This window comes from Hallella mizrahii (assembly GCF_009695775.1).
Taxonomy (GTDB): Bacteria; Bacteroidota; Bacteroidia; order Bacteroidales; family Bacteroidaceae; genus Prevotella; species Prevotella mizrahii.
Map to the genome: position 1 here is coordinate 1 of NZ_VUNG01000039.1, position 40785 is coordinate 40785.

A 40785-nucleotide genomic window follows, 5' to 3' on the forward strand; every position below is an offset into this window, starting at 1 on the left:
TCCGGTGGTCAACTTTTCCTTACAACAACAAAGGTAAAAATTAACCATGAAACTAAAGGTATAAACCTTTAAAATATTCACACTGCAAAGATAAAGTAGGGGCGGGGGTTATCCCCGCCCTAACCCCCTTGCCGGTAATCATTCTCCCCCCGTGCCATCTGTTTATATATCTTTTGCGGGGTTAGGGCGGGGTTAAACCCCGCCCCTACGTTCTTCACCGCCTGCCGCACCGTTAACGGGGTAATACCACCCTAGCGCTATGCACTATCTTTCGGCCGCAGAATTTTATGCCCAAGGGGCAATTTTACGCGTTAGCGATTTTCGTCATGGGCAGGCTTGACACCAAAGGTGTGGGGCTAAAACTATGGGGTAGGCGGCGAGCTTGCTCGCAAGACTACCCCATAGCTTTAGACCCATTGCTCCTTGGGGAGCATAAGCATGACCATGATTTTCTTTTCTCTTTTCCGTTTGAAAATGTCAAAGCGATAATGGCAGCATAAAGATTTATATTTCCTCTCACTATGATTCCACGGAAAATATCCAGTGCGTCACGGGTAGAGATCTCTGTGTTCTCTGTGTGAGAATATTACAGACAAGGGGGTTAGGGCGGGGATGAACCCCGCCCCTACATTCTCACCGCACCATTAACAGAGCAATACCATAAACACGATGTTAATGTCATCCACCGTATGGGCGGGGTGTATCCCCGCCCTAACCCCCTTGTCGGTAATTATTTCATTCCCCCCTGCCGCATATTTTTGATATGTTTTGCGGGGTTAGGGCGGGGATGAACCCCGCCCCTACGTTCTCACCGCCTGCCGCACCGTTAACGGGGTAATACCACCCAACCCCGCCCTACGCAGTTGCGAGGCAGATGGTGATTGTTGGGAAAACTGACAAAAAAAAGGTCCTGAGAAGACGATTCTCGTCAACAAACGTCCAGTCGCCCGTGATTTCGCGATTTTCGTGCGATTTTCTTAAGCCACTGATGCACAGCAAGATACGCAAAACACTTAGTTTGCGTACCAACAAAAAAGGTGCTTTGACATTGTCAAAGCACCTTTTTTCGTGATCATCTCAGTGGTTTTATGCTGTCATCTCAGTTGTTTCATCAAGTCATCTCAGTTGTTTCATCAAGTCATCTCAGTGAGATGACACGAAGAAACAACCGAGATGACCACGCCACCGGTACTTTTTCCCCTTCCAAGGCTTGTTTTTGTCTATTCCTAACCTTGTTTTTTTTCTAGAACGCACAATAATTCCAACACACTTTTGTCAAATAATAATTATTGTTACACCTGACTTCATCACATCTTTGGTTGGATGAAGTGTCATCATTGATTATCAGTTAGTTATAAGCTTATTTCTGCAATTGATGGTGACGCAATTACGAATTATGGAATGATACCCCTCCTTAACAGCCCGGCAGACAGTCAATGTCTTTGTCCTGACTCATATTGCCTTGCCATCTCCAGATGATACGAAAAAAGAAAATCATGTACAGGCTCCTGCTTTCGTCATTGGGACACCCAAGTTCCAAGATTGGTGACTATATCGACCCACTCATATGTTTTGCGGGGTTAGGGCGGGGATAAACCCCGCCCCTACGGTGGATGACATTAACATCGTTTTTATGGTATTGCCCTGTTAACGGTGCGGTGGGGCCGTAGGGGCGGGGTTCATCCCCGCCCTAACCCCCTTGTCTGTAATATTCTCACACAGAGAACACAGAGATCTCTACCCGTGACGCACTGGATATTTTCCGTGGAATCATAGTGAGAGAAAATATAAATCTTTATGCTGTCATTATCGCTTTGGCATTTTCAAACGGAAAAGAGAAAAGAAAATCATGGTCATGCTTATGCTCCCCAAGGAGCAATGGGTCTAAAGCTATGGGGTAGTCTTGCGAGCAAGCTCGCCGCCTACCCCATAGCTTTAGCCCCACACCTTTGGTGTCAAGCATGCCCATGACGAAAATCGCTAACGCGTAAAATTGCCCCTTGGGCATAAAATCCTGCGGCCGAAAGATAGTCCATAGCGTCTTGAAAGTCTGCTATGCTGCTTGTGTTCTGTTGGGCGGTATCATATTTTATGCGCTCTGCGCAATTTTACGCGATAGCGATTTTCGTCACGGGCAGGCTTTGTCCCTTTGTAGGGGGTGGTGCTGAGGTGACGGGGGCAGCCGACGAGCTTGCTCGTAAGGCTGTCCCCCATCACCTCAGCACCATAGCTCCATGGGGAGCTAAAGTCTGTACGCGACTATTTTCCAAAAACTTATTCTCGATTCAGGATGACGCATTGACGAAGTCAGGAAATAATAATTATTGTTACAGCTTGAGCGTCGACTTCTTCAACGCATTGTCGCTGCTGTTGGGTCCCACCATGATGTCGTAGTCGCCCGCGTCGAGGATATCGCGTCCGTTGCCGTCCTTATACTTCAGCATGTCGGATGTGACCGTGAAGTCGATGCGCCGGCTCTCACCGGCCTTGAGATGCACACGGCGGAAGCCTTTGAGCTCCTTCACCGGACGTGCGATCTGTGCGGCAGGATGGTGGATATAAAGTTGTACCACCTCATCGCCGTCACGCTTGCCAGTGTTGGTCACCGTCACGGAAGCCGTCACGCTGCCATCGCGGGCAATGCGGTCAGCACTCAGCTCCACGTCGCCGTAGCTGAAGGTGGTGTAGCTCAATCCATAGCCAAAGGGATAGAGCGGGTCGTTGCGCACGTCGATATAGTTGCTCTGAAACTTATAGTATTTCTTCGCGCCCTCAGCCACGGGGCGTCCCGTGCGGAGATGGTTGTAATAAAGCGGTATCTGGCCCATACACTGCGGCAAGGTCGTCACGAGTCGCCCCGTGGGCACCTTATCACCAAAGAGCACGTCGCAGATGGCATCAGCGGCCTCCGAACCACCAAACCATACATTGAGGATGGCCTGGCAGTGCTCGCTCTCCCATTTCAGAATCGTAGGACGGCCCGAGAAGTTCAGCAGCACGACGGGCTTGCCCATGGCGCAGAGCTGACGCAAGAGCCGCATCTGGGCATCCGGCAGATTGAGGTCGGCGCGTGAGGAGCTCTCGCCGCTCATCTCGGTCATCTCTCCCATGGCACAGACGATGACGTCGGCCTGACGAGCGGCTGCCAAGGCTTCCTGCTCAGCCAGCCTGCTGTCCACACGCGGGATGGGACGGCCGAAGGAGCAGTTGGCTTGTGTGGCCGAGTCGTCGTAGATGTTGCAGCCCTGGGCATAGACCACCCGGGCCTTGCCGGCAACAGCACGCTCCATGGCTTCTTTCAATGTGGCGTAGAGCTCGGGCTTGTCGGCTGTCGACCAACTGCCGACCATGTTCGACCGGTCATTGGCGAGCGGGCCGATGAGGGCGATGGTACCCTCACGCTTGAGTGGAAGGATGTCTCCCTCGTTTTTCAACAGCACGAAGGTCTCGGCTGCCATGTCGCGGGCGAGCGAACGGTGCTCGGGGGTGTAGAGCGCTGTCTTAGCCCGCTTGCTATTGAGGAAACGGTAAGGATTCTGAAAGAGCCCTAATTTGTATTTTGCCTCCAACACGCGGCGGCAAGCCTGGTCGACATCTGCCTCGCTGACTTTTCCTTCCTTCACGAGTTGCAGCAGATGGGTGCTGTAAGCATTGGAGCACATGTCCATGTCGGTGCCTGCCTTCAGTGCCTCTGCCGAGCAGGTGGCGAGATCGCCCATGCCGTGAACGACCATCTCGCTGATCGAACCGTAGTCGGTCACCAGGAAGCCGTCGAAGCCCCACTGCCGGCGCAGCACGTCGTTGAGGAGCCAGGGGTTGGCGGTGGCGGGGATGCCGTCGACAAGATTGAAGGAAGACATCACCGAACCGACCCCCGCACGCACAGCCGCCTCGTAGGGCGGGAAGTACTGGTTGTACATTCTGACGTGGCTCATATCCACGGTGTTGTAATCTCGTCCGGCCTCCACGGCACCGTAGAGCGCGTAGTGCTTCAGACAGGCCATGGCGTTCTCGGGTCCATAGTTGCCCTGAAGTCCCTCAACCATCACCTTGGCGATGGCACTGCCAAGAAACGGATCCTCACCGGAGCCTTCAGCGATGCGGCCCCACCGCGGATCGAGGGCGATGTCGACCATCGGGCTGTAGACCCAGTCGATGCCTTGAGAGGTGCACTCACGGGCAGCCATCTCCGCACCACGGCGGATCGCGGTGGTGTCCCAGCTGCACGCCTGTGCCAAGGGAATGGGCAGCACGGTCTGGAAGCCATGGATGACATCAAAACCGAAAAGCAGGGGGATGCCCAGGCGGCTCTTCTTCACGGCGATCTGCTGCAAGGCTTTGATCTTCACCGGATCGCGCAGGCTCAACACAGCGCCCAGCTTGCCCTCAGCCGTCAGCCGCGCCAGCGGACTGTCCATCTCCTTGCCGGTGACGATGTCTCCGCCCGGCAGAAGGTTGAGCTGTCCGATCTTCTCCTCCAGCGTCATGCGGCTCATGAGCTGGGAAACAAAGGTGTCCATGGCATTGTCGGCTCTGCCGGCCAGCGCCACGGCACAAAGAAAGAAAGCAACGAATAGTTTTCTCATATGAATAAGGTATGTTACTTCAAGATAAACGATCTTTTCAACACAATATTGTCTGAGGCATTGCCCACAAGTGCCGTAAATTCGCCTTGCGTGCCTTGGCGACGGCATTGGCGATGAGTTGTTGGCGCGAGCGGCTGTCCGTCAGATCCTGCCCGGTCGTCACACCATTATAGGCGAAGACAAAGCGCTTCAGGCGACTTTTCATGTCTACACCGGGGAAAATTCCGCAAATGACAAAACTCTGAGGAACTTATTGTTCCTCAGAGACTTATTAAAAAGATTAACAACAAACTATGCACTTAGTTGCGGAATTAAGGTTTATGCTTTCATCATCTCCACGTCTCTTGCGAGCTTCACCTTCGGGTCTTCCATGAACCGCCAGTAGGCGACAGGCATGACGGTGAGGATGAAGAACATCGTAAAGATGGTACCGAGGAAGATGACGGCGGCCATAGGCATCCACAGCGAACTGCCGCCTAAGAGCATCGGCACCACGCCCACCGAGGCACAAGCCGAAGTGAGGAAGATTGGGCGCATGCGCTCCTTCGCAGCTTCAAGGATACTGTCATGCATCGACATATTCTTCGTATTGTAGAGCTCGTGGGCATAGTCGAAGAGGATGATACCGTTTCGTACAAGCACACCCATGAGCGACACGAAGCCAAGGATACACGTCAGACTCACATCAATGCCTGTCATCCAGATGCCCACCGAGGCACCGAAGATACAGAGCGCCAGACTTCCGAGCATGATGAACGACTCACGCACATTGCGGAAATGCCATATCAAGACAAAGAAGATGATGCACACGGCAATGATCAGCGCCGCGACAATATTCGGGATCTGCTCCGTATCCGTCTCATACTGACCGCCATAGCTCACCTGTACGCCTTCGGGGAGATGCATCGACGCCACTTCCTTCATGATCGATGCGTTCATGTGCTCCACATTGTATTGCGGATCTACCTCCGCCACAACCGATATTGTACGCAGACCATTGCGGTGCACGATCTGCCCATATTCCATTTTATTCTCCACCGTCGCTATCTCACGAAGCGGTACGGAGCGGAGCCCGCCGAGCACAGGCATCTGCTCGTTGAGCAAGTCGTTGACCGACGACGAATCGCTATGCAGCGATTTGATGACGGTCTTCACACTGAAGTCGCCGTCCCACATCTGTGCCACGGGGAGACCGGAGGAATAGCGCAGGGCAAGGTTCATCTGTACATAAGCATTCGTCAGTCCGAGCCGGTCGGCAGCATCCTCATTGAGCTTGATGCGCGTCGTAGCCAACGGCTCACGCCAGTCGGTACGCACGAGCTCCAGACCGTCCCGAAGACGCAGCCTATGCTCGATACTGTCTGCTGCCGTGTTCAGTGCCGTGAAATCGTCGCCCGTGATACGCACCTCTATCGGGTTCTCTTCCTTACTGTAAGAAAGATGCTTGATCTTCACGATACCCTCCGGGAAATAGTTTGTGAAGCGTTTCTTGCACTCCGCCACAATCTTCTCCGTGGCGTCATTGCTCTTGGTATTGACAATGAACTGTGCGAAGTTATCTCCCGGGATCTGCGGTGCGTAAGTCGTCTGGAATCGGGGCGAGGACATGCCATGGAAGTTGGCCACCGACACCACACCCGGGATGCGCCGGATCATGTGCTCCAACGAGTCGGTGAGCACATTCGTACCCTTCACCGTGGTACCCGTAGGCATGAACACCTCCACGGCGAACTGGTCACGCTGGGCGATAGGCATGAGCTTCTGAGGCAACAGGGCAAAGACGAGGCATCCGATGACGATGCTCGCAATCCCTGCGCCCAAGGTCACCCGCCAGTGGGCAAAGCATTTCTCGATGGCTTTGTTATAGAAGCGCTGCATGACATCGAGGAGGTTGAAGGCTTTCTTGCCGTTCACCGTCACCCCCGTCTCGATAGGCTTGCGGATCGCAAAATACATCAGGATAGGCAGCAGTGTCTGCGCGATGATCATACTCACGAAGAGCACGATAGAAATAGCCCACGGGAACATCTTCAGGAAGTCGTGCATCACACCCGTCATCGTGATGAGGAACGGGAAGAAGGTGATAGAGATACACAGCGTCGCCGAGAAGATACTCTTGAGGAAGTGGTTCGTCGCCTCTACGGCCGCCGCCCATCGGTGCATGCCCGCGGCGAGGTTGTTGACATAACCGTCGATAATCACGATAGAATCGTCGACAATCATTCCCAATGTCATGATGAGCGCCGCAAGGGTCACGGTGTTCAGCTCCAAGTCGAAGATATAGAACAGTCCGAGGGAGATGAAAATCGTTATCGGCATAGTGGCTGCTGCTACGGCTGCCACCTGCCGCGGCATGATGAGCACAACGACAAGCAACACGGAGCAGATAGCGATGAGCAGCTCACGCAGGAAGTCATAGATAGAATCGTCTACAACTTGCTTCTGATCGGTGATCTTACTGATATGTACGTCTGCCGGCAGGTCTGCCTTGATATGCTCGAGCTTCTTGTTGATCGCCGATCCCATCGTAGAGATATTCGTGCCCTCCTTGTTGGTCACGGAGAGCAGCAACGCCTTCGTACCGTTCACGGTGACATACTTCGTCAGGTCAGGGTATTCAATCTTCACCGTGGCTACATCCTTCAGGCGCACGGTCTTTCCGCGCGGGTCGGTGTAGATGACCGCATTCTCTACATCGTAGATGGTGTTCAGACTCTCATCGACATGGATCGGACTGCGATAGAACCGGTTGCCCACATTGCCGCCCGTACTCGTGAAACCCTTTCCTGCCAGTTCCTGCGCCACAGCAATATAAGAGATGCCATACTTAGACAGACGCGTGGCATCGAGGTAGATATCGATTTGCGGGTTCTGCTCTCCTGTGAGACTCATCTTTCCTACAGAGGGTATCATGCGGAGCGAATCCTGCATGATCATCATATAGCGCCACAGCTCACGGTAGGTCTTGTCCTTACTCTCCAAGGAGATAAGCTCCGAAGAAACGTCGCCGAAGTCGTCCTGCACGCGCACGGCAAGCACGCCTACTGGAAGACTGGAACTCTTGAAGGTCTGCACACCATGTTTGAACTTCGACCAGAACTCATCCTTGTCCTCGATGTTCTCATTGAGTTCCACAACAATGATCGACATACCATCGCGCGAATAGCTCACGGTCTTCTCCTTCAACACCTCTTTATAAGAGAAGATGTAACGCTCCAATGGCTTCGTCACCTGTTGCTCCACTTCCTCCGAGGTCGCACCCGGATAGACCGCTGCTACGATGCCCTCGCGCACGGTGTAATCGGGGAACTCATTCTTATTGATATTCACCAGTCCATAAACGCCGAGTGCCACAAGGCACGTCACCAACAGAATGACGATCTGCCGGTAATACAAGCATATCTCCTGGAATGATCTGTGTTTCTTCTGCATACTCGATACCTTCTACCTAATCGGCAACAACATCTACTTGATAATCTCACACCGTGTACCTTCCGATACCTTCTGCTGACCTTCTACGATGAGCTGGTCGCCGGGCTCCAGACCACCGTTCACACGTATGCCCTGGGAGGTATCGTCGAGGAAGTTGATATATCGTTTTGTAGCCCGTCCGTTCTTCACGATCCACACAAACATCCTGTTGTCGGGGTTGATCTGTACCACCTTGGCCGGCACGAAGACGCTCATCTGTCCCCGGGAGAAACGAGAGTAGACCTGGCAGATCATACCTGGCAAGAGCTTATGGTCGGGATTGTTGACGAGCAGTTTGACATCATACGTACGGCTCAAGGGGTCTGCAGTGACACCTTTCTCTATCACCTTGCCATAGAATGTAGCGCTCCCAATGGCATCGCAGCATATCATCATCTCCTCGCCACGCTGCATCTGGTTCACCTCGTCCTCCGGCACGGAGATAGAAATCTTCACCCGGTCGATATGCACGAGCTTTGCCACCATCACACCCGGCAGCACATTCTGCCCCACGTCGGCAGCCTTCTCTGAGATATATCCACTGACCGGCGCCGTCAGACGGGTATCGCCTGTACCTTTGCGGGCTATCGTCTCCAAGGCTGCTGCCGAAGCCACAGCCTCACGCGCCTCAGCAAGCGCCGTCTGGGCCTGTACCCATTTGGAATCGGAGATGACGCCCGACTGATGCAACCCTTTCGAGCGTTTATAGGTATCCAGCGCCTGACGATAAGCCTGACGAGCCTGCTGGGTCACGGCATGCGCCGACTGCAAGGCACCGGTCTGACCTGTGGCATTGATCGTAGCCACAAGCTGTCCGCGACTCACCATCTGACCCTGATCCACAGCCATCGTCTGCACAGTACCCGCCACGGGGAAGCTCAGGCTCACGCCACTCTCCTCCTCTACAGTGCCACTGTAGGCATTCTCACCGTTGACCTGAACGGCACCTATCTCCTGTACTTTCACTCTCACGGGTTTCTGGACGGAACTCGCCTGTTTGCCTCCACAACTACTCAGCACCACAAGTAGTGTCGTCAAGAAAGAATAGCCTATTCTTCTCATAATATAATAAAAATGGTGTGATTTCATGTTTATTTTTGCAAAGCTACTAAAATTTAATGAGGAATTGCCAATTATTATGCTAAATTTATATTAATTTTATTACGCCTCAACTTATAGTTTTTTAACAAAGCTTGCCTCCCAATGCCCAACTGAACGTAGAGAAAGACGGACAGCTCAGCACGTCCATTCGTATCTTTGCCCTCATCCGTCTCGGCATCAACGACAGTTCCAAGATCGCAGAGTTCCTGCACTATAGCGTCAACACCATATATAATTATCGCGCGCGCGTGAAGAAGGGAGCTAAAGGCGATAAGGATGACTTTGAGGAAAAGGTAAAGATGATCGGTATAAATGTTAAAAATGCAACGAATTGATATTTTTACACTCAAAACGTTTGCAGTTTAAAGGAAAACTTGTATCTTTGCACCCGAAATATAAAAACAACAAGAAAGATGAAGAATCACGTATCTGCATATTGGTGGTGGCGTAGCTCAAGATCTAAAAAGTCGTGAGTCGAGAAGCCGTGTGGGTACTACATCCAACAAAATACAAAAGGCCTGTCGTTCTTACGACAGGCCTTTTTTAATGTTGATGGATAGGGAAAAGCAACAAAGATAAACAAGAAATATAACAATTAAAAAATATACGCTTATGGATATCAAGGCTATTTTCAACCGTCTCCTCAACCATGAGGAGCTGCAACGTGAAGAGACAAAGGAACTGCTCATCGCCATCACGCACGGTGAGCTCAACGACGCAGAGATCGCTGCCCTGCTGACCGCCATACAGATGCGCGGCATCAGCGTGGAGGAGCTCTTAGGTTTCCGCGACGGCATCCTCGCCACGGGCGTGCCCGTACCCTTGGACTGTGACCGCTACATCGACGTGGTGGGTACCGGCGGCGATCGCAAGAACACGTTCAACATCTCCACGACAGCCTGCTTCGTCATCGCCGGTGCCGGTTACAAAGTGGCCAAACACGGCAACTATGCCGCCACAAGCGTCAGCGGCGCGTCGAACGTTATCAAGAACCACGGCGTGAACTTCACCGCTGATCTCGATAAGCTCAACCGCTCCATCAACGAGTGCGGCATCGTCTATCTCCATGCGCAGCTCTTCGCCAAGGCCATGAAGTTCGTCGGTGCCATCCGCAAGGCCCTGCCCTTCCCGACATTCTTCAACCTCCTCGGCCCGATCATCAACCCGTCGAAACCGCAGTGCCAGCTGCTCGGCGTGGCCAACCTCGACCAGATGCGCCTCTATCAGCAGGTTTACCAAAAGATCGGTATCGACTACGGCATCGTCAACAGCATCGACGGATATGACGAGATCTCGCTCACAGGACCATTTAAGGTGACCACTGCCGACTATGAGCGCATCTTCAAACCCGCTGAACTGGGCTTCGACATCGCCAAACCGGAGGAGATACAGGCGGGTGCCACTGAGGAAGAGGCTAAGGCGATCTTCGACAACGTACTGGCCAACACAGCACTGCCCGCACAGAAAAACATCGTGCTCGCCAACGCTGCCTTCGGCATACAAGTCTATGAGAAAGGCAAGAAAACGATTGAGGAGTGCATAGACATCGCACGCGAGAGCATCGACAGTGGCAAGGCACTCAACACCTTCAAGAAGTTTGTGGAACTCAACTCGTAAAGGGGGGAAGCCCCTCTCTAACTCCCCCCAAGGGGGGAGGACCACAATACCGACGAGGACGAATGGGGAGAAACTTGTAGAAAAACAGAATAACATGGATATATTAGAAGAAATCGTAGCCCACAAAGTGGAGGAACTGCAGGAGCGGATGGACTTCATCCCGCCCCGCCGCCTCTATTCGCTCGTGGAGGAACAGATCAAGAAGGAGACCAGCGCACCGGCTTCTATGCGTCAGGCTCTCATGGACTCACCAACGGGCATCATCGCTGAGTTTAAACGCAAGTCGCCCAGCAAAGGATGGATCAAGCAGGAAGGCAAGGCTTCGGTCATCCCCCTGAGCTATCAGCAACGCGGAGCTGCCGCGCTGAGTATCCTCACCGACACGAAATTCTTCGGTGGCTACGACGAGTATATCCAGCAGGCCAGGGCAGCCGGTGTGACGATACCTATATTATATAAGAACTTTGTCATCGACGAATACCAGCTCTTCCAAGCCCGCTACTGCGGTGCTTCTGCCGTACTGCTCATCGCTGCCTGCCTGGAAAAGGACAAATGCCGCGACCTCCTGCACATGGCACACGAACTCGGACTGGAGGCTCTGCTGGAGATGCACGGCGAGGAGGACTTTGAATACGCCGACATAGAGCCGGACATGTACGGCATCAACAACCGCAACCTCGGTACTTTCGTCACCGACGTGAACAACAGCTTCCGTCTCGCCGAGCGTCTGCCGAAAGGTGTGTGCACGGTGAGCGAGAGTGGTATCGGCGATCCCGACACCATCCGACAGCTGCGCGAGGTAGGCTTCCACGGCTTCCTCATGGGCGAACACTTCATGAAAGCAGACGATCCCGGCGAGCAACTGGCAAGACTGATACGAATGTTGAGTGTTGAAAGATGAATGTTGAATGAAGGCCATAGCGTTATGAACTATCAATTGATCAAGGTTTGTGGCATGCGCGACGCGCAGAACATCCGCGAGGTGGCGGCCTTAGGCGTGAACCTTATCGGTCTGATCTTCTACCCCAAGAGTCCGCGATATGTCGAGAGCATCTCGTTGGATGCGGGGATCTTTCCGGATTATAGTAGCCTCACCCCCGCTCCCCTCTACAGCCTCACCCCCAAACCCCTCTCCAAAGGAGAGGGGAGTGAAAGCCTCACCCCCTATCCCCTCTCCAAAGGAGAGGGGAGTGATATGCTGGATAAACAATTGAAAGAGGAAGAAACGAAAGGAGAGACACGCAATAAACAGCCAGTATCGGCACAGTTAAAGTCAACGCAATCCAAGGCCCCGGCCCCGTTTAACAAAGTAACTACTCCCCTCTCCCTCGGAGAGGGGCAAGGGGGTGAGGCAGCAATTCCAAAATTCGTCGGCGTCTTCGTCGACGACATGCCTCAGAACATTGTCACCGCCGTGAGCAACTATCATCTGAGCTACGTGCAACTCCACGGTGATGAGAGTCCCGTGATGATCGACAACCTGCGGCGGACACTCGTTCCCGACATCGTACCACAGATCAAGATCATCAAGGCCATCAGCGTATCCAGTGCTGAGGACTTGAAACGTTGCGAGCCATACGAGGGGCATGTCGACCTCTTTCTCTTCGACACGAAATGCAAAGGCTATGGTGGCAGCGGACAGAAATACGACTGGTCGGTTCTTGAGGCTTACACGGGGCAGACGCCTTTCCTGCTCAGCGGTGGTATTGGACCGGATGACATTGACCGACTGCGTGACTTCCACCATCCACAATGCATCGGCATAGACCTCAACAGCAAGTTCGAGACGACTCCGGGAATGAAAGACGTGGAAATGCTCAAGAAGTTCATCAACAACCTCACCCCCAACCCCTCTCCAACAGCCTCACCCCCTTGCCCCTCTCCGAGGGAGAGGGGAGTGATATGCCAGATAAACAATAAGAAGCCTCACCCCCCAACCCCTCTCCAAGGGAGAGGGGAGTGATATGTTAGATAAACAATAAGAAGCCTCACCCCCAACCCCTCTCCAAAGGGAGAGGGGAGTGATATGAAGGATAAACAATAAAAAGAACACAATAACAAAAGCAAAAACAATAAAGATTAAAGATATGGAAGACAAAGAAAGAAAACTAAGAGAGAAACACATAACGTCCGCAGAGCATTCTACTCCCCTCTCCCTCGGAGAGGGGCATGGGGGTGAGGCTGCACCCGCAGTGCATTCTACTCCCCTCTCCCTCGGAGAGGGGATAGGGGGTGAGGCTGCACCCGCAGAGCATTCTACTCCCCTCGCCTTTGGAGAGGGGCAAGGGGGTGAGGCTGCAAGGGGTGAGGCTAATAAGATCAACCTACTCTTTTCTACCCGTGGCGACCGCAAGTTGCTGTCGCTCTATTTCTGCGCCGGCTGCCCGACATTGGAGGGAACGGCCGACGTGATCCTCGCCATGCAGCGTCATGGCATCGACATGATCGAGGTGGGCATTCCCTTCAGCGACCCACTGGCCGACGGCCCGGTGATTCAGAGTGCGGGCACAGTAGCCTTGAAGAATGGTACTACGCTCAAGAAGATCTTCGCGCAACTGAAAGCCATCAAAGACCAGGTCACCATCCCACTGGTGATGATGGGCTATCTCAATGTCATCATGCACTATGGCTTGGAGGACTTCTTCCGTAGCTGTGTGGAGAGCGGTGCCAGCGGGTGTATCATCCCCGACCTGCCCTTCAAGGACTACATGGATGTGGTGAAGCCCATCGCTGACAAATACGACATCCGTGTGATCATGATGATCACACCCGAAACCAGTGAGGAGCGCATCCGCTTCATCGATGAGCACACCGACGGCTTTATATATATGGTGTCTTCGGCAAACATCACGGGCGCACAGTCTAACTTCGGCGAGGCCAAGCAGGCTTATTTCCGTCATATCAACTCCATGAATCTCCACAACCCGCGCATGATCGGCTTCGGCATCAGCAACAAGCAGACCTTAGAGAGCGCACAGCAGAATGCCGCCGGTGCCATCATCGGCTCGAAGTTCGTCACGCTGCTCAACGAGACAAAAGACCCGGACCGCGCCCTTGACCTATTGTTTGACGCTTTAAAGAAATAAATGATGAAAGATTTGACCAACCCAACAAAGGATGGCTTCTTCGGCCAGTTTGGCGGAGCCTATGTCCCAGAGATATTATATAAATGTGTACACGACCTGCAAGATGCTTACTTGCCGATCATCGAGAGCGAGGAGTTTAAGCAGGAGTTCCGCACGCTGCTGCGCGACTACGCCGGCCGCCCCTCACCACTCTACTACGCCAAGCGCATGAGCGAGCGCTATGGCTGCCAGCTCTATCTCAAGCGCGAGGACCTCAACCACACGGGAGCGCACAAGATCAATAACGCCATCGGACAGATACTCCTCGCCCGCAAGATGGGCAAGACACGCATCATCGCTGAGACCGGCGCCGGTCAGCACGGTGTGGCAACAGCCACGGTCTGCGCGCTCTTCGGCATGGACTGTGAGATCTTCATGGGTAAGACCGACGTGGAGCGACAGCATCCCAACGTGGAGCGCATGAAGATGCTTGGCGCAAAGGTGCATCCGGTGACCACCGGCAACATGACGCTCTCCGATGCTTGCTCGGAAGCGATCCGTGACTGGTGCTGCCATCCCGAGGATACCTTCTACCTCGTCGGTTCCACGATGGGCCCGCACCCCTACCCCGACATCGTGGCGAAGATGCAGAGCGTCATCAGCGAAGAGATCAAGTGGCAACTACAGGAGAAGATCGGACGTGACTATCCCGACTATCTCATCGCCTGCGTGGGCGGTGGCAGCAACGCCGCCGGAACTATCTATCACTATGTCGACGATGACCGCGTGAAGATTGTGCTTGCCGAAGCAGGCGGCCACGGTATCGACACCGACTACACGGCAGCCACCATGCACTGTGGCACCGAGGGCATCATCCACGGTGCACGCACGCTGGTGATGCAGACCGACGACGGACAGATCAAGGAGGCATTCACCATCTCGGCCGGTCTCGACTACCCGGGCATCGGACCCATGCACGCCTATCTCGCACAGCAGGGACGCGAAAAGGTGCTCGCCATCAACGACGACGAGGCGATCTATGCCGGTTATGAGCTCACACGCACCGAGGGCATCATACCCGCCATCGAGAGCGCACACGCTGTCGCTGCCCTCCGCAAACTGTCCTTCAAACCCTCCGACGTGGTGGTGCTCACCGTCAGCGGACGTGGCGACAAGGACATGAACACTTATCTCACTCACAAAGACATGGCGAAAGAATATGGAAAGTTTTAAAAAAGCCTCACCCCCTTACCCCTCTCCAAGGGAGAGGGGAGTGGTATGTTAGATAAACAGAACTGAAAAAACAGAAATAAAGAATAGAATAGCAAAGATTATAAATATGGAAGACAAAGAACGAAAACAAGCAGAGGCTTCATCGCCCGCCGAACATTCTACTCCCCTCTCCTTTGGAGAGGGGCATGGGGGTGAGGCTGTAAGGGCTGGTGTGGGCGAGGTAGTGTTTAATGTCTACTCACAAACGATTCTCGCCGACCTCTATACACCCGTTGCCGTATACATGCGGCTGCGCGACATCTATCCACAGAGCGCGCTGATGGAGAGCTCGGACTATCACGGCTCGGAAAACGCACGCTCGTTTATCGGCATCAACCCGATCGCATCCATCGCTGTCAGCCACGGCAAGACGATCGTCACACTGCCCGACGGCACCACCGAGGAACACGAGCTGCCCGCCACAGGACCCGGAAAGGGAGAAGCCTGCAAGCTCGCCATCGTCAAGGACTTCGACGACTTCATCCATCGCTTCCATATCGAGGGCGAAGGCGCAAACTTCTGCGGACTATACGGCTACACGGCCTTCAACGCTGTGCGCTACTTCGAGAACATCGAGGTCAAGGACACCACGATGGCGAAGAACGACGCCCCCGACATCTACTATATCCTCTACCGCGATCTCATCGTCTTTGACCACTTCAACAACACGATGACGTTCATCACCCTGGCCGAGAACAGCGACGACGGCGACCGCCAGCTCGCTGACTTGCAGCGCGCGGTGAACAAGGCGAGCGTGAAGCCTTATAGCTTCCACCCAGTGGGCGAGGCAACCTCCACGCTCACCGACGAGGAGCACAAGGCCAACATCCGCCGCTGCGTCAAGCACTGCCTGCGCGGTGACGTCTTCCAGATCGTCATCTCGCGACGCTTTGTCCAGCGCTACGAGGGTGACGACTTCAAGCTCTATCGCGCCCTGCGCTCCATCAACCCGTCGCCCTACCTCTTCTATTTCGACTTCGGCGGCTTCCGCATCTTCGGCTCCAGCCCTGAGACCCACAACCGCATTGAGGGCGACACGGCGTATATCGACCCCATCGCCGGTACTACCAAGCGCACGGGCAATGCCGAACAGGACCGCCGGGCTGCTGAGTTCCTGCGCAACGACCCGAAGGAAAACGCTGAGCACGTGATGCTCGTGGACCTCGCACGCAACGACCTGAGCCGCAACTGCCACGACGTGAAGGTGGACTTCTATAAAGACATGCAGTTCTACAGCCACGTCATCCACCTCGTCAGCCGCGTCAGCGGTAAGCTCAACAAGGGTGCCGACCATATCAAGGCGTTCTTCGACACCTTCCCCGCCGGCACGCTCTCGGGTGCGCCTAAGGTGCGCGCCATGCAGCTCATCAGCGACATGGAACCCCACAACCGTGGTGCCTACGGCGGATGCATCGGTTTCATCGGACTCAACGGCAACCTCAACCAGGCCATCGTCATCCGCACCTTCATCAGCCGTGGCGGCGAGCTGTGGTTCCAGGCCGGCAGCGGCGTGGTGGCAAAAAGCAACGACGCCTATGAGCTCAACGAAAGCAACAACAAGCTCGGTGCTCTCGTCAAGGCCATCAAGATTGCTGAGAAGCTATAAAAACGTAGAGAAGAACAGAAATTCAAAGTACGAATAAGCGGCAGAAACAGACTTATTCCATCAAGAATTTGAGAATACCAGAATGATATGAAAATCGTTATCATAGACAATTACGACAGCTTCACGTACAACCTCGCGCATCTGGTGAAGCAATTAGGTGCCGAGGTGGAGGTCTACCGCAACGACCAGTTCACGCTCGGCCAGTTGGAGCCCTTCGACAAAATCATCCTCAGTCCCGGACCGGGCATCCCCAGCGAGGCAGGACTCCTCCTCGACGTCATCAAGACCTATGCCGGCCGCAAGCCCATGCTCGGCGTGTGTCTCGGTCATCAGGCCATCGGCGAGGTCTTCGGTGCCAAACTTGAGAACCTCAGCGAGGTGTATCACGGCGTTGCCACCGAGGGCACACAGTTTGGCAACGACCCGATCTTCGACGGACTGCCCAAGCGACTGCTCATGGGACGCTACCACAGCTGGGTGGTCAGCCGCACGGAGTTCCCCGCCGCCCTCGAGGTCACTGCCGTCAGCGACGACGGACAGATCATGGGACTGCGACACCTGCACTACAACATCCACGGCATACAGTTTCACCCCGAAAGCGTACTCACACCGATGGGCAGCAAGATCGTGGAGAACTGGCTAAGAGGATAACAGCCTCACCCCCATGCCCCTCTACAGCCTCACCCTCAACCCCTCTACAGCCTCTCCCCCTTGCCCCTCTCCGAGGGAGAGGGGAGTAGAATGCTCTGCGGGCGAAGGGAATGGCGAAAGTGTGTCCTTTTGGGAATTCTTCTTCATGCTCAAATAATTGTTTATCAAACATATCACTCCCCTCTCCCTTGGAGAGGGGTTGGGGGTGAGGCTGTTGGAGAGGGGCAGGGGGGTGAGGCAGCTATTGTTTATCTAACATATCACTCCCCTCTCCTTTGGAGAGGGGTTGGGGGTGAGGCTGTTGGAGAGGGGTTGGGGGTGAGGCTGTGTTTCAGGGGGTGAGGCTTTTTTTAGTAGCTCTCCTCCTCGTTGGGGAAGTCAGCACCTTTCACGGCCTGCACATACGCCTGCACACCGTCGGTCATGCACTGGCAGACATCGGCAAAGTGGCGGAGGAACTTCGGCTTAAAGCCTTGCGTCATGCCCAGTGCGTCGGCATAGACGAGCACTTGTCCGTCAGTATCGGGACCAGCGCCAATACCGATCGTAGCCGCCTTGACCTCGCGAGTGACCTGCGCGGCGAGTTTGGCAGGCACCTTCTCGAGTGTGATGGCAAAGACACCGGCCTCGTCGAGGGCATGCGCGTCGGCGAGCAGCTGACGCGCCTCAGCCTCTTCCTTGGCACGAAGACCATAGCCGCCAAACTTATGGATGCTCTGCGGAGTGAGTCCTAAATGTCCCACGACAGGCACGCCGGCCTGCACGATGGCACGCACCGTGTCGGCAATAGACGCTCCGCCTTCCATCTTCACGGCGTCGACACCTGTCTCCTTCATGATGCGGATGGCATTGCGCACACCCTCCTCACGGCTCACCTGATAAGAGCCGAACGGCATGTCGCACACCACTAAGCAGTGCTGGCACGCACGCGCCACGGCGCGCGCATGGTAGATCATCTGGTCCACAGTGATCGGCAGCGTGTCGGCATTGCCCGCCATCACGTTCGAGGCAGAGTCACCGACGAGGATCGCGTCAATGCCCGCACGGTCGAGAATGCCAGCCGTCGTAAAGTCGTAAGCCGTCATCTGGGCAATCTTCTCCCCTGCGGCTTTCATTTCCAAAATAGTCTTTGTTGTAATCTTTTTCTTGTCTGTTGTTAAATAACCCATGTTGATTAGTTCTTTTACAAGTGCAAAGTTATATAATTATTTTGTAACTTTGTAGCCAATAAGGCAATTGTCTGTAAAGACCAAGCTCATTTATTCATTTCAACTCGCAGCGAAATGCTAAAAGGAAAGAAAATCGTATTGGGCATCACGGGCTCCATCGCCGCCTATAAATCATGCCTGATCATCCGCGGACTCGTCAAGCGCGGGGCTGAGGTGCAGGTCGTCATCACGCCCGCGGGCAAGGAGTTCATCACTCCTGTCACGCTCAGCGCACTGACCCATAAGCCCGTCATCAGTGATTTCTTCGCACAGCGCGACGGCACGTGGCACTCCCACGTGGATCTCGGACTCTGGGCCGACGCCATGCTCATCGCGCCCTGCACGGCAAGCAGTATCGGCAAAATGGCCAACGCCATCGCCGACAACATGCTCATCACCACCTACCTCTCCATGAAAGCGCCTGTCTTCATTGCCCCCGCCATGGACTTAGACATGTACCGTCATCCCGCCACGCAACGCAATTTAGAGACGCTGCGCGGCTATGGCAATCATATCATCGAACCGGGCTCGGGCTTCCTCGCTTCCGGACTGGAGGGAAAGGGACGCATGGAGGAACCGGAGAACATCATCGCCGCGCTCGACGAATATTTTGAGACCAAAGCAGGAAACGCCGGGGCGACTGTTCAGGAAGAAGCCGCGAACTGCAGCTGCCAGACCCCCGTGGCGCGCTCCCTCGCCGGCAAGCATGTGCTCATCACCGCCGGACCTACCTATGAGAAGCTCGACCCCGTGCGCTTCATCGGCAACTACTCCTCAGGCAAGATGGGATTCGCCATCGCCGAGGAATGCCTGCAACGCGGAGCCGACGTCACGCTCATCGCCGGACCCGTGGCCTTGCAGTGCTCACCGGCGATCCACCGCATTGACGTGGAGAGCTGTGAAGAGATGTACCACGCCGCCACCGAGGCCTTTCCGCATTGCGACACGGCCATCCTCTGCGCCGCTGTCGCTGACTTCAAACCGGCGACGGTTGCTGACCAAAAGATCAAGCGGGGCAAGGATGGGCTCCACATCGACCTGCTCCCCACGCAGGACATCGCCGCCGCGCTCGGCAAGATGAAGACAAGCCGGCAGAAGCTTGTGGCCTTCGCCCTCGAGACAAACAACGAGGTGCACAATGCCGAGGAGAAGCTACGGAAGAAAAATGCCGACCTCATCGTCCTCAACTCCACGCGCATCCCCGACACCACCTTCGGCAGCGACAACAACCAGATCGCCATCATCTCGCGCGACGGCCGTCGCCGCGACTTCCCGAAGAAAAGCAAACGCGATGTGGCCAAGGACATCGTAGACTGTCTCTAAGGGTTAGATAGTTTCTATAGGCTCTATAGCTTCTATAGTCTCTATAGCTTCTATAGCCTCTATAATCCCTATCAACAACAACAACATCGATCATGAACAAGATAGCAATCGGTATCGACGTGGGCATCTCCACGACAAAGATAGTAGGTATCCGCGGCGGCGAGGTCATCTCGCCCCTGTGGATCAAAGCCACCGACCCCGTCACCTCGCTCTACGGTGCCTTCGGAAAGTTTCTCCACGACAACGACATCGCCCTCGATGACGTGGAGCGCGTCATGCTCACCGGCGTCGGCGCAGCATATATCAACAGTCCTATCTACGGGCTCACCACGCAGAAAGTCGAAGAGTTCATCGCCGACGGACTCGGCGCGGCCTTTGAGTCGAAGCTCAACCGCATGATCGTGGTGTCGATGGGAACGGGTACGTCGCTCGTCTCTTATCAGGACGGTGCCATCCGCCACCTCGGCGGCATCGGCATCGGCGGCGGTACGCTCAACGGCCTCAGCCGTCTGCTACTCCAAACCGACGACATCAAGCAGATCTCTGAGATGGCCATGCAGGGTGACACACGGAAAATCAACCTAAGCATCGGCGACATCTCGGCGCATCCGCTACCGGGTCTGCCCATGGACGCCACCGCCAGCCTCTTCGCCAACGCACAGGGCAACGCCAGCCGCGAGGACATCGCCAAGGGTCTGATCTGTATGGTGCTGCAGGCCATCGGCTCAGCATCTATCCTCAGCTCACTCAACAGCGGCATCCGCGACTTCGTGCTCATCGGCAACCTCTCACGACTGCCGCAGTGCAACGAGCTCTTCCCTAAACTCGAAGAACTCTACAACGTGCGCTTCATCATACCCAAGAGCAGTGAGTTCTGCACGGCTATCGGTGCCGCACTGAGCTATGTAAACAACAAGCGCCCCCCTCTAACTCCCCCCGAGGGGGGAGGAGAGCCCACCCCATACTCGCCCATTCCTGCTAAGTAAGGTATTTAATGGTATCGACTTCCTCCCCCCTCGGGGGGAGTTAGAGGGGGGCTCATTATTATGAAAATCGTATTGATAGGAGCCGGCAACCTTGCCACCAACTTGGGCAAGGCTTTGAAAAAGGCCGGACACGACATTCTGCAGGTATACAGCCGCACGGCAACCTCAGCAGAAGCTTTAGCCGCCATCCTCGACTGTCCTGCGACAACCGACTTGACGACCATCGACAACCGCGCCGACGTGTATATCCTTTCCATCAAGGACAAGGCACTGCGCGATGTCATCGCGGAACTGACCCACTCACTGACTTCTTCGGGCGGCGACCTTACGGAGAAAGTCTTCCTCCACACCGCCGGCTCCATGCCTATGGATGTCTTCAAGGACAAGGCTCCGCACTATGGCGTCTTCTATCCCATGCAGACTTTCTCGAAAGCACGTGAGGTGGACTTCAGCATTATCCCCACCTTCATCGAATGGAACGATGAGACCGCCCACACACGGCTCGCCGCATTGGCGCAGTCCATCTCCCGCTGCGTCTATCCCTTGTCGACCGCTGACCGCAAGTACCTGCATCTGTCAGCAGTGTGGGCGTGCAACTTCGTCAACCACTGCTACGACATTGCCGCCGGTATCCTTGCCGCCCATCATCTGCCTTTCGACGTGATGCTCCCGCTCATCGACGAGACGGCGCGCAAAGTACACGCCCTCTCGCCCCACGATGCACAGACGGGTCCCGCCGTCCGCTACGATGAGAACGTCATCGCCGCACAGTCCGCCCTCCTCGCCGATGATCCCGAGCTCCGGCAGCTCTATGAACTGCTGTCAAAGAGCATACACCGGCACGCGTAAACACAACAGCGGTGTCTCTGCCTGTCACGTGCAGAGGCACCGCTGTTATTTCATGAATCGGTGTACCAAAAGGCACCGCTGTTATTTCATGATCGGTTTACCACTATTTACTTTTCTTGGCCCGCATCAGTTCCATCCAGTCGTTGATGGCGTGTTGCTCTGTATTGTTCTTCCTCTCTTTATACAAGAAGCCCTCGGCGCGCCATGTCTTTCCTTTGTCGCGGTAGACATACCAGATGTCGTACACCTTCATCTCCGGGTAGTATGTTCCTCCACCCTCTACAAGGTCGAACTTGTCCCAGGTATGAAGCGTGAGACTGTTGTCATCGTTGACTGTAATCATGAATGTGGATGTGGGACGATAATCGTTGCTGCTTCCTTCCACCCACTCATTATCATAATGGAACATTCTCACCGTCCTGCCGTCCTTCGTAGCCGTGAGCTGTCTCGGCATGACATAGACCAGCGAGTCGTTGGGATTGTCCACGTTCTTGATGACACCATTCATGTAGTACTGTCCCGAATACTTGTTGACAAGATTCATCCGCAACAGGGCGACGGTGTCGATCTTGGTTGCCTCGTACATGGATGTCGCAGCTATTCTGAAGGCCAGCATATAGAGCGAGTCGCAGTGAAGCGACGACGGGTTGACATAGACGGGCAAGGTGTGGAACACTTCCCCCTTCCGTACCGTGACATCATACGACGGAATCTGATAGATGTCTGTGCTTAGAGGACGATATTGTCTGGCTCGTGCCGAAACCTCACGCTGGTTGTAGGTGTCGATGGCTTCCGGGCACTCTTCCAAAGTCACCTTTACGTCACTCCCCAAGGAGCGGTTGCCGCTGATGGCCACAGAGATATTGACCGTGTCTTGCTCATAGCTCAAGTCGAGATACTCGTCAATGATCCGATAATGAGCACCCACGATGTAGGCGGTTTGCGGATACAGGTCCGTGTCCATGGGCGCTTCCTGATCGCAAGCGGTGAAGAGCAGTGCGGCAGCCAGGCTGATCGTTGCAAAAATATAGTTTTTCATGCTTTTGTCTTTTATAGGTTAATCGGTCCATCCTGGGTTCTGTACCAGTTTTCCATTGCGTTGCAGAATCGTTTTGGAAATAGGATAGAAATACATTTTATTCTTAAACACGCGCTTCATCGTCTTTTCCGTATTCCACACGCGTACGGTATAGAACTGCTCTCTCTCCGCCATCTTTGCGCTGACATCGAGACCGGTGACCGGCTTGTTCATGGCATCGGGCGCGTCTTTCCAGCGTCGAAGATCGTAGTAGCGGTGATCTTCAAAGGCAAACTCCACTTTCCACTCCTGTTTGATGAGTTTCTTCATGGTCTCGTAGTCCGAAGCCTCTGCCGTGGTGATGCCGGGCAGGCCTGCACGATATCTGATCTGATTGAAGTAGAACATCATCTGCTGTACATCACGGCTGACAGTGATCTTGTTTACAGGGTCAGTATAGGGTTCCGTCATCTCGTTCATGGCTTCCACATAGCCGAGCAGCACTTCCGCATAGCGCATGATGGGATAGGTCTTGGGCTTGCGTGAGCCCTGCCAATGCATGATGTCCTCCTGATTGACATATTTCTTGCAGGTATAGCCCAGTCGGTTGTAATCCACCTTGATCGTTCCGGTAGGTTGGCTGTTGCCGTCTTTATAATATGTGGCCACGAAGTTCTTCTTGGCCTCGGTACCCGTGTAGGACGTGCAAGGCCAGACGCAATAGTTAAATCCGATGCTGGCATAGTAGCGAGGCTCGCGGTTGTCGTCGCGGTGAGCCCGTTCCGGTGCAAGCACATAATCCTCCGAGAAAGTCTTTCCTTGCCCCACGGCTCTCCATGATTTTTCTTCATCAGTAGCCTCACTATATTGCCGACCGTCTGCCATGCGATAAGAGTCGACCATGTCCTGTGTGACACTGAATCCGTTGATACCGCCTAAAGGGTTGGGATAGAAAGTCCAGTCGTCTGCATCGCTGCGTGGGCAGAAATAGATAAGCTCCTTGTTATGCTCCGGTTCGATGCTTCCGTCGAAGATACTTTTGTAGCTCTTGTACGGGTCAATGTCTCCTGCGCCATTGGGGAACGGCTCTTTCGACACCGTCGAAGGCAGGGGCAGCGTGCCGGCTACATGGTCGGTAGTAGCGATTTTCTCGACTGTATTCAAGGCGTATTTGTTCATGTCGATGATCCGCTTGTAGAGTGCGGCGACCTTTCCCCATCGGCTCTTGTCTTCCTGCTGCGAGATGAAGTTGGTGCCATCGGAGCGTTTCCAGTCAGCATAATATGTATTGCCGTTGAAGAGCGGACTTGCCCAGTAGAGACGTTGCCGGGCCTCAAAGGCCAGTGCGGCTCCCTGTGTGGGAACATATTGATAAGCTTTCTCACGGCTGACGGGCAGGTATTCGGCTGCTTTCTCAAAGTTATTGCAGACATATTCCACGCAATCATCATAGCTTGCCCGCTCTACTGACGCTGTAGACGCCTCTGTGTCACTGGCGTATGGCTCGTCGGGCTCGATGGGCACAGGGCCATAGAGTCGCATGAGACTATAGTAGAAATAGGCACGGAGGAAGTAAGCCCGTCCCATGTAGTCTCGTCGTTCCAAGTCGGTGAGTTCCTTGCATTCTGGTATGCGTTTGATGAGGATGTTGGCTTTACGGATGCCCTTGTAGTAATTTTCCCAAGGGTCGTAGCCCTTGACATCGTTGACCGTCACCTCGTCGACCATGAGATAAGAGCCGCGATGATTCCAGTCTGCCCAAGGCACGATAGCCTCATCGGCGGCCAGTCCGCTGGGCGAGTACGAGCCTATGGAGAAGATCTTGGACTCGTCGGGGAGAAATGACGCAGCACCGTTGATGTATTGCAGTACACGTGTTTTAGACGTGAAGACCGAGTCGATAGTGACCTGGTCGTTGATATAGCTGTTGATGTCAAGGAAAGACTCGCAGGAGCTCAAGGCAGTCATTCCTGCGCAGGGCAGAAGAGCCAGTGCCCATCCCACCGTCTTTCGTGTGAGCGTTTTATTACGAATATTCATAGTTGTTTGTTTTCAGTTGATAATAGATCAGAATGATACGTTGAGTTGCAGTGTGTAGACTCGCTGCAATGGATAGGCAGCACCGTTGCCACTGGCCTGTGTCGGGTCGAAGATCTTGTCGCCGTGGTCCCACAAGTGGAGATTCTCGCCGATGAGACTGATCGAGGCACCTGTCATGTAGAGCTTACGCAACCACGATTTGTTGAACGTGTAGGTGAGTTGTACGTTTTTCAGTCTGAGATAGCTGCCGTCACGCAGCCAGAAGGTAGACCCAATGGTGGAGTTGGCGTTTGATCCGTAAGAGAGTCTGGGGAAACGTGCGTTGGCATTCTCTGTAGTGGGATCGCCCGAGAAGCTGGCAGCCGTCCAGCGGTTTTTCTGATCTGCAACGATCTTCAGGATATTGCCGGTCTCCTTCTGCTCGAAGGGTACGAAGCCTGTGCCGCCGACATAGTATTGCACACGCGAGACACCGCCGAAGAGCACACTCAGCGTCCAGTTCTTCCAATAGAACTCGGTAGCAAAGCCATACTGGATTTGTGGCACATTGCTGTATTTCAGTGGTATCAGATCGTCGTAGTTGATCACGCCGTCGCCATTGACATCCTTGTATTTGATGTCGCCCGGCAGCACATCACTGGCAAAGGTCTGTCGTGGACTGTTCCTGATTTCTTCTTCATCCTTGAAGAGTCCCAAGGCGACCAAGCCGCGCTGAATGCCCCAGGTATATCCCGCCGTGTATTGATAGGGATAGCTTTTTACAGTCTCCTCATATTGGAGCACTTTGTTTTTCGATTGTGTGAAGTTGGCTCTCAGCGTCATACCTGCATCGGGAGAGAACGGCTGGGTATAGGTAATATGTCCGTCAACGCCCCAGCTCTTCATCTTTCCCACGTTGGCATAGGGCAGGGAAGCCAGTCCCATTTCTGCCGGAATGCTGGCGCGTTGCTGGTAGATACCCGAGCGGACATCACGGTAGAAGTCGACGGTCAGGTCGATACGCTCATTAAAGAGCTTCATGTCGATACCCAAGTTGCGCTTGACAGCTTTCTCCCATCTCAGGTTGTTTGATCCTACTTGTGATTCCGTGATACCTGTGCCTGACTGCCAAGGCCCGGAATCGCCGGAGCCCATCAGTGAGAGGTAGGGGAAACGAGAGCCCGAGATGCGGTCGTTGCCCACCTCACCATAGGAGAGACGGAATTTCAGATAGCTAAGCCAGGGTACGAGTTTGCGCACAGCAGCATACTGTGTGGGAATCCATCCTCCGGAAATGGCTGGGAAAAGTCCGAACCGATGTCCTTTCTCAAAGGCCTCAGAACCTGTATAGCCCAAGTTGCCTTCAATGAAATAGGTGTCCTTATAAGAATAGGTGGCACGGCTGGAGAGGCCAATATAGCGTTTGGGGATGGCATCGAGCAAGGTGGTGTTGCCAGATGACTTATAGTCCGACATATAATAATGGATCAGTCCTCCTACGCGATGGTCTTTGCCAAAAAGACGATCGTAGTTGAGATGTGCCTCGAAGTAGAACTTGCGGTCGACATACTTGTCGTTGCTGTATTGCTGTGACTGATAGTCACGCACCTTGTTCAGATCCAGCTCGCCGCTGCGCTTGCGCTGAGTAGCATAGTAAAGAGCCGGCCATTTCGTGCGTCGTTCAGAGAGATTGGAGTTAGAGTCGAAGTTGAAGAGCAGTGTTGTGGAGAGTCCTTTGGTGATGATACTCAGATCCTTCTGGAACGAGAGGTTCAGCTTGGTGTTGTTGCCGTAGAACTGGCGGTAGCCGGTGCGGTTGAGCAATACGTAAGGGCTGATCTGATTGTTGTTTGAACCGTATGCCGGGAAATCACCGTTGGAGTAGATCAGCGGCACAGTGATCGGCGTCAGTGTAGAGCAGGCATTCCACAGGTCATTGCTGCTGTCGCCATATCCCGGATAGTTCTTGTCGTGGATGGTCGTCTCCAGTCCGAGCGTGAGGACTGACGTGCGTGTGAGGTTCACGTCGACGTTGGCGCGGAAGTTATACTGCCGGAATTTGACGTTTGAGTCCTTGTCTTTGTATTTAGAGTCCTGCTTGAAGATACCGTCCTTGTTGAGCATTCCCAAGCTGAGGTAATAGCGGGCTACCTGACCACCGCCGGAAGCGCTGAAGTGAGCCTGCTGATACCAGGTATGATCCTTCAAGATGACATCATGCCAGTCGACGTCGGGATGCAGGTCTGGATCCATGCCGTTCTTGAAGAGCGTCATGTCCACTGCGTTGAAGATAGGATCCATGCCACGTGACACAGCTGCCTCGTTGGCAAGGCTGGCATATTCATAAGCGTTGACAAACTCCGGCATACGGGGCGAGTAAGAGTAGTTGACGTTGATCTTTCCGTCGATTCTCAGTTTTCCTGCCTTACCTCTTCGTGTGGTGACAAGCACCACGCCGTTAGCACCGCGCGTACCATATACGGCTGTGGCGGAAGCGTCTTTCAGGATCGAGAAGCTCTCTATGTCTTCCGGGTCAAGGCTGTTGAGGTCTCCTTCGATACCGTCGATGAGCACCAGCGCACTGGAATTGGCACCGAACGTGCTGATACCGCGAATCCAGAATTGAGAGTAGTCGTTTCCCGGCTCACCGCTTCGTGTTACGCTGATGATACCCGGCACGCGCGATCCCAGCATGTTGCTCACCGATGTCGCAGGCACATGCAGATCCTTTGCGTCTACATTGGTGATAGCGCCGGTAACTGAGATTTTTCGCTGTGTGCCTTGTCCGACGACGACCACCTCGTTGAGATCGCCCAAGTCTTCTTTAAGCACGATGCGCAAGCGCTCGTCGCTCTTTTCTATTTTTTGCGTATAAGGCTTGAAGCCTATATAGGTGATGCTGAGTGTTTGTCCGGGTTCGACATCTGTCAGTTTGAAGTGTCCGTCCAAGTCTGAGACGACACCTTTTCCGGGTACTTCTTTCACACTGATGGTAGCACCGATAATGGGTTCACCTTTCTCTGTCATGACGAGTCCGGAAACGGTGAGATTGCCTTGTGCGGCGACGCTGAGCCAAGAGAGACAGAGCACCATCAAGGTCATAAGGATATGTTGTTTCATGTCGTTTGTTCTTTAGGGTTATTCAATGCTCAGTTTTCTCACTGTTCTGTCCCATCCGCCGGCTATATAGAAGTTGTCCTCACTGTCAGCGGCTATATCTTGTGGAGAGTTGAACTGTGCGTCGAGCGGTTCTGTGTCAGAGTTGACCTGTCCGCCTACTCCAGGTTTTCCGGCTACGGTCTTGACATAGTCGCCCGATATGCGGCTGATGAAGGCTCCGGCACGGTTGATCACATAGATGTCACCGTCGGAGGTGACCGTCATTCCGTAGGGCTCAATAAACTGAGCGTCTTTCAATCTGTGTCCTGTTGCCGTTCCTGCACCATTAAATCCTGCGTATTTCTCGATATGCCATTGTGCATTGTTGTCTTCATAGATGCGGTAAATGCCCGCCATCTGATAAAAGGAAGCAAAGAAGCAATGGTGGTATTTGCTGTAGATAAATTGTGATCGGTCGCGGAAATCATTGGGCTTGTCACCGGTCAAAGGAATCTTCTTGTAAGTACGGTTTTCCAAATCCACTTCGCAGAAATTACATTCTGTGTCTAAGAGAAAGAGGTGCTGGTCGTCGTTCTCCCTGAAAGCTCCCGACCAAATCTGCCCGGGCATATCGTTCCTCGTGATCGTGATACCCGTGTTCTTCTCTGCATAGTTCTCCGCGCGTGAATAGGAATAGATGGTGCGGTCCTCGGACCAGTGCGAGAGCAGATAGAATTTCTCGCGTGTGTTGTCCACGGCGGGCGTGCCGAAACTGTGTGACGTGGAGAGCGTTACTACACTGTTGTCCTCGGGCGAGATGAGGCTCACGCGTGCGTTCCACCACGATTCCACGGCGATGACGTTGTCGGAATTTGTGCCTTTGACCGTAGCGATGTTCGACACTTCCTTAAAACGAGCCGTGTTCAAGTCTCCGTCTTGGAATTTTTCGTCGCCAAAAGCTCCGGCAACGGTTTTCACCGACTTGGTCTGCTCATACTTGAAGATGACACTGTCCTGTGTCACGCTGTCATTACCACAGACAACTGAGATAGGGTGTCGCCCGGCATTCAACTTTGGAACCAAACCCAGTATCGTGCTGCCATTGGTTCTGGTCAGTACAGCATACTTCTTCCCGAAGTACACTTTCATGTGACTGAGACTGTCACCAAAGTTGCCTTTAACGATAAATGGCGTGTTGATGCCGCCATACTTGGGTTCAATGTCCGTCAGAAGTGTTGGCTTCCCCGGATCGTACTCGTTGTTGACCTGTGGAAACAGCGCAATGTCTTCTTTTCCATTACAGGCACACAACAGCGTTGCAATTGAGAGTAAATAGATTTTGTTCTTCATATAGTTTTAAGAATATGATAGGTGATAATGATTATTTGGTAATTTTGGCAAAGTTACGGGATTACTCTGATGAACGAATAGGAATATATTGTTTCAGAATAGCACAAAAATGACATTTCTGAACAAGAGTAGGATCACTTACGATTTATTTTCTTATCTTTGCAGCGTTCTACCTTTTATCTATGATCATCACATGCTTCCTATCGAGTCTCTGAACTTACAAATGCTCAATGTCGGTCTGGCACGTCACAATGGCGACTGGAACTGGCAAAACGTGTCGTCGCCCTTTACCCGCATCTACCTCTGTACGGAAGGTGCCGCACGGTTGCACATGCCCGGCGAGTGTGTAGACCTGCGCCCTGGCTATCTCTACCTTGTGCCGGCATACACGAGACACAGCTACGAATGCCACGGAAAATTCACACATTACTACCTTCATCTTTACGAAGGCTTCAAGAAGGAATCCGACATCTTCGACCTCTACGACTTTCCGATAGAAGTGAAGGCTGTAGGCTATGAAAGCCATATCTTCGCCAACATCTGTAAAACGCATCCTGATGCCAAGCTGCCCACAAGCAATCCGACGGCGTATGACAACATGACGAAGTTCATTGGATATGTGCACCGTTACAACCAAATGCCACTCTACCAGAAGCTGGAACTAAGGGGCAGCATACTCATCCTATTCTCACATTTCGTCAAACACGCCAAACCGAAAATGTGGACAGAGGACAAGCGACTGGATGCTTCACTAAAGTATATCCACGAGAATATATACACAGAGATCAACATCGATGACCTTGCCTCCATTGCCTGCATGTCAAAAACCTATTTCATCCGTTACTTTGCCAAGACATTCGGAATGCCACCATTGCAATATATCAACCGGAAAAAAGTGGAGCGCGCACAGTTGCTGCTACTCACCGAGGAAAAACCGGTTAAGGAAATCGCCTATAGCCTGGGGTACAACGATCATTCTTATTTCATCCGACTTTTCAAAAAGATCACCGGCATGACCCCAATGGCCTACCGACAGACGATGAGCTGACGGATGAACTGACCTAAGAATAACAATTTTATCCTATTGTGTGGCAAAATTGTATGAGCCCCGCTTACCGCATTTCATGTAAATTTGCAGCAGTTTATCAAAGCAAAGCTACATGGAAGGTTATCAACAACAACAATATGGTCAGCCTGTCAAGCGCTACGTTCAGACACTTGACCTGGTCAACGACCCGGAGGCCATCCGTACCTACAGATGGCTTCACTCCGAGAGTGTGCACTGGAAAGAGATACGCGACGGCATACGTGCCGTCGGAATCTTGGAGATGGAGGTGTACATCGTCGGTGACAGACTCGTCATGATCGTCGATGCGCCTGCTGACTTCGACTGGGACACGGCCATGGCACGTCTCGCCACCATGCCCCGGCAGGCAGAGTGGGAAGAGACGGTAGGCAAGTTCCAGCGCAGCAGACCCGGTGCCACCAGCAATGAAAAGTGGACAATGATGGAAAGAATCTTCCATCTTTACAACGACAAAGACACGGCTGCACAGCCCGTCAACCCAGACAATAGGACCTATTGAACACTAACAACGGAAAGCTCATCAACCTATATGCAATACAGAGAATTAGGCAAAACCGGCATGAAAGTGTCGGCTCTCGGATTCGGTGCTTCCTCGTTGGGCAGCGTGTTCCATGAGACAAAAGAGCAGCAGAGCATAGAGGCTGTGCTGGCTGCTGTAGAAGGGGGCATCAACCTCATCGATGTCAGTCCCTATTACGGATATTACAAGGCAGAAACCGTACTTGGCAAGGCCCTGCCTCTCATCCCCCGCAACAAGTATTTCCTCACTACCAAGGTAGGACGCTATGGCGTCGACGGACACAACACGTGGGACTATAGCGCAAAACGGGCGAAAGAAAGTGTGTATGAGAGTCTGGAACGACTGCACGTAGACTATATCGACGTGATACAGGTTCACGACATTGAGTTTCAAAGCCATCTGCCGGGCGGGCTGCAGAAAGTTGTCGACGAGACATTGCCGGCTCTGCACGAGCTGAAAAAAGAGGGCGTGGTCAGACACGTCGGCATCACAGACCTGCAACTGGTCAACTTGCGATGGGTGGTCGAACATGTGGAAGATGGTACTGTGGAAACAGTGCTCAACTTCTGCCACTACTGTCTGAGCGATGACGCACTTGCCGATGAGCTCGACTTCTATGAGCAGCATGGCATCGGTGTCATCAATGCCTCACCGTTTGCCATGGGGCTTCTCACCTCGCGTGGCGTGCCCGACTGGCACCCTGCTCCCAAGCCGCTTGTTGCCGCCTGCGCCAAGGCGGCGCAATACTGCGCGGAGCACCATGAACCCATAGAGAGAGTGGCCTTGCAATACAGCATCAGCAACCCTCGTATTGCAAGTACTCTTTTCTCCTCTGCCAACCCAGGCAATGTGAAACGCAACATCGAATGGGCAAATGCAGAGCCTGACTCGAAACTGGCAAAAGCCGTACAGAACCTCATCGGTGACCAGAGACGCGTGACTTGGGAAAATACTTAATTGATGGAAGATAGACGATAAAGATATGATCATCGACGCACATAGTCATCTTTGGCTCAAGCAAGACACGGTCGTGGATGGACAACGCATCCGCACACTCTCGCCCAACGGCTCCCGCTCAGCGTTCTTCGGGGAAGAGGTGCAGATGCTTCCCCCTTTCATGATCGACGGGCGAAACACTGCCGAGGTATTCCTGTCCAATATGGATTACGCCCAGGTAGGCGGTGCTGTGGTGGTGCAGGAAGTCATCGACGGCAACCAAAACGAGTATATCTCCGAAGTACAGAAGCGGTATCCCACCCGATTCTTTGGGATGGGAATGGCTTTCCGTCTCAGCGAGGCCGAGAAGGTGAAGGCTTTGGGGCTGCGGGGGATTGCCGTCCCCGGGCACAGACTCCATGGCAAATCGCTCTTCAGCATGATGTCCATGTTCAAATACATGGAGACGCAACAGCTCGTCCTCTCGATGTGTCTTGCCGACAACGAGCAGCAGATTGGCGAGATGGGAGAGATCATTCAGGAATGTCCACGGCTGAAAATAGCCATTGGACATTTTGGAATGCCTACGACACCATTTTTCCGTCAGCAAGTCATGCTGGCCCGTCTCGGTGACAATGTCAGGATAGAGTCCGGCGGCATCACCTGGCTTTATCATTCAGAGTTTTATCCTTTCCCTACCGCAGTCAGACGCATCCGCCAGGCTGCCGACTGGGTAGGTTGGGACAAGTTGATGTGGGGCAGTGATTATCCTCGCACGATCACGGCCATCACTTACAAGATGTCGTATGACTTCATCACCAAATCCCCGGAGATGTCCGAAACGGAGAAAGAAGCCTTCCTCGGAAAGAATGCGCACGACTTCTACGGATTCGGAAAACTGCCGGACTTACCATATATAAAGAATATGTCAGAATGAAACATATAAAGACCGTGTTAGAATGAAACCTAAGAACAACAACCGTCGATTGGCATTGGCACTTGTCTTCGTCCTCTTCTTCCTGTGGGCTTTGAGCAGCAACCTGCTTCCCACGATGATCCGGCAACTCATGAACCAATGCCATCTCAACACCTTTGAAGCCTCCTTTACTGAGAGTGCTTACTGGCTGGCCTATTTTGTCTGTCCTATCCCCATTGCGATGTTTCTGAAGCGGTTCAGCTACAAGGCGGGCATCATATTCGGACTGTGTCTGGCCGCAACAGGTGCTTTTCTCTTCTTCCCTGCCTCAGAGATCAATATATATGGTGTCTATCTTGCCATCTTCTTTGTCATCGCTACGGGCATGTGTTTCCTTGAGACGGCCGCCAATCCCTATGTCACGGAGCTCGGCAATCCTGAGACAGCGCCACGGCGGCTGAACCTTGCTCAAGCCATCAACGGACTGGGAGCTTTCATCGCGGCGATGTTTCTCAGTAAGGCCGTCCTGGGCAGCGGGCGTTTTTCCCATGTCTACCTCACCTTAGGCGGTGTCCTTGTCTTGACGGCGGGTATCTTCGTCTTCACGCGTCTGCCCAAGACTGCCGACGAGATGGAGACCATGAGGCGGAGGCAGGCGGCCAGGACTTCCAAGACGAAAGTACCACATACCAAGCTCATTGACTTCTCTGTTTTGCGCATCCGTCATCTGCGCTGGGGAGTGATCGCACAGTTCTTCTACAATGGCGGACAGACAGCTATTAACAGTCTCTTCCTGGTATATTGCTGTTCCTATGCCGGCATCGGCGAGGCTACGGCGACTACGCTGTTCGGCATCTATATGCTCTTCTTCCTTTTGGGCAGATGGATCGGCACGGCACTCATGGGGCGGTTCCTGCCTCACAACATGCTGTTGGTCTATGCCCTCGCCAATGTGCTGCTCTGCCTGGTGATTGCGGTGTTTGGCGGGCTGGCAGGTGTGGTGTGCATGATGGGTGTGTCTTTCTTCATGTCCATCATCTATCCGACACAGTTCTCCCTGGCACTGGCAGGACTGGACGAGCAGACCAAAAGTGGCTCTGCTTTTCTCGTGATGGCCATCGTGGGCAACGCGATGATTCCACAGCTCACTGCATTCATCATGCACAAGTTTCCAGAGACATATCATATCGCTTACCTCGTTCCCCTCGTCTGCTTCCTCTTTTGTGCCTATTACGGATGGAAAGGATATAAGCGGGACGATTAGGAAATATGCGAGAATAAAAGACTGAAAGATCAAAAAATATGAAAGCTATTCAAATCAAAGATCAAAAGATTCGTGTTTGTGATGTAGAGGCCCCTGCGGACCCGAAAGCCGGTGAGGTACTGTTGAAGGTACTCTATGCCGGCTTTTGCGGCTCTGACCTCAACACTTATCGTGGCCGAAACCTCATGGCTCTCAATCCGGTGATTCCGGGACACGAGATCGGCGCTGTCATCGAGCGCGTCGGTGCAGACGTGCCGGGTGACCTAAGAAAAGGATTGGTGGTGACCTGCAATCCCTATACCAACTGCGGACATTGCGCGGCGTGTCGCAACGGACGCTACAATGCCTGCGAGCACAACGAGACGCTTGGCGTGCAGCGGGATGGTGCGATGAGGGAATATATCACCCTGCCTTGGGAAAAGGTGATTCCCGCCAAAGAGCTTGCTCCCCGTACCTGTGCGCTGATAGAACCCATGAGTGTGGGCTTCCACGCCATCGACCGGGGACAGGTGATCGATGTCGACACGGTGATGGTGATCGGCTGCGGCATGGTGGGAATGGGTGCCATCGTGCGTGCGTCACAGCGTGGTGCGACGGTGATCGCTGCTGATATCGACGACCATAAGCTCGAACTGGCTAAGACGATGGGGGCATCCTACACTGTGAACACCATCAGCGAGGATGTTCATGCCAAGCTACAGCAGATCACTCACGGCGATGGCCCCGATGTTATCGTTGAGGCGGTGGGGAGCAGCGTGACCTATCAGATCGCTGTCAACGAGGTAGCCTTCACGGGACGTGTCGTCTGCATCGGCTACGCAAAAGGCGACGTTGCGCTGCCTACCGGGCTCTTCGTCAAAAAAGAACTCGATGTCCGCGGCTCACGCAATGCCACACCGAAAGACTTCCAGGCAGTGATACGCTATCTCAGACGCGGCACCTGCCCAGTCGACAAGCTCATTTCTAAAGACGTGACACTGGAAGAAGCACCAGAAGCCATGAAGTGGTGGGACGAGAATCCGGGCAAGGTTTTCCGTGTAGTAGTGGATATGACAAACAGCGGAAAGTAAATACGGTATAGAAAAAGAAGGAGACCATCAACAAATGATCTCCTTCTTTTTAATTATATTGTCTCCTATAGACATCCTGTTTTTATCCCTTCCCAAAAGCGACTGCTATAGGTAACCACTCCCCTCTCCCTCGGAGAGGGGGAAGGGGGTGAGGCTTTTACAGTTTATTGCCTTCCTTGGGGAACACCACGACGGGCTCGTAGTGCTTGGCCTCCTCAAAGTCCATGATGGCATAGGCGATGATGATCACCGTGTCGCCCACCTGCACCTTGCGCGCCGCAGCACCATTGAGGCAGATGCAACCCGAGCCGCGCTCTCCTTTTATAATATAGGTCTCGAAGCGCTCGCCATTGTTGTTGTCGACGATCTGCACCTTCTCGCCGGCAATGAGGTTGGCGGCGTCCATGAGATCCTCGTCGATGGTGATGCTGCCCATATACTGGAGGTTGGCATCAGTGACGGTCACACAGTGCAACTTGCTTTTTAATACTTCTATCTGCATGGGGTATGATATTGAGCGGTTTGCTGATTGAAATCTCTATGATACTGCGATTATTTCGTCTCTGGATCTTTGTATTTGATGTGGTCGATGAGTCGGATCGGCGTGTGCCCGCAGTAAACGGTGATACAGCCCACCACATAGTCGCTGTCGTCCCAGTTGTTGACGTCGAGCAGCGTGTTGCCGTCCACAATCTCGAAATACTCCACGTCGAGGCCGTCGATGGCGTTGATGTCTGCCACCACCTTGTCGTGAGTCTCCTTGACGGTGTGATCCTTGGCATAGTCGACGCTGGCTTTCAGTGCCTTGTAGATGTTCGGTGCGATGGCGCGCTCCTCAGGCGTGAGCAATGTGTTGCGGGAGCTCTTGGCCAGTCCGTCCTCGTCGCGCACGATGGGACACTCGACGATGTGCACGAGCTTGTCATATCCGATGTAGTTGACCAGTCGCTTCACCACAGCGATCTGTTGCCAGTCCTTCTCGCCGAAGTAGGCACGGTTGGGCTTGACGATATAGAAGAGCCGGCTCACCACCTGGCAGACACCATTGAAGTGGCCCGGGCGTTTGGCACCCTCCATGACGGTCGACTGTGGGGGGAATTCAAAGTGGCGGGTATCGGGCGTGGGATACATCTCCTCCACCGAGGGAGCAAAGACATACTGCGCGCCGCAGGCCTCGCAGAGCTTGCAGTCAGCTTCGAGTGTACGGGGATAGCGCTCGAGGTCGCCCTTGTCGTTGAACTGTGTAGGATTGAGGAAGATAGACACCACGGTAGCACCGTTTTCCTTCACGCTACGCTTGATGAGAGAGGCGTGCCCCTCGTGTAATGCACCCATAGTAGGAACGAGACCGATTTCCTTTCCTTCCTTGCGCACAAGGAAGAGCTCGTTCTGAAGATCTACAATCTTTTTGAATACTTTCATTGCCTGTTTTTCTAACAGAGTGCAAAGTAACAACTTTTTTGCGTAACTGGCAAGAAATCACCACTTTATTTTCATTGCGAGGTCATACAAACGTTAAATAGCTATAAAAGATCAGAGCCACTTATCTACGATAAGCATTGTGTGCCAGTTTTTTAGTAACTTTGCAAGGTTATTTAGTCCGTGGAGGCTCAGTCAAGAGGTGCTGATGCTGCGCCCGCCTTGCGGAAAAACCCGTTTAATTAATCAATTCAATGTACGCAATCGTAGACATTAACGGTCAGCAGTTCAAAGCCGAAGAGGGCAAGAAGCTCTTCGTCCATCACATCAAGGACGCCGAAGAAGGCAAGACTGTTGAGTTTGACAAGGTGCTGCTCGTCGACAAGGACGGTGCAGTGACTGTCGGTGCCCCTACTGTAGAGGGTGCAAAAGTAGTAGTAGAAGTGGTGAACCCGCTTGTCAAAGGTGACAAGGTCATCGTGTTCAAGATGAAGCGCCGCAAGGACTGCCGTCGCAAGAACGGCCACCGCGCTCAGTTCACCGAGGTATCAATTAAACAAGTAATCGCTTAACAAGCAGGAGGTATTCATTATGGCACACAAGAAAGGTGTAGGTAGTTCTAAGAACGGACGTGAATCAGCTTCAAAGCGTTTAGGCGTTAAGATTTGGGGTGGACAGAGCATCATCGCCGGCAACATCATCGTTCGCCAGCGTGGCAACAAGCACTTCCCAGGTGAGAATGTAGCTCAGGGCAAGGACGATACGCTCTATGCCCTCAAAGACGGTGTGGTGTATTTCCACAAGGGTGCCCGCGACAAGAGCACCGTGTCTGTGCTCTCACCCGAAGCTTACGCAGCTAAAACGAAAAAGGCTGAAGCATAAACATTAACAAAAAAAACTTATTCCAAACAAACATAGAAGCCTGCTCCCACCGGAGCAGGCTTTCTATGTTTATAGACCTGACGAACCGTACACTGGTCACGGAAGGTTTTGGATCAGCTTACTTGCCTGCTACTATGGTTGAAAAAGTGTAGCGAGAACCAGAAGATATGGTTGAAAAAATGTAATTTTGCTTATGTGTTAACTAAAACTCTTTCCTGACTTCGTCAATGCGTCCCCCTGAATCGAGAATAAGTTTTTGGAAAATAGTCACGTACAGACTTTAGCTCCCCATGGAGCTATGGTGCTGAGGTGATGGGGACAGCCTTACGAGCAAGCTCGTCGGCTGCCCCCATCACCTCAGCACCACTCCCTACAAAGGGACAAAGCCTGCCCGTGACGAAAATCGCTATCGCGTAAAATTGCGCAGAGCGCATAAAATATGATACCGCCCAACAGAACACAAGCAGCATAGCAGACTTTCAAGATGCTATGGACTATCTTTCGGCCGCAGGATTTTATGCCCAAAGGGCAATTTTACGCGTTAGCGATTTTCGTCATGGGCAGGCTTGACACCAAAGGTGTGGGGCTAAAGCTATGGGGTAGGCGGCGAGCTTGCTCGCAAGACTATCCCATAGCTTTAGACCCATTGCTCCTTGGGGAGCATAAGCATGACCATGATTTTCTTTTCTCTTTTCCGTTTGAAAATGCCAAAGCGATAATGGCAGTATAAAGATTTATATTTCCTCTCACTATGATTCCACGGAAAATATCCAGTGCGTCACGGGTAGAGATCTCTGTGTTCTCTGTGTGAGAATATTACAGACAAGAGGGTTAGGGCGGGGATGAACCCCGCCCCTACGGCCCCACCGCACCGTTAACAGGGCAATACCATAAAAACGATGTTAATGTCATCTATCGTAGGGGCGGGGTTTATCCCCGCCCTAACCCCGCAAAACATATGAGTGGGTCGATATAGTCACCAATCTTGGAACTTGGGTGTCCCAATGGCGAAAGCAGGAGCCTGTACATGATTTTCTTTTTTCGTATCATCTGGAGATGGCAAGGCAATATGAGTCAGGACAAAGACATTGACTGTCTGCCGGGCTGTTAAGGAGGAATATCATTCCATAATTCGTAATTGCGACACCATCAATTGCTGAAATAAGCTTATAACTAACTGATAATCAATGATGACACTTCATCCAACCAAAAATGTGAGGAAGTCAGGAAAACTCTTTGATGACATGAAGCGTAGAATGGCTGACAGATGCCGGACTCATCTACAAAGTATCACGTGTGTCGGAACCTCGCAAACCATTAAAATTCTATGAGGATCTGAATGCCTTTAAACTCTTCTCTTTGGATGTGGGGCTGATGGGAGCCATGGCAGAGACAACAGCTGCGGACGTATTGGTCCGCGGAACGGCTATGACGGAATATCGTGGAGCCTTCACCGAACTGTTTGTGCTGACGCAGCTGGTCGCCCGCGGCATCACACCTTATTATTATAGTGCCAACGACTCAAGGATAGAGATCGACTTTCTGATACAAAAGGCAGGCACCGTCATTCCGTTGGAGGTAAAGGCAGAAGAGAATGTCCACTCCAAATCGCTTAGGACCTACATCGAGAAATACCCACAACTGAAAGGTGTACGCCTCTCCATGTTGCCTTACCACGACCAAGAGTGGATGACCAACTATCCACTCTATTGCGTCAACTTCATATAGAACAAGAGCAACGCTCCCATGAGACCGCCCACACATCAAAACAATCTATATCCATTTGAGCGCATAGGAGGCAATGCAGAGACCGATTCTATACCCGCCCACACATCTTGGAAGCAATCAAAACATTTCACAAAACACCTCTCTCTGAAACTTGCAATCTAGAGAAGAGCAACAGCAGAAAGAGGAGCCTTTTCATCAAAAAACAAGGGAAAAAGAGAGAAAGCAGTGCTTTCTCATCAGCAAATCAGTGATTTTACTTGGTCAGAAAGGCAGTTTGACCCGATCATCTCGGTAGTTTGACCTTATCAAAGTACCTTTCTGAGCAAAAATTCTCTAGAGAATTTTTGCTCAGAAAGGTCTTTTGTCGTAAGACCCTTGACCTTTTCTCTTCTCAAAAAAGTAAACTATACATAACATTCTTATTATCAACAAATTACAAAAAACGGCCATTTTTTCGCAAAATTGAGAGCAAAGTGGCCTCTCGTGCAGAAGATCGCCAAAAAAAGGCCCGTTTTTTGTCAGTTTTCCCAACAATTAAGGCAACACCAGAAGATAAAGAATCCTTCTTCCGTAACCCGCCTTGTTCATAATTGGTTAGAGAGGTCCATAACTCAAGGAAAATATTCATAGGCAGGCTTAAGCTCCCGATGGAGCTATGGTGTGTAAGTGATGGGGCAGCCTTTGCGAGCAAGCTCGCAGTCTGCCCCATCACTTCCACACCACCCCTGACGGGGTAAAAGCCAGCCTATGACGAAAATTGCCTTGGCATAAAATTGCGCAAAGCGCATAAAATATGATGCCACCCAACAGAACACAAGCAGCATAGCAGATTTTCAAGACGCTATGGACTATCTTTCGGCCGCAGGATTTTATGCCCAAGGGGCAATTTTACGCGTTAGCGATTTTCGTCATGGGCAGGCTTGACACCAAAGGTGTGGGGCTAAAGCTATGGGGTAGGCGGCGAGCTTGCTCGCAAGACTACCCCATAGCTTTAGACCCATTGCTCCTTGGGGAGCATAAGCATGACCATGATTTTCTTTTTTCTTATCCGTTTGAAAATGCTAAAGCGATAATGGCAGCATAAAGATTTATATTTCCTCTCACTATGATTCCACGGAAAATATCCAGTGCGTCGTTTTTATATCTTTTGCGTGGTTAGGGCGGGGATGAACCCCGCCCCTACATTGTCACCCTTGACACTGAATTGCGGGGAATTGTCTCCGACCCTAAACGTCGTTTGAAGTGGTTGGTAGGGGCGGGGTTTATCCCCGCCCTCACCCTCTTGTCGGTAATCATTCTCCTCCTGTGCCACATGTTTATATATCTTTTGCGGGGTTAGGACGGGGATGAACCCCGCCCCTACTGGCACCCTTAACACTGAATTGCGGGGAATTGTCTTCGATCTTAAACGTCGTTTGAAGTGGTGGGTTCGCTTCCTAGGTTTCTGACCAAAGGAAATCTCGATTATTTTTCGTTTTTAACTAAATTTATTGTAATGTTGATTTTTTATTTACGTTTATAGCGCTGCCTCAAGTGAAGGTTCCGCCTTCAATACTAGTTCCTCCGTTTTGTGTTTTCTCAGTAATTCATGATTGCATTCATAGTCGCAGTCGTTTTTTACAAGTGAGTATGTTATGTGCAGGAGTTTGTTTATTACGTTGTTGAGGACAATGCTGTACGGCTTGCCTTTCTTTTCCAGTCTGTCGGCGTAGGCCTTTATCTCTCGGTTGTAGATAATCGCA

General features: G+C 52.7%; 30 protein-coding genes and 2 pseudogenes. 20 read left to right on the forward strand and 12 right to left on the reverse strand.

Going from position 1 to position 40785, the window contains the following annotated elements:
- Positions 1 to 2327 precede the first annotated feature (2327 nt).
- From bglX to FYJ73_RS12460, 4 genes are all read right to left on the reverse strand, one after another.
- Complete coding sequence (bglX, locus tag FYJ73_RS12445; RefSeq protein WP_206081771.1) at positions 2328 to 4586, reverse strand: beta-glucosidase BglX; 2259 nt, start codon at positions 4584 to 4586, stop codon at positions 2328 to 2330.
- 37 nt (positions 4587 to 4623) lie between these two features.
- Complete coding sequence (locus FYJ73_RS12450; RefSeq protein ID WP_154535050.1) at positions 4624 to 4791, reverse strand: hypothetical protein; 168 nt, start codon at positions 4789 to 4791, stop codon at positions 4624 to 4626.
- A 113-nt stretch (positions 4792 to 4904) separates the two neighbouring features.
- Complete coding sequence (locus tag FYJ73_RS12455) at positions 4905 to 8018, reverse strand: efflux RND transporter permease subunit (protein ID WP_154535051.1); 3114 nt, start codon at positions 8016 to 8018, stop codon at positions 4905 to 4907.
- Positions 8019 to 8051: 33 nt separating this feature from the next.
- Positions 8052 to 9119: an efflux RND transporter periplasmic adaptor subunit gene (locus FYJ73_RS12460; RefSeq protein WP_206081772.1), complete on the reverse strand. Its 1068-nt coding sequence runs from the start codon at positions 9117 to 9119 to the stop codon at positions 8052 to 8054.
- A gap of 131 nt (positions 9120 to 9250) precedes the next feature.
- Here FYJ73_RS12460 and FYJ73_RS12465 point away from each other — a divergent pair, with 131 nt between their 5' ends.
- The 8 genes and pseudogenes from FYJ73_RS12465 to FYJ73_RS12500 all read left to right on the forward strand — a co-directional run bounded on the left by FYJ73_RS12465 (position 9251) and on the right by FYJ73_RS12500 (position 17369).
- Positions 9251 to 9493, forward strand: a complete 243-nt coding sequence (locus FYJ73_RS12465; RefSeq protein WP_206081773.1) for a DUF6377 domain-containing protein — start codon at positions 9251 to 9253, stop codon at positions 9491 to 9493.
- Between the two features lie 283 nt (positions 9494 to 9776).
- Positions 9777 to 10775, forward strand: a complete 999-nt coding sequence (trpD, locus tag FYJ73_RS12470; RefSeq protein WP_336509608.1) for an anthranilate phosphoribosyltransferase — start codon at positions 9777 to 9779, stop codon at positions 10773 to 10775.
- Between the two features lie 94 nt (positions 10776 to 10869).
- Positions 10870 to 11676, forward strand: coding sequence for an indole-3-glycerol phosphate synthase TrpC (gene trpC, locus FYJ73_RS12475; protein ID WP_154535054.1), 807 nt, complete (start codon positions 10870 to 10872; stop codon positions 11674 to 11676).
- Between the two features lie 24 nt (positions 11677 to 11700).
- A pseudogene (locus FYJ73_RS12480) lies at positions 11701 to 12615 on the forward strand (phosphoribosylanthranilate isomerase); the annotation flags it as partial.
- 478 nt (positions 12616 to 13093) lie between these two features.
- Positions 13094 to 13861 carry a tryptophan synthase subunit alpha gene (trpA, locus tag FYJ73_RS12485; RefSeq protein ID WP_336509610.1) on the forward strand — a complete coding sequence of 256 codons (768 nt, stop codon included), beginning with the start codon at positions 13094 to 13096 and terminating at the stop codon, positions 13859 to 13861.
- Positions 13862 to 15073, forward strand: a complete 1212-nt coding sequence (gene trpB / locus FYJ73_RS12490) for a tryptophan synthase subunit beta (protein WP_419471153.1) — start codon at positions 13862 to 13864, stop codon at positions 15071 to 15073.
- 283 nt (positions 15074 to 15356) lie between these two features.
- Positions 15357 to 16718: an anthranilate synthase component I family protein gene (locus tag FYJ73_RS12495; protein WP_419471154.1), complete on the forward strand. Its 1362-nt coding sequence runs from the start codon at positions 15357 to 15359 to the stop codon at positions 16716 to 16718.
- A gap of 87 nt (positions 16719 to 16805) precedes the next feature.
- Entirely contained in the window at positions 16806 to 17369 is a 564-nt protein-coding gene (locus FYJ73_RS12500) for an anthranilate synthase component II (RefSeq protein WP_154535056.1), read from the forward strand.
- 350 nt (positions 17370 to 17719) lie between these two features.
- Here FYJ73_RS12500 and panB read toward each other — a convergent pair whose 3' ends face one another.
- The gene (gene panB / locus FYJ73_RS12505; RefSeq protein WP_154535057.1) at positions 17720 to 18538 is read right to left on the reverse strand and encodes a 3-methyl-2-oxobutanoate hydroxymethyltransferase; all 819 of its coding nucleotides are present in this window, start codon (positions 18536 to 18538) and stop codon (positions 17720 to 17722) included.
- Positions 18539 to 18652: 114 nt separating this feature from the next.
- Between panB and FYJ73_RS12510 the strand changes: the two genes are divergently transcribed.
- From FYJ73_RS12510 to FYJ73_RS12520, 3 genes are all read left to right on the forward strand, one after another.
- Positions 18653 to 19900, forward strand: a complete 1248-nt coding sequence (locus FYJ73_RS12510) for a bifunctional phosphopantothenoylcysteine decarboxylase/phosphopantothenate synthase (protein ID WP_154535058.1) — start codon at positions 18653 to 18655, stop codon at positions 19898 to 19900.
- Positions 19901 to 19992: 92 nt separating this feature from the next.
- Positions 19993 to 20886 carry a type II pantothenate kinase gene (gene coaW / locus FYJ73_RS12515; protein ID WP_154535059.1) on the forward strand — a complete coding sequence of 298 codons (894 nt, stop codon included), beginning with the start codon at positions 19993 to 19995 and terminating at the stop codon, positions 20884 to 20886.
- Positions 20887 to 20946: 60 nt separating this feature from the next.
- Positions 20947 to 21735, forward strand: coding sequence for a Rossmann-like and DUF2520 domain-containing protein (locus FYJ73_RS12520; RefSeq protein ID WP_154535060.1), 789 nt, complete (start codon positions 20947 to 20949; stop codon positions 21733 to 21735).
- A 103-nt stretch (positions 21736 to 21838) separates the two neighbouring features.
- Here the strand turns inward: FYJ73_RS12520 and FYJ73_RS12525 are convergent, their stop codons facing one another.
- From FYJ73_RS12525 to FYJ73_RS12540, 4 genes are read right to left on the reverse strand one after another with little or no spacing between them, the layout of a single operon-like run.
- Complete coding sequence (locus FYJ73_RS12525) at positions 21839 to 22774, reverse strand: BT_3044 domain-containing protein (RefSeq protein WP_154535061.1); 936 nt, start codon at positions 22772 to 22774, stop codon at positions 21839 to 21841.
- Between the two features lie 18 nt (positions 22775 to 22792).
- Positions 22793 to 24793, reverse strand: a complete 2001-nt coding sequence (locus tag FYJ73_RS12530; RefSeq protein ID WP_206081774.1) for a RagB/SusD family nutrient uptake outer membrane protein — start codon at positions 24791 to 24793, stop codon at positions 22793 to 22795.
- 27 nt (positions 24794 to 24820) lie between these two features.
- The gene (locus tag FYJ73_RS12535) at positions 24821 to 27892 is read right to left on the reverse strand and encodes a SusC/RagA family TonB-linked outer membrane protein (protein WP_154535062.1); all 3072 of its coding nucleotides are present in this window, start codon (positions 27890 to 27892) and stop codon (positions 24821 to 24823) included.
- A gap of 18 nt (positions 27893 to 27910) precedes the next feature.
- Entirely contained in the window at positions 27911 to 29221 is a 1311-nt protein-coding gene (locus FYJ73_RS12540) for an IPT/TIG domain-containing protein (RefSeq protein WP_154535063.1), read from the reverse strand.
- 193 nt (positions 29222 to 29414) lie between these two features.
- On the opposite strand from FYJ73_RS12540, the gene FYJ73_RS12545 reads away from it, so the two are divergent.
- The 6 genes from FYJ73_RS12545 to FYJ73_RS12570 all read left to right on the forward strand — a co-directional run bounded on the left by FYJ73_RS12545 (position 29415) and on the right by FYJ73_RS12570 (position 35014).
- On the forward strand, positions 29415 to 30269 hold the full coding sequence (locus FYJ73_RS12545; protein WP_154535064.1) for a helix-turn-helix domain-containing protein: 855 nt from the start codon (positions 29415 to 29417) through the stop codon (positions 30267 to 30269).
- Positions 30270 to 30381: 112 nt separating this feature from the next.
- Positions 30382 to 30807: an L-rhamnose mutarotase gene (locus tag FYJ73_RS12550; RefSeq protein ID WP_154535065.1), complete on the forward strand. Its 426-nt coding sequence runs from the start codon at positions 30382 to 30384 to the stop codon at positions 30805 to 30807.
- 30 nt (positions 30808 to 30837) lie between these two features.
- Positions 30838 to 31785, forward strand: a complete 948-nt coding sequence (locus tag FYJ73_RS12555) for an aldo/keto reductase (RefSeq protein WP_154535066.1) — start codon at positions 30838 to 30840, stop codon at positions 31783 to 31785.
- A gap of 25 nt (positions 31786 to 31810) precedes the next feature.
- Positions 31811 to 32701 (forward strand): amidohydrolase family protein, encoded by an 891-nt coding sequence (locus FYJ73_RS12560; RefSeq protein ID WP_154535067.1) that lies wholly within the window; start codon positions 31811 to 31813, stop codon positions 32699 to 32701.
- 22 nt (positions 32702 to 32723) lie between these two features.
- Positions 32724 to 33944 carry a sugar MFS transporter gene (locus tag FYJ73_RS12565; protein WP_154535068.1) on the forward strand — a complete coding sequence of 407 codons (1221 nt, stop codon included), beginning with the start codon at positions 32724 to 32726 and terminating at the stop codon, positions 33942 to 33944.
- 38 nt (positions 33945 to 33982) lie between these two features.
- The gene (locus tag FYJ73_RS12570) at positions 33983 to 35014 is read left to right on the forward strand and encodes a zinc-binding alcohol dehydrogenase family protein (RefSeq protein WP_154535069.1); all 1032 of its coding nucleotides are present in this window, start codon (positions 33983 to 33985) and stop codon (positions 35012 to 35014) included.
- 157 nt (positions 35015 to 35171) lie between these two features.
- On the opposite strand, the gene panD is transcribed toward FYJ73_RS12570, so the two are convergent.
- A complete protein-coding gene (gene panD / locus FYJ73_RS12575) occupies positions 35172 to 35516 on the reverse strand; it encodes an aspartate 1-decarboxylase (protein ID WP_154535070.1) in 345 nt (114 codons plus the stop codon).
- 50 nt (positions 35517 to 35566) lie between these two features.
- Entirely contained in the window at positions 35567 to 36436 is an 870-nt protein-coding gene (gene panC, locus FYJ73_RS12580) for a pantoate--beta-alanine ligase (RefSeq protein ID WP_154535071.1), read from the reverse strand.
- Positions 36437 to 36687: 251 nt separating this feature from the next.
- Between panC and rplU the strand changes: the two genes are divergently transcribed.
- The 3 genes from rplU to FYJ73_RS12595 all read left to right on the forward strand — a co-directional run bounded on the left by rplU (position 36688) and on the right by FYJ73_RS12595 (position 39043).
- The gene (rplU, locus tag FYJ73_RS12585) at positions 36688 to 37005 is read left to right on the forward strand and encodes a 50S ribosomal protein L21 (RefSeq protein ID WP_154535072.1); all 318 of its coding nucleotides are present in this window, start codon (positions 36688 to 36690) and stop codon (positions 37003 to 37005) included.
- Between the two features lie 19 nt (positions 37006 to 37024).
- Entirely contained in the window at positions 37025 to 37315 is a 291-nt protein-coding gene (rpmA, locus tag FYJ73_RS12590; RefSeq protein ID WP_154535073.1) for a 50S ribosomal protein L27, read from the forward strand.
- A gap of 1260 nt (positions 37316 to 38575) precedes the next feature.
- Positions 38576 to 39043 carry a DUF4143 domain-containing protein gene (locus FYJ73_RS12595; RefSeq protein WP_154535074.1) on the forward strand — a complete coding sequence of 156 codons (468 nt, stop codon included), beginning with the start codon at positions 38576 to 38578 and terminating at the stop codon, positions 39041 to 39043.
- A gap of 1516 nt (positions 39044 to 40559) precedes the next feature.
- On the opposite strand, the pseudogene FYJ73_RS15745 reads toward FYJ73_RS12595, so the two are convergent.
- A pseudogene (locus FYJ73_RS15745) lies at positions 40560 to 40785 on the reverse strand (hypothetical protein); the annotation flags it as partial.

What these genes read in the sequence shown, in the direction of transcription:
- panC (WP_154535071.1), bottom strand. Translation starts at nt 36,436, where the DNA reads ATGAAAGTATTCAAAAAGATTGTAGATCTTCAGAACGAGCTCTTCCTT.
- FYJ73_RS12500 (WP_154535056.1), top strand. Translation starts at nt 16,806, where the DNA reads ATGAAAATCGTTATCATAGACAATTACGACAGCTTCACGTACAACCTC.
- coaW (WP_154535059.1), top strand. Translation starts at nt 19,993, where the DNA reads ATGAACAAGATAGCAATCGGTATCGACGTGGGCATCTCCACGACAAAG.
- FYJ73_RS12460 (WP_206081772.1), bottom strand. Translation starts at nt 9,119, where the DNA reads ATGAGAAGAATAGGCTATTCTTTCTTGACGACACTACTTGTGGTGCTG.
- FYJ73_RS12530 (WP_206081774.1), bottom strand. Translation starts at nt 24,793, where the DNA reads ATGAATATTCGTAATAAAACGCTCACACGAAAGACGGTGGGATGGGCA.
- FYJ73_RS12450 (WP_154535050.1), bottom strand. Translation starts at nt 4,791, where the DNA reads ATGAAAAGTCGCCTGAAGCGCTTTGTCTTCGCCTATAATGGTGTGACG.
- FYJ73_RS12525 (WP_154535061.1), bottom strand. Translation starts at nt 22,774, where the DNA reads ATGAAAAACTATATTTTTGCAACGATCAGCCTGGCTGCCGCACTGCTC.
- FYJ73_RS12535 (WP_154535062.1), bottom strand. Translation starts at nt 27,892, where the DNA reads ATGAAACAACATATCCTTATGACCTTGATGGTGCTCTGTCTCTCTTGG.
- FYJ73_RS12560 (WP_154535067.1), top strand. Translation starts at nt 31,811, where the DNA reads ATGATCATCGACGCACATAGTCATCTTTGGCTCAAGCAAGACACGGTC.
- panD (WP_154535070.1), bottom strand. Translation starts at nt 35,516, where the DNA reads ATGCAGATAGAAGTATTAAAAAGCAAGTTGCACTGTGTGACCGTCACT.
- FYJ73_RS12540 (WP_154535063.1), bottom strand. Translation starts at nt 29,221, where the DNA reads ATGAAGAACAAAATCTATTTACTCTCAATTGCAACGCTGTTGTGTGCC.
- FYJ73_RS12550 (WP_154535065.1), top strand. Translation starts at nt 30,382, where the DNA reads ATGGAAGGTTATCAACAACAACAATATGGTCAGCCTGTCAAGCGCTAC.
- panB (WP_154535057.1), bottom strand. Translation starts at nt 18,538, where the DNA reads ATGGGTTATTTAACAACAGACAAGAAAAAGATTACAACAAAGACTATT.
- FYJ73_RS12565 (WP_154535068.1), top strand. Translation starts at nt 32,724, where the DNA reads ATGAAACCTAAGAACAACAACCGTCGATTGGCATTGGCACTTGTCTTC.
- FYJ73_RS12495 (WP_419471154.1), top strand. Translation starts at nt 15,357, where the DNA reads ATGCGGCTGCGCGACATCTATCCACAGAGCGCGCTGATGGAGAGCTCG.
- trpB (WP_419471153.1), top strand. Translation starts at nt 13,862, where the DNA reads ATGATGAAAGATTTGACCAACCCAACAAAGGATGGCTTCTTCGGCCAG.
- FYJ73_RS12570 (WP_154535069.1), top strand. Translation starts at nt 33,983, where the DNA reads ATGAAAGCTATTCAAATCAAAGATCAAAAGATTCGTGTTTGTGATGTA.
- FYJ73_RS12555 (WP_154535066.1), top strand. Translation starts at nt 30,838, where the DNA reads ATGCAATACAGAGAATTAGGCAAAACCGGCATGAAAGTGTCGGCTCTC.
- FYJ73_RS12520 (WP_154535060.1), top strand. Translation starts at nt 20,947, where the DNA reads ATGAAAATCGTATTGATAGGAGCCGGCAACCTTGCCACCAACTTGGGC.
- FYJ73_RS12510 (WP_154535058.1), top strand. Translation starts at nt 18,653, where the DNA reads ATGCTAAAAGGAAAGAAAATCGTATTGGGCATCACGGGCTCCATCGCC.
- rplU (WP_154535072.1), top strand. Translation starts at nt 36,688, where the DNA reads ATGTACGCAATCGTAGACATTAACGGTCAGCAGTTCAAAGCCGAAGAG.
- FYJ73_RS12545 (WP_154535064.1), top strand. Translation starts at nt 29,415, where the DNA reads ATGCTTCCTATCGAGTCTCTGAACTTACAAATGCTCAATGTCGGTCTG.
- rpmA (WP_154535073.1), top strand. Translation starts at nt 37,025, where the DNA reads ATGGCACACAAGAAAGGTGTAGGTAGTTCTAAGAACGGACGTGAATCA.
- FYJ73_RS12455 (WP_154535051.1), bottom strand. Translation starts at nt 8,018, where the DNA reads ATGCAGAAGAAACACAGATCATTCCAGGAGATATGCTTGTATTACCGG.
- trpC (WP_154535054.1), top strand. Translation starts at nt 10,870, where the DNA reads ATGGATATATTAGAAGAAATCGTAGCCCACAAAGTGGAGGAACTGCAG.
- bglX (WP_206081771.1), bottom strand. Translation starts at nt 4,586, where the DNA reads ATGAGAAAACTATTCGTTGCTTTCTTTCTTTGTGCCGTGGCGCTGGCC.